Source organism: Paenibacillus sp. NPDC057934, from assembly GCF_042887565.1.
In the GTDB taxonomy this organism is placed as follows: domain Bacteria; phylum Bacillota; class Bacilli; order Paenibacillales; family Paenibacillaceae; genus Paenibacillus_AQ.
On the sequence record NZ_JBHVPB010000006.1, the window covers coordinates 57,672 to 114,501 of the forward strand.

At 46.7% G+C, this 56,830-nt stretch carries 58 protein-coding genes (2 of these 58 only partly in view); 43 read left to right on the top strand and 15 right to left on the bottom strand.

From position 1 onward, the window contains the following. From ACFVRY_RS15090 to ACFVRY_RS15125, 8 genes are all read left to right on the top strand, one after another. Positions 1 to 1,050: the 3' portion of a bifunctional metallophosphatase/5'-nucleotidase gene (locus tag ACFVRY_RS15090; RefSeq protein WP_387501028.1), read on the top strand. 390 nt of this gene lie to the left of the window's left edge; only the last 1,050 of its 1,440 coding nucleotides appear in the window; the start codon falls outside the window, past its left edge; it ends in the stop codon at positions 1,048 to 1,050. A gap of 89 nt (positions 1,051 to 1,139) precedes the next feature. Next, positions 1,140 to 1,967, top strand: a complete 828-nt coding sequence (locus ACFVRY_RS15095; RefSeq protein WP_387501029.1) for an undecaprenyl-diphosphate phosphatase — start codon at positions 1,140 to 1,142, stop codon at positions 1,965 to 1,967. A 198-nt stretch (positions 1,968 to 2,165) separates the two neighbouring features. Further along, positions 2,166 to 3,242, top strand: a complete 1,077-nt coding sequence (locus tag ACFVRY_RS15100; RefSeq protein WP_387501030.1) for an HD-GYP domain-containing protein — start codon at positions 2,166 to 2,168, stop codon at positions 3,240 to 3,242. Positions 3,243 to 3,524: 282 nt separating this feature from the next. Further along, entirely contained in the window at positions 3,525 to 4,664 is a 1,140-nt protein-coding gene (gene yfkAB, locus ACFVRY_RS15105; RefSeq protein ID WP_387501031.1) for a radical SAM/CxCxxxxC motif protein YfkAB, read from the top strand. 18 nt (positions 4,665 to 4,682) lie between these two features. Next, entirely contained in the window at positions 4,683 to 6,035 is a 1,353-nt protein-coding gene (locus tag ACFVRY_RS15110) for a hemolysin family protein (RefSeq protein WP_387501032.1), read from the top strand. A 231-nt stretch (positions 6,036 to 6,266) separates the two neighbouring features. Beyond that, complete coding sequence (locus tag ACFVRY_RS15115; RefSeq protein WP_387501033.1) at positions 6,267 to 6,491, top strand: spore coat associated protein CotJA; 225 nt, start codon at positions 6,267 to 6,269, stop codon at positions 6,489 to 6,491. Positions 6,492 to 6,494: 3 nt separating this feature from the next. Continuing rightward, positions 6,495 to 6,767, top strand: coding sequence for a spore coat protein CotJB (locus tag ACFVRY_RS15120; RefSeq protein WP_387501035.1), 273 nt, complete (start codon positions 6,495 to 6,497; stop codon positions 6,765 to 6,767). A gap of 47 nt (positions 6,768 to 6,814) precedes the next feature. Beyond that, positions 6,815 to 7,384: a manganese catalase family protein gene (locus ACFVRY_RS15125; RefSeq protein ID WP_387501036.1), complete on the top strand. Its 570-nt coding sequence runs from the start codon at positions 6,815 to 6,817 to the stop codon at positions 7,382 to 7,384. A 93-nt stretch (positions 7,385 to 7,477) separates the two neighbouring features. Here the strand turns inward: ACFVRY_RS15125 and ACFVRY_RS15130 are convergent, their stop codons facing one another. Together ACFVRY_RS15130 and ACFVRY_RS15135 are read right to left on the bottom strand one after the other, a co-directional pair. Further along, entirely contained in the window at positions 7,478 to 8,644 is a 1,167-nt protein-coding gene (locus tag ACFVRY_RS15130) for a YDG domain-containing protein (RefSeq protein WP_387501037.1), read from the bottom strand. A gap of 32 nt (positions 8,645 to 8,676) precedes the next feature. Beyond that, positions 8,677 to 9,612 carry an S-layer homology domain-containing protein gene (locus ACFVRY_RS15135; protein WP_387501038.1) on the bottom strand — a complete coding sequence of 312 codons (936 nt, stop codon included), beginning with the start codon at positions 9,610 to 9,612 and terminating at the stop codon, positions 8,677 to 8,679. A 261-nt stretch (positions 9,613 to 9,873) separates the two neighbouring features. On the opposite strand from ACFVRY_RS15135, the gene ACFVRY_RS15140 reads away from it, so the two are divergent. Beyond that, positions 9,874 to 10,233 carry an MmcQ/YjbR family DNA-binding protein gene (locus ACFVRY_RS15140; RefSeq protein ID WP_387501394.1) on the top strand — a complete coding sequence of 120 codons (360 nt, stop codon included), beginning with the start codon at positions 9,874 to 9,876 and terminating at the stop codon, positions 10,231 to 10,233. 79 nt (positions 10,234 to 10,312) lie between these two features. Here ACFVRY_RS15140 and ACFVRY_RS15145 read toward each other — a convergent pair whose 3' ends face one another. Together ACFVRY_RS15145 and ACFVRY_RS15150 are read right to left on the bottom strand one after the other, a co-directional pair. Next, positions 10,313 to 10,648 (bottom strand): potassium channel family protein, encoded by a 336-nt coding sequence (locus tag ACFVRY_RS15145; RefSeq protein WP_387501039.1) that lies wholly within the window; start codon positions 10,646 to 10,648, stop codon positions 10,313 to 10,315. Positions 10,649 to 10,810: 162 nt separating this feature from the next. Beyond that, positions 10,811 to 11,413, bottom strand: coding sequence for a TetR/AcrR family transcriptional regulator (locus ACFVRY_RS15150; RefSeq protein WP_387501040.1), 603 nt, complete (start codon positions 11,411 to 11,413; stop codon positions 10,811 to 10,813). Between the two features lie 197 nt (positions 11,414 to 11,610). Here ACFVRY_RS15150 and ACFVRY_RS15155 point away from each other — a divergent pair, with 197 nt between their 5' ends. Next, the gene (locus ACFVRY_RS15155; protein ID WP_387501041.1) at positions 11,611 to 12,822 is read left to right on the top strand and encodes an MFS transporter; all 1,212 of its coding nucleotides are present in this window, start codon (positions 11,611 to 11,613) and stop codon (positions 12,820 to 12,822) included. Between the two features lie 76 nt (positions 12,823 to 12,898). On the opposite strand, the gene ACFVRY_RS15160 is transcribed toward ACFVRY_RS15155, so the two are convergent. Further along, positions 12,899 to 14,155 carry an XAC2610-related protein gene (locus ACFVRY_RS15160; protein ID WP_387501042.1) on the bottom strand — a complete coding sequence of 419 codons (1,257 nt, stop codon included), beginning with the start codon at positions 14,153 to 14,155 and terminating at the stop codon, positions 12,899 to 12,901. Between the two features lie 159 nt (positions 14,156 to 14,314). On the opposite strand from ACFVRY_RS15160, the gene rfbF reads away from it, so the two are divergent. Next, entirely contained in the window at positions 14,315 to 15,085 is a 771-nt protein-coding gene (rfbF, locus tag ACFVRY_RS15165) for a glucose-1-phosphate cytidylyltransferase (RefSeq protein ID WP_387501043.1), read from the top strand. A 5-nt stretch (positions 15,086 to 15,090) separates the two neighbouring features. Further along, a complete protein-coding gene (locus ACFVRY_RS15170) occupies positions 15,091 to 16,071 on the top strand; it encodes a glycosyltransferase family 2 protein (RefSeq protein ID WP_387501044.1) in 981 nt (326 codons plus the stop codon). Positions 16,072 to 16,291: 220 nt separating this feature from the next. On the opposite strand, the gene ACFVRY_RS15175 is transcribed toward ACFVRY_RS15170, so the two are convergent. From ACFVRY_RS15175 to rfbG, 5 genes are read right to left on the bottom strand one after another with little or no spacing between them, the layout of a single operon-like run. Further along, positions 16,292 to 17,419: a DegT/DnrJ/EryC1/StrS family aminotransferase gene (locus tag ACFVRY_RS15175; RefSeq protein ID WP_387501045.1), complete on the bottom strand. Its 1,128-nt coding sequence runs from the start codon at positions 17,417 to 17,419 to the stop codon at positions 16,292 to 16,294. 12 nt (positions 17,420 to 17,431) lie between these two features. Beyond that, entirely contained in the window at positions 17,432 to 18,112 is a 681-nt protein-coding gene (locus ACFVRY_RS15180; protein ID WP_387501046.1) for a GNAT family N-acetyltransferase, read from the bottom strand. 21 nt (positions 18,113 to 18,133) lie between these two features. Further along, positions 18,134 to 18,904 carry a glycosyltransferase family 2 protein gene (locus ACFVRY_RS15185; protein ID WP_387501048.1) on the bottom strand — a complete coding sequence of 257 codons (771 nt, stop codon included), beginning with the start codon at positions 18,902 to 18,904 and terminating at the stop codon, positions 18,134 to 18,136. Positions 18,905 to 18,920: 16 nt separating this feature from the next. Beyond that, the gene (rfbC, locus tag ACFVRY_RS15190) at positions 18,921 to 19,475 is read right to left on the bottom strand and encodes a dTDP-4-dehydrorhamnose 3,5-epimerase (protein WP_387501049.1); all 555 of its coding nucleotides are present in this window, start codon (positions 19,473 to 19,475) and stop codon (positions 18,921 to 18,923) included. Next, positions 19,472 to 20,578 (bottom strand): CDP-glucose 4,6-dehydratase, encoded by a 1,107-nt coding sequence (gene rfbG, locus ACFVRY_RS15195; protein WP_387501051.1) that lies wholly within the window; start codon positions 20,576 to 20,578, stop codon positions 19,472 to 19,474. The genes rfbC and rfbG overlap by 4 nt, the downstream gene beginning before the upstream one ends. A 206-nt stretch (positions 20,579 to 20,784) precedes the next feature. Between rfbG and ACFVRY_RS15200 the strand changes: the two genes are divergently transcribed. From ACFVRY_RS15200 to ACFVRY_RS15210, 3 genes are all read left to right on the top strand, one after another. Next, complete coding sequence (locus tag ACFVRY_RS15200; protein WP_387501052.1) at positions 20,785 to 21,267, top strand: hypothetical protein; 483 nt, start codon at positions 20,785 to 20,787, stop codon at positions 21,265 to 21,267. 139 nt (positions 21,268 to 21,406) lie between these two features. After that, the gene (locus ACFVRY_RS15205; RefSeq protein WP_387501054.1) at positions 21,407 to 21,889 is read left to right on the top strand and encodes a hypothetical protein; all 483 of its coding nucleotides are present in this window, start codon (positions 21,407 to 21,409) and stop codon (positions 21,887 to 21,889) included. Continuing rightward, positions 21,886 to 22,074, top strand: a complete 189-nt coding sequence (locus ACFVRY_RS15210; protein ID WP_387501055.1) for a hypothetical protein — start codon at positions 21,886 to 21,888, stop codon at positions 22,072 to 22,074. Before ACFVRY_RS15205 ends, ACFVRY_RS15210 begins: the two co-directional genes overlap by 4 nt. A gap of 127 nt (positions 22,075 to 22,201) precedes the next feature. On the opposite strand, the gene ACFVRY_RS15215 is transcribed toward ACFVRY_RS15210, so the two are convergent. Continuing rightward, entirely contained in the window at positions 22,202 to 23,086 is an 885-nt protein-coding gene (locus ACFVRY_RS15215; RefSeq protein WP_387501056.1) for a glycosyltransferase family 2 protein, read from the bottom strand. Between the two features lie 157 nt (positions 23,087 to 23,243). Here ACFVRY_RS15215 and ACFVRY_RS15220 point away from each other — a divergent pair, with 157 nt between their 5' ends. The 4 genes from ACFVRY_RS15220 to ACFVRY_RS15235 all read left to right on the top strand — a co-directional run bounded on the left by ACFVRY_RS15220 (position 23,244) and on the right by ACFVRY_RS15235 (position 27,439). Then, positions 23,244 to 24,266 carry a S66 family peptidase gene (locus ACFVRY_RS15220; RefSeq protein WP_387501058.1) on the top strand — a complete coding sequence of 341 codons (1,023 nt, stop codon included), beginning with the start codon at positions 23,244 to 23,246 and terminating at the stop codon, positions 24,264 to 24,266. Positions 24,267 to 24,349: 83 nt separating this feature from the next. Continuing rightward, positions 24,350 to 25,387: an SDR family oxidoreductase gene (locus ACFVRY_RS15225; protein WP_387501059.1), complete on the top strand. Its 1,038-nt coding sequence runs from the start codon at positions 24,350 to 24,352 to the stop codon at positions 25,385 to 25,387. Between the two features lie 224 nt (positions 25,388 to 25,611). Continuing rightward, positions 25,612 to 26,271, top strand: a complete 660-nt coding sequence (locus tag ACFVRY_RS15230; protein ID WP_387501060.1) for a class I SAM-dependent methyltransferase — start codon at positions 25,612 to 25,614, stop codon at positions 26,269 to 26,271. Positions 26,272 to 26,443: 172 nt separating this feature from the next. Next, positions 26,444 to 27,439, top strand: coding sequence for a CapA family protein (locus tag ACFVRY_RS15235; protein WP_387501062.1), 996 nt, complete (start codon positions 26,444 to 26,446; stop codon positions 27,437 to 27,439). Positions 27,440 to 27,559: 120 nt separating this feature from the next. On the opposite strand, the gene ACFVRY_RS15240 is transcribed toward ACFVRY_RS15235, so the two are convergent. Then, the gene (locus tag ACFVRY_RS15240; RefSeq protein ID WP_387501063.1) at positions 27,560 to 28,123 is read right to left on the bottom strand and encodes a nitroreductase family protein; all 564 of its coding nucleotides are present in this window, start codon (positions 28,121 to 28,123) and stop codon (positions 27,560 to 27,562) included. Between the two features lie 418 nt (positions 28,124 to 28,541). Between ACFVRY_RS15240 and ACFVRY_RS15245 the strand changes: the two genes are divergently transcribed. Together ACFVRY_RS15245 and ACFVRY_RS15250 are read left to right on the top strand one after the other, a co-directional pair. Then, positions 28,542 to 28,796, top strand: coding sequence for an AbrB/MazE/SpoVT family DNA-binding domain-containing protein (locus ACFVRY_RS15245; protein ID WP_066374154.1), 255 nt, complete (start codon positions 28,542 to 28,544; stop codon positions 28,794 to 28,796). A 237-nt stretch (positions 28,797 to 29,033) separates the two neighbouring features. Beyond that, on the top strand, positions 29,034 to 29,750 hold the full coding sequence (locus tag ACFVRY_RS15250; RefSeq protein ID WP_387501064.1) for an HAD family hydrolase: 717 nt from the start codon (positions 29,034 to 29,036) through the stop codon (positions 29,748 to 29,750). A 141-nt stretch (positions 29,751 to 29,891) separates the two neighbouring features. Here ACFVRY_RS15250 and ACFVRY_RS15255 read toward each other — a convergent pair whose 3' ends face one another. Continuing rightward, complete coding sequence (locus ACFVRY_RS15255; protein ID WP_387501065.1) at positions 29,892 to 30,302, bottom strand: hypothetical protein; 411 nt, start codon at positions 30,300 to 30,302, stop codon at positions 29,892 to 29,894. A 250-nt stretch (positions 30,303 to 30,552) separates the two neighbouring features. Between ACFVRY_RS15255 and ACFVRY_RS15260 the strand changes: the two genes are divergently transcribed. Then, positions 30,553 to 31,533 carry an SPL family radical SAM protein gene (locus ACFVRY_RS15260; RefSeq protein WP_387501066.1) on the top strand — a complete coding sequence of 327 codons (981 nt, stop codon included), beginning with the start codon at positions 30,553 to 30,555 and terminating at the stop codon, positions 31,531 to 31,533. A 105-nt stretch (positions 31,534 to 31,638) separates the two neighbouring features. Further along, on the top strand, positions 31,639 to 32,262 hold the full coding sequence (locus ACFVRY_RS15265; RefSeq protein WP_387501067.1) for a GyrI-like domain-containing protein: 624 nt from the start codon (positions 31,639 to 31,641) through the stop codon (positions 32,260 to 32,262). 93 nt (positions 32,263 to 32,355) lie between these two features. On the opposite strand, the gene ACFVRY_RS15270 is transcribed toward ACFVRY_RS15265, so the two are convergent. Continuing rightward, the gene (locus tag ACFVRY_RS15270; protein WP_387501068.1) at positions 32,356 to 33,684 is read right to left on the bottom strand and encodes a TrpB-like pyridoxal phosphate-dependent enzyme; all 1,329 of its coding nucleotides are present in this window, start codon (positions 33,682 to 33,684) and stop codon (positions 32,356 to 32,358) included. A 461-nt stretch (positions 33,685 to 34,145) separates the two neighbouring features. Between ACFVRY_RS15270 and ACFVRY_RS15275 the strand changes: the two genes are divergently transcribed. The 20 genes from ACFVRY_RS15275 to metK all read left to right on the top strand — a co-directional run bounded on the left by ACFVRY_RS15275 (position 34,146) and on the right by metK (position 55,594). Further along, positions 34,146 to 35,429 carry a TrpB-like pyridoxal phosphate-dependent enzyme gene (locus ACFVRY_RS15275; protein ID WP_387501069.1) on the top strand — a complete coding sequence of 428 codons (1,284 nt, stop codon included), beginning with the start codon at positions 34,146 to 34,148 and terminating at the stop codon, positions 35,427 to 35,429. A gap of 47 nt (positions 35,430 to 35,476) precedes the next feature. Further along, positions 35,477 to 37,222: a 3-dehydroquinate synthase family protein gene (locus tag ACFVRY_RS15280; RefSeq protein WP_387501070.1), complete on the top strand. Its 1,746-nt coding sequence runs from the start codon at positions 35,477 to 35,479 to the stop codon at positions 37,220 to 37,222. Next, on the top strand, positions 37,215 to 38,546 hold the full coding sequence (locus tag ACFVRY_RS15285; protein ID WP_387501071.1) for a phenylacetate--CoA ligase family protein: 1,332 nt from the start codon (positions 37,215 to 37,217) through the stop codon (positions 38,544 to 38,546). The genes ACFVRY_RS15280 and ACFVRY_RS15285 overlap by 8 nt, the downstream gene beginning before the upstream one ends. A 7-nt stretch (positions 38,547 to 38,553) precedes the next feature. Further along, on the top strand, positions 38,554 to 39,231 hold the full coding sequence (locus ACFVRY_RS15290; protein WP_387501395.1) for a class I SAM-dependent methyltransferase: 678 nt from the start codon (positions 38,554 to 38,556) through the stop codon (positions 39,229 to 39,231). Between the two features lie 15 nt (positions 39,232 to 39,246). Continuing rightward, positions 39,247 to 40,104: a carbon-nitrogen hydrolase family protein gene (locus ACFVRY_RS15295; RefSeq protein ID WP_387501072.1), complete on the top strand. Its 858-nt coding sequence runs from the start codon at positions 39,247 to 39,249 to the stop codon at positions 40,102 to 40,104. A gap of 16 nt (positions 40,105 to 40,120) precedes the next feature. Beyond that, entirely contained in the window at positions 40,121 to 40,900 is a 780-nt protein-coding gene (locus ACFVRY_RS15300; RefSeq protein ID WP_387501073.1) for an ABC transporter permease, read from the top strand. Between the two features lie 16 nt (positions 40,901 to 40,916). Then, positions 40,917 to 41,879, top strand: coding sequence for an ABC transporter ATP-binding protein (locus tag ACFVRY_RS15305; protein WP_387501074.1), 963 nt, complete (start codon positions 40,917 to 40,919; stop codon positions 41,877 to 41,879). Continuing rightward, positions 41,876 to 43,312, top strand: coding sequence for a coproporphyrinogen-III oxidase family protein (locus ACFVRY_RS15310; protein ID WP_387501075.1), 1,437 nt, complete (start codon positions 41,876 to 41,878; stop codon positions 43,310 to 43,312). The genes ACFVRY_RS15305 and ACFVRY_RS15310 overlap by 4 nt, the downstream gene beginning before the upstream one ends. 17 nt (positions 43,313 to 43,329) lie before the next feature. Beyond that, entirely contained in the window at positions 43,330 to 44,010 is a 681-nt protein-coding gene (locus ACFVRY_RS15315) for a class I SAM-dependent methyltransferase (RefSeq protein WP_387501076.1), read from the top strand. Between the two features lie 35 nt (positions 44,011 to 44,045). After that, a complete protein-coding gene (locus ACFVRY_RS15320; RefSeq protein ID WP_387501077.1) occupies positions 44,046 to 44,861 on the top strand; it encodes a carbon-nitrogen hydrolase family protein in 816 nt (271 codons plus the stop codon). Positions 44,862 to 44,880: 19 nt separating this feature from the next. Beyond that, the gene (locus ACFVRY_RS15325) at positions 44,881 to 45,792 is read left to right on the top strand and encodes a carbon-nitrogen hydrolase family protein (RefSeq protein ID WP_387501078.1); all 912 of its coding nucleotides are present in this window, start codon (positions 44,881 to 44,883) and stop codon (positions 45,790 to 45,792) included. 23 nt (positions 45,793 to 45,815) lie between these two features. Continuing rightward, positions 45,816 to 46,691, top strand: coding sequence for a sugar phosphate isomerase/epimerase family protein (locus ACFVRY_RS15330; protein WP_387501079.1), 876 nt, complete (start codon positions 45,816 to 45,818; stop codon positions 46,689 to 46,691). After that, the gene (gene mfnA / locus ACFVRY_RS15335; RefSeq protein WP_387501080.1) at positions 46,663 to 47,838 is read left to right on the top strand and encodes a tyrosine decarboxylase MfnA; all 1,176 of its coding nucleotides are present in this window, start codon (positions 46,663 to 46,665) and stop codon (positions 47,836 to 47,838) included. The genes ACFVRY_RS15330 and mfnA overlap by 29 nt, the downstream gene beginning before the upstream one ends. 27 nt (positions 47,839 to 47,865) lie before the next feature. Beyond that, the gene (locus ACFVRY_RS15340) at positions 47,866 to 49,302 is read left to right on the top strand and encodes a B12-binding domain-containing radical SAM protein (protein WP_387501081.1); all 1,437 of its coding nucleotides are present in this window, start codon (positions 47,866 to 47,868) and stop codon (positions 49,300 to 49,302) included. A 19-nt stretch (positions 49,303 to 49,321) separates the two neighbouring features. Further along, a complete protein-coding gene (locus tag ACFVRY_RS15345) occupies positions 49,322 to 50,365 on the top strand; it encodes a zinc-dependent alcohol dehydrogenase (RefSeq protein WP_387501082.1) in 1,044 nt (347 codons plus the stop codon). Between the two features lie 13 nt (positions 50,366 to 50,378). Beyond that, entirely contained in the window at positions 50,379 to 51,728 is a 1,350-nt protein-coding gene (locus ACFVRY_RS15350; protein ID WP_387501083.1) for a phenylacetate--CoA ligase family protein, read from the top strand. 34 nt (positions 51,729 to 51,762) lie between these two features. Then, the gene (locus ACFVRY_RS15355) at positions 51,763 to 52,458 is read left to right on the top strand and encodes an NAD(P)-binding domain-containing protein (RefSeq protein ID WP_387501084.1); all 696 of its coding nucleotides are present in this window, start codon (positions 51,763 to 51,765) and stop codon (positions 52,456 to 52,458) included. Between the two features lie 14 nt (positions 52,459 to 52,472). Then, on the top strand, positions 52,473 to 53,639 hold the full coding sequence (locus ACFVRY_RS15360; protein ID WP_387501086.1) for a BtrH N-terminal domain-containing protein: 1,167 nt from the start codon (positions 52,473 to 52,475) through the stop codon (positions 53,637 to 53,639). 63 nt (positions 53,640 to 53,702) lie between these two features. Continuing rightward, positions 53,703 to 54,332 (top strand): O-methyltransferase, encoded by a 630-nt coding sequence (locus tag ACFVRY_RS15365; protein ID WP_387501088.1) that lies wholly within the window; start codon positions 53,703 to 53,705, stop codon positions 54,330 to 54,332. A 50-nt stretch (positions 54,333 to 54,382) separates the two neighbouring features. Then, positions 54,383 to 55,594, top strand: a complete 1,212-nt coding sequence (gene metK, locus ACFVRY_RS15370) for a methionine adenosyltransferase (RefSeq protein ID WP_387501089.1) — start codon at positions 54,383 to 54,385, stop codon at positions 55,592 to 55,594. Between the two features lie 133 nt (positions 55,595 to 55,727). Here the strand turns inward: metK and ACFVRY_RS15375 are convergent, their stop codons facing one another. Then, a protein-coding gene (locus ACFVRY_RS15375) for a YheC/YheD family endospore coat-associated protein (protein ID WP_387501090.1) crosses the window boundary here: on the bottom strand, positions 55,728 to 56,830 show its 3' portion. 28 nt of this gene lie beyond the right edge of the window; only the last 1,103 of its 1,131 coding nucleotides appear in the window; its start codon lies beyond the right edge, outside the window; it ends in the stop codon at positions 55,728 to 55,730.

Here is a 56,830-nt window from a genome sequence, read left to right on the forward strand (position 1 = left end):
GGCATTCGCATAGGCGTAACCGGAGCGACAGCAGCTTTTGCTTCGTTCTATGCGCTGCTGGGCTGGGATGCGCTGGACCCGGAAGAGGCGCTTCGCAAGGAATGCAGCCTGCTGGCTCCGCAGGTAGACATTCTGATCGTATTATCTCATCTGGGTCTGCCTACGGATCAGCGGCTGGCAGAGAATCTGGAGGGCGTTCATGCTATTCTGGGTGGACATACTCACCATCTGCTGGAGCGTCCGCAGATCATCGGAGGTACTGCCGTCTGCGGCGCAGGCAAGTTTGGCCAACATTTGGGCCGGCTTGTTTTTGAACGGCAGGAACCGGATCTCAGTTTCAGGCTCGTAGAGGGAGAATGCCTTGCCGTTTCCCCTGAGCTAAGGGAGGAACGGATTCATTCTGCGGCCGTTACCCATCTGGAACGGGGACGGGAAGCTTTACATGAATCCGTGGCCATTACGGATCGGGAGCTGCGGATTGACTATCAGGGGGAGTCGCCATTTGGCAATTTTCTCGCTCAAGCAGTGCGCAGATTTACCGGTGCTAAGATAGCGATTGTCAATACCGGACAGCTTCTGGGACCTCTGCCAGAGGGAGATATTTCACTGGGAATGCTGCATGGACTGTGTCCTTCGCCAATTAATCCTTGCATAGTCAAGCTTAAAGGGCGGGATATCCGGATAGCTCTGGAGCAGAGTTTAACGGAAGAATTCCGTAATAAAGCTATCTTCGGCTATGGTTTCCGGGGAAAACAGCTGGGCAGTCTTGCAGTAGATGGCTTAAATATCTTGTACGATTCACTTGTTTTGCCGTATGATAACGATATTGCAGTTTTTGTCGAAGGGCAGCCTCTGAAAGATGATCAGGAATATGATGTCGGAACGCTGGACATGTTTACTTTCCGGATCGGTTATGAGACTCTCGCCAATGGTAAGGACGCCGTGTATCTTCTTCCGCATTTCCTCCGTGATCTGCTGCGGATGGAGCTGCAGCGGCCGGGCAGTCTTGAGGAGAGCTTCATTTCCCGTTGGAACAACGATACTACATAAGGGAAGGCCTGGATGACGGCTGTACTGCATGATTATTAAAATAACAAAGTTGTACCCGATATTCATTCCGCCACAAATAGGAGGATTGTATGGACACTATTACAGCCATTATTTTGGCCATTGTTGAAGGAATCACGGAGTTTATTCCTGTATCCTCCACAGGCCATATGATCTTGACGGCCAAGTTGATGGGTTTTGCCGAGCAGGAATCAATAATGAAGACCTATGAGATTGTCATTCAATTGGGTGCTATTCTGGCTATCGCGTTGGTCTACCGTCATCGGGTGCTTAACCTGCTGGGAATCGGGCGCAGTCAGAGTAATCGGGGAGGCGTGATGCCTCAGTCCCGGCTTAATCTGATCCATGTGATCCTGGGGATTGCGCCGGCCTTGGCCGTGGCTTTTTTCGCACGTGACTTCATCAAGGGTCTCTTCGGAGCCAGTACGGTGCTCTGGGCGCTAGTAGCCGGAGGGATCTTAATGATTGTTGCCGAGTGGGTCAACCGTCGCAAGATCCGTATTACCGCCCATGAACTGGATGATCTGTCCTATGGACAGGCGCTAGCCATTGGCTTGTACCAAATCATCTCTGTATTGTGGCCAGGTTTTTCGCGTTCAGGCTCCACAATTTCCGGGGGGATGCTCAGCGGAGTCAGCTACAAGGCTTCAGCCGATTTTTCCTTTCTGATCGCCATTCCGATTATGTGTGCAGCTTCAGGGTATGAGCTTCTGGATGCTTACCGTGATTTTACCAGTGAAACCATTGGTTACTTTGTCATCGGCTTCCTGATTTCATTCGTAGTGGCTTACCTTGTAGTTATTCTGTTCATGCGATGGATTCAAAAGATCAGATTGACACATTTTGCGATTTACCGCTTTATTTTGGCGGCTGTTTTCTGGTTATTTATTATGCGTTAATCATTTCCAAGATTCCATCGGTACAGCGGTACCCGGCTATGATTGTTTCCTAGAGGTGTGTTCAAGGAAACGTTATCCGAGGCAAACCGATGTAGGTGTGCTTGCCTGTTCTCCAAAGGTAACGGTATAGACACGGTGTGAGACCCTAAGTTTTTAAGCAGAATAGCAATCTACCGTTAAAGGCAGGAGTGAACCAGAGTGCGTTTAGTATCCGTCAGCCGGCTTCAACCGGGCATGAGGCTGGGCAAAAAAATTTATAGCGATGAAGGCATGATTCTGCTCTCCGATGGCGTAGAGCTTACCGATTCACTGATCAAACGCCTTGGCAGAATCGACATCGGCTATGTATATGTGCAGGATTCCCTCACTGAAGATGTAGTGATCGAAGGGATGCTGCAGGATGAGACGCGCAACCAGGCGCTCAAGGTCATTAAGACACAGTTTCAAGACATGTCCGGCGCTTCCGGCATTACCAAGGGCTTTTATCATCTGGATAGAAAATTCTCTAATGTGATGGATACTATTTTGGATGAGATGTCTGCCCAGGAGACGCCTATGATCATGCTGCTGGAAATGCATACAGCGGATAACTATCTGTATGTCCACTCGTTGAATGTCTGCCTATATACGCTTGTTATGGCAATCGCTCACGGGTATAGTAAAGCGGAATTGCGGGTTATTGGTCTGGGTGCGTTGCTGCACGACATCGGCAAGACGCAAATTCCGGTTAAAATCGTCCAAAAACCCGGCAAGTTGACGGATGAAGAGTTCCGGCAGATGCAGGCCCATACCGAAATCGGCTACCGGATTCTTAAGGATGAGCCGAATATTCCGCTGCTGTCCGCCCATTGTGCGCTGCAGCATCATGAACGGATTGACGGTTCCGGCTACCCCCGCGGACTCAAGGGGGCAGAAATTCATGAATACGCCAAATGGATTGGCGTAGCAGATTCTTATGATGCCATGACCTCAAGTCGTGTCTACAAAAAAGCAATGCTCCCGCACCAGGCGGTAGAGGCGCTCTACGTAGGCTCCGGCACATTGTATGAGCAGCGGCAGCTTGAACTGTTCCGGGACCGTGTGGCAATCTATCCACTGGGCCTTACAGTGAAGCTTAGCACCGGTCAGAGTGGAGTTGTAGTCAAAATTGATTCTACTACACCTCACCGCCCGGTGGTTCGTATCCTTACTGGACCCGAAGGAGAGCCGGTGGTTCCATTCGAGATGGACCTCGCCGTAATGCTGTCCGTAGTTATTGTGGATGTGGCCAATTAATGGTGCCGGCTGGCACCGCTTCATAGACTTCTCTATGAGGCAATTCCAGCCTTTCATGCATGCAGCGAAATCGATACACGGGTAGGCACGCAAGGTGCACACGGCCCGGATATCTTTTCGCTGCATGCTGTTTTTTTCAGGAAATATCAGTAAATAGCAAGCAAGTGCAACTCAAAAGTGCAGTTTTTTTGTTCTTCGTGGTATGATATAGGATAATAATCCGTTCATACGGATGATTTTTAGGTTAATAATAAGGAATAAGCTTTAAAGGAGCTATCACAAATGAATGTTATAAGACCAATGTCATCATTCCCGCAGAAAGAATTGTCCCCTAGTTATGATCCCTGGGACCCAATTACTTCCTTGCGGCAGTACGGGCGGCATGTACTGACCAGTGTGGAGATGACGGTTACGAATTTATGCAATATGAGGTGTGAACACTGTGCTGTTGGTGACAGCCTCACCATGAAAGAAGGAGAGATGCTGCCCCTTAAGAATATGCTTGATCGACTAGAGGAAGTGGAGCACCTGCAGACGATCAGCATTACCGGCGGAGAGCCGATGTTCCGCGCTTCCACTGTAGACAATATGATTGTCCCGCTGCTCAAGTATGCCAAGGAGCGGGGAATCCGCTCGCAAATCAATTCTAATCTGACCATGCCATACTCCCGTTATGAGAAGCTGCTTCCTTACCTGGACGTTATGCATATCTCTTTCAACTATGTTAATGGTGATGATTTTCATGAAGTTGGCTTTGCGAACAGCGGCCATCCTGTGGCGAAGGAAGCAGCCTATCGCTTGTACGACACGATGATCGAGAACTCCCGCAGACTCAGTAATGACGGCATGCTCATCTCTGCGGAATCCATGATTAATTACCGCACGCATACTAAGCTGCCTGAGATTCACCGGCTGATCGGGGATATGGGAGCAAAACGTCATGAGGTGCATCCAATGTACGCTTCAAGCTTTGCTTCCAAGCTTCCGGTGTTGTCGCTTAAGGATATGCAGGCTGCTATTCATGATCTGCTCGACCACCGTGATCCCGAGATGTGGATGCTGTTCGGCACGCTTCCATTCTTCGCTTGCAGCTTCCTGGAAGAAGACCAGAAGCTCCTGAAGCGACTGCGTTCCGAGAAGAATGTTACGCTTCGCAATGATCCGGACGGACGCAACCGTGTGAATGTAAACATGTTCACCGGCGATGTATTCGTTACGGATTTTGCAGATATCGCGGCGTTTGGTAACATCAGCGGCAACAAGCTGGATGATATTTTTACAGACTGGCAGACCCAGCACCCGCTTAACCAAGAAGTGAATTGTTACTGTGATGCAGCTAGCTGTTGCGGACCGAATCTTCTGGTAGCGGATATGTATTACCCGGGTGTTGATTTCAAATCAAGAAAAGCGATCAATCTGTAGAAATGAGGCGTTGTTATTGTGCATACGGAATTTGAAGTAGGGAGATTGCTGCTTAATCTTTTGCTTGTTCTGGTGCTCGTATTATTAAATGGGATATTCGTCGCGGCAGAGTTCTCACTGGTGAAGGTCAGGCAGTCACGCCTGACCCAGCTAGTTAGTGAAGGCAACAAGATGGCTGGATACGCGCTGAAAGTTAACAAGAAATTGGACGCGTATCTGTCTGCGACCCAATTCGGAATTACACTCGCCTCGCTCGGTCTCGGCTGGGTAGGAGAGCCCGCCATTTCGGAGCTGCTCGTAGAGCCTCTGATGTTCAAGCTTGGCGTCACAGATCCTACGCTGATCTCTACCGTATCTTTGGTGCTTGGCTTCTCCATCATTACTTTCTTACATATTGTGCTGGGTGAACTTGCACCCAAGTCACTGGCGATTCAAAAAACAGAGGGTTCAGCGCTGCTGCTGTCCGCGCCGCTGATGTTCTTTTATAATCTATTCCTGCCGTTCATCTGGGTGCTTAACGCATCCGCGAATGGTCTGCTTCGTTTGATCGGTGTGGAGCCTGCCAGTGAGGCGGAGGCCGCGCATTCGGAGGAAGAAATACGTATTCTCATGAATCAGAGTGCCAAGAGTGGTGTTATTGATAAAGATGAGATGAAGCTTATGGATAACATCTTTGAATTCTCGGACCTGCTGGCCCGTGAGGTTATGCTGCCGCGTACCGATATGGATGTGTTGTACAGCAACCTTTCGCTGGAAGAGAATATGCGTATTATTACCGAAACCAAGCATTCCCGTTACCCAGTAGCGATGGAGGATAAAGACCGGATTATTGGCTTTATCCACATTACCGATCTACTATTCGCACCGCCGGAACAGCAGAATGACTTGACTACATTGGTCCGTCCGATTCCGAACGTGCCAGAGTCGATGGAGATCAGTCATGTACTGCGCCTGATGCAGAAGAACAAGATTCAGATGACGCTTGTCGTCGACGAATACGGCGGTACTGCGGGGCTATTGACTGCGGAAGAGATTCTGGAAGAGATCGTCGGGGATCTGCACGACGAGTTCGAGGATGAACGTCCTAGCGTGGAGCAGAATGGAGAGTACATTTCGGTCGCAGGCCGTATGCTTATCGAGGATGTTAACGATTTGACCGGCGTAGTCATTGAAGACGACGAAGTGGATTCCATCGGTGGCTGGTTGTTCAAAGAGCTGGAAGGCAATCCATCCAAAGGCAAACGCGTTGTTGTCGGCGAGGTCGTCTTTGAGGTCGAAGAGTCTACCCGGCTGCGGATTACCCGCATCAATATTCACCGTGAGGCACCTGCGAAGGATGAAGAGGAATCTTCTTCAGCTGATGAGAAGTAAGTACAGGTTTTAAAGAAACGAAACGAGTACTAGCCATAGTTCAGTTATAAACGAAGCCTTTTCCTATCGCGCAATGTATGCACGAAGGGGAAGGCTTTTTTTGCCGTATAGGGACATCAAGAGAGTTTTTTTCACAAACCGTCTTATTCCGCCTTTGCCTATCATAAATTAGTTACGAAGGTAAGCGTTCAGAATAACTGCTGCACTCAGCAGTGAAATGAGCAAAGGAGGATGTTTATATTGAATTCCGAAGAGCGTATGCATACGCCGTTTAGGGGGCCGTTTGATCCCTGCCCACCGGTACCGTTCAAGACGTTCGTCGTCCCCCCCAACCAGTTCATAAACTTTCAGCCGCCGAATCTTCCGCAGTTCAGTTTGCCGGAAGCGTTAAGGTACGGAACCTTGTGGCCTGCGCTGTTCAGTCCGTATGAGTCCAAGTCGAAAGGAGGGAGATAAGCCATGGAGGCACAGCCACAGCTATGCGACCAACGGTATTACGAATTGCTGGAGCAGCTGCAGGTTCTGGATTTTGCGCTCGTGGAGTTGAATCTCTATCTGGATACCCACCCTGAGGATCTTAAGGCGATCGAACAGTTCAACCAGCTTACCCAGGAACGGACCCGGCTGGCCGGCCATTTCCAGGAACTGTATGGGCCGCTACAAAATTTTGGGCGTGCCTTTTCCAAATGCCCGTGGGAGTGGAACCAGCCCCCTTGGCCTTGGCAAGTTTAGCGGTCTGAGAGGATAGCAGCAGTTCATAAAGGAGGGGAGCGTCCCGAATGTGGATTTATGAAAAGAAATTACAATATCCGGTACGAGTCGGCAAATGTGACGTGCGGATGGCGCGTTATCTGATGGAGCAATATGGTGGGGCTGACGGTGAACTCGCCGCTGCGCTGCGTTACATGAACCAACGGTATGCAATTCCTGACAAAGTAATTGGTGTGCTAACGGATATCTCGACAGAGGAATTCGGGCATCTCGAGATGATCGCGACCATGATCTATAAGCTGACGAAAGACGCGTCGATTGAGCAATTGGAAGCGGCTGGACTCGGCCCGAACTACGCGACCCGGGATCACGCCCTGTTTTACAACAATGCAGCAGGAGTCCCGTTCACCGCAACCTACATCGCGGCCAAAGGCGATCCGCTCGCTGATCTCTATGAGGACATCGCGGCAGAAGAAAAGGCCCGGGCTACATACCAGTGGCTAATTGACATGACGGATGATGTGGATCTGCAAGACAGCCTGAAGTTCCTGCGGGAGCGGGAGATTGTCCATGCATTGCGGTTTAAAGAGTCGGTGCAGATTCTGATTGATGATCGGGGAAAGAAGAAGGTGTTCTGAGTGGGAAAATAAAAAGAGTAAAGCGACGATATAATTCGCTTTACTCTTTTTATTTTATAAATGTTCAAATTATGCAATCGGGCGTGATTTTCATTACTGACAGAGATCTTGTGACGGTGCTGTGATCATGCCAGTGGATATCATGTATTTGGTTGGTGCCAGATAGTTTGCGGCGTCAGCGCCGGATAGAGTGTACACAATGGTTATTATTTTGTTGGTTCCCACAGCTGTGTCGCTGTAGGTTGCCGTTGCGTGGACCGTAACGTCGTCTCCGGGAATCACACCAATGAATTGGCCTGCCGTTACCCGAACGGAGGTTGTCCCGTCATAGATCTTGGATTCTGTGAGTATAGGTGGCGTAATGCCTAGTTGCAAGGCAGTGATGGTACCGGTACTAACGGTATAACTGGCAGGTGGATAATAATTGTCTGCGTCATCACCGGTTAAGGTGTAGGAGATGGTTATCGTTTTATTTGTTCCCATTTTGGCATCGTTATAAGTAGCGGTAACATGTACGGTAACATCATCCCCGTCTATAATTCCAGATACTTTACCCAGTGTTATTGCCGCTGTTGTAGTTCCGTCATAGACTTTGGAACGAGTGATGTGGTCCCTGTCAATTTCCCCGGAGGTTACGGTGTAGTTCACAGGTGCAATGTAGTTCGCTGCATCTGGTCCGCTGAGTGTATAGACTACAGTAATAGTTTTATTTGTTCCGACTGCGGATGTATCATAATTGGCCACAGCACTTACGCTTACATTCTCCCCGGGAGCAACACCAATGAGCAGACCTGGAGTTACTGCTGCGCTAGTCGTTTCATCATTCATCTTCGCGAGGGTTAAATCCGGAGATTCAATGGTCAACTGGTTTAGCACGATAGCTCCCGTATTGATGGTGTATGGGGCAGGTGCAATATAGCTGGCAGCATGGGCTCCGCTAAGAGAATAGACAACAGTTATAGTTTTATTGATTCCAAGTGTCGGACTAATATAGGAGGCGGAAGCTTGTACCTCTACTGTGTCACCGCTTAGTACACCCGTTAGGGTATTTGCAGATACTGCTGCAGTGGTTGTCCCATCATACATTTTAGTTTCCGTCAGTGAAGTTGGAATGGCAATAGTCAGTTGGATCGCCTTAATTTCAATGCTGTTTGAAGCGGTTGAAATATTGTCGGAGGCATCTACAGCATATACAACATAATGATCTGCAGGCAGACCTTGTGTATTCAGTGAAGAATAGACTGATGCGGTTACCGCCAATTTTTTACCGAGGGAAGCCTTAATGGAATCTTCTAGACCTGTCTTCGTATGAATTTTGTTGCAGGTACCAGGTATAAGTATCCATCTTCATTGCTCGTCCCGTATACGTTCTCTCCTACGGTTATGGATCCAATGGTTACTCTTGTTAGAGTAGGAGCTACTATATCTGCCGGATCTGGAGTGACTGTAGGTTCGGGTGTAGCTATTGATGTAGGGGTGGCAGTTGGATCAGATGGAGCATAGTAGATCGGTGTGGGGGAAGGGGAAGCTGAGATAATGGGAGTAGGCGTCGGAGAGACAGTTGCTGCAGGAGTGCCAGTATTGCTTCCTGGAGGGCTGCTCGAATTCGGCTCAGCCGCTTTGGTTCGTGTTAGAGCAACTACTGCTTCCGCGCGGGTGATATCTTTGCCGGGTTTGAAGCTGTTGTCTTGCGAATAACCCTTCATAATCCCTGCGAATACCACTGCATTTACAGAATCCAGAGCCCAAGGGGCAATCGTATTAGAATCGCTAAAAGAAGAGTTGTTTTTTGCAGGGGCCAGTTTCAGTAAGCGGTTAATAATTACCGCAGCTTCCTGTCTGCTGATCGACTTGCCGACGCCTATCGTGCCATCCGAATACCCATTGATATATCCAGCTTTTACTGCCTTGGCAACCTCGGTATAGGCCCAATTGCTAGAAGAGATATCCTTATAGGAGATGGTAGCGGTTTCGGTAAATCCAAACGAACGGTTAATCAGCGCGATGAATTCCGTTCTTTTTATATTATTATCCGGCTTAAAACTGCCATCTGCATAACCATTAATAAACCCTTGTTCGATCCATTCCGTGACTTCATTCTGAGCCCAATGAGCCGTAACATCTGACGGTGGTGTTGATGTGGCGCCAAAAGCTGTGCCTAGGGATGAGAAAAGTGTAGTTATTATCAAAAGTGCGGAGAGAAAATATTTTGTGGACGTATTGTTCAAAGTAACGTCTCCTTAAAAGTGATTTTACCTCGATGAATATGTCGAACTCACTCGAATGCAGCCTCCTATGTAGCAGTTTTAGGTCTTTAAGAGTAGCTAAATGAGATAATAGTAACACATATATATTGAAAATTATTTGATTTTTAACTTTATTACTATGAAATTTTTGAGAGATAGGAAGGAGTAACTTGATTAAAGGAACAACAGTTCTTATAATTAACAGATTGAAGGCTGTTGACCAGCGAAGGTGAGGTGCCTGATTTGAAAAATAATATTGTCGAATACTGTTTAAAGAAACAAGGAGCGACCGAGGATTATCCCTTTGGATTCACTCCAATAGTGCTCAAGGTTGCTGATAAAATGTTCGCGATTATTTTTGAGGAAAAAGGGAAGGATATCCGCTTAAACCTGAAATGTGATCCCGTGATTGCGGAAAACTTGAGAGAGCAGCATGCGTGCGTCCGTCCAGGATATCATATGAACAAAAAACACTGGAATTCCATAACGATAGATGGTTCTTTACCAGAGTGTGATATCTTCGACATGATCGACCATTCTTACGATATGGTGTTCAAAAAGCTTCCTAAAAGTGTACGAGCTTCTATAGCGGAACTGAACTAAGTGAACCATCAACTCATTATTGATTTGCAAAAAAAGGGCCTTGTTAGAATTGTCTAACAAGGCCCTTTTGGCGTTTATATCAATCGTTATTTTTCCTCGTTTGTTTGATCAACTCATAGGCAATGTACCCAATCATCCCCAAGAACAATCCTGTGCCCGCAATAATGTATACGATCGTAAATATTTTTCCGAGGTCTGTCTGGGGAACGAACGTTGGATGTCCTAATGTACTTAGCGTGGCAACACAAAAATAAACAGCGTCAATGACAGACAGACCTTCTTGTTTGACATAGAAAATAGTTCCGGACAACAGCGTCATCATAACCAGTAGAAATAATACCTGAAAATTTTTACGTTTGAATGCTCTCCATAAACCTGAAAATAATCGTTTTAATGTTAGTAACAATGAAAGCATGTAGCTCCACCCTTCACAAATAGTGGTGGTCCCGGCAGTGAGCTGAGAAAATCCCATCCTAAGTCCAATACACCCTTTTGTATTAGAGCATACATAGCAAATCACCGTCAATCATTATGGCTAGGCGGTTGCGGTTACACAGTGTTAATGAAGACTGGGGCTTCAGGCACAAGAATCCCAAAGCTCCATCAATTTCGTTATGGCTGCATTAATGTTGTCCAGGGTCACACCATCTCTGGCTTCCGTTGATATTCCATCCAGAAAGGTAACGAATAGTGTGGTTAACATTGCAACGTTTGTGCCTTCTTTAAGTTCTCCGGTCTGGATCGCCCGTTCAATACAAGTAAGGAACTTTTGCCTTGTCGTGGCTCTTTCCAGAGTTAATATTTCACGGATATGATTGTTTTCCGGTGAACACGTATTTGCAGACAATATGACTAAACAACCCAAGGGATGGCTCTGTTCCGTTTGCATTTTTGCCGAACTTCTTAAGGTTAGCTCAATAGCTGTACGTGATAAAAGTGAGGGGTCTGTTAGGCTTGTTGATACTTGTCCAAAGGTAGACAGATATCGGTCCAGTGTTTCTTTGAAGAGTGCATCTTTGGATTCGAAAGCTGCATAGAAGCTTGCAGAAGAGATGCCGCCCATCGCCTTTTTGAGCTGAGCCAAAGAAGTTGATTCAAATCCATGTTCCCAAAACAGCATCATGGCCTGGGAGATCGCTTCGTCACGACTGAATTTACGTGGTCTTCCCGTTCTAACCATGGAGTATCCCCCCTTTTTTCTTATACTTATATACTAAACGATCCAAAAGTGATTGACAAGATTGGAAGGTGTCTTTAAAATATGGAATGACCGATCCATAAATAAAATAAAAGGAGGTCAAATCACGGTCGCCTTTGCTAGATCCTCTGTTTTTCTGTTTGAATTTGTTTTGAAATAAATGTTAAGGAGCTGCGCTAATGTCCAGTAATAATTCTTCTACCCATGCAAAAATTTCTTCTACCTCCTATTCGGAGCGCTTTCCCTGGCTTGGCCTGCTCGCTTTGGCTATGACAGGATTCATCTGTATCATGACGGAAACGATACCGGCTGGTTTGCTTCCGCAAATAAGCACAGGACTTCACATCACAGAAGCAATGGCCGGTCAATTGGTCACTGTATATGCCATAGGTTCCCTAGTCGCTGCCATCCCTGTAGCAATAGTTACCCGAACATGGCGGAGACGTCCGCTGTTACTTCTAGGCATCTGCGGGTTCCTGGTTTTTAACAGTATCACAGCTATTTCTTCTAACTACGCACTGACACTGGTTGTCCGTCTGTTCGCCGGAGTGTCGGCTGGAGTTCTATGGGGGATGATCGGCGGTTACGCTCTTCGTATGGTACCTGCTACATTGAAAGGTAGGGGGATGGCGGTTGCCATGGTGGGAACGCCAATTGCCCTGGCTATCGGTGTCCCTGCGGGAACGTTTTTAGGGAATATTGTGGGTTGGCGTTCCGTTTTTGGAATCATGTCGCTACTGACTGTTGTATTAATCGCGTGGGTGCTTTGGAAGGTGCCGGACTATCCGGGACAATCCAACGGTAAGCAAGCAACGCTCTCTGCGGTTTTCCTTACACCAGGGATTAGACCGATCCTTTTGGTTGTCCTGACTTGGATGACCGCCCATAACATTCTGTACACTTATATTGCTCCGTTTCTTACAGCTCATAACATGAGTGAGAGAGTGGGTCTGGCGCTGGCTTTCTTCGGTGTTGCGGCATTGGTAGGCATATGGATAACTGGTGTATTCATCGACCGCTCCCTGCGGAAGCTTGTTCTGATTAGTCTGAGTGCTTTTCTCTTGATTTCTATTGCTATGAGCTTTAGCAACTCTAATGGCCTTTTGATCTATATCATTGTTACGGTATGGGGATTAACCTTTGGCGGGGCAGCAACACTGCTGCAAACGGCGCTTGCTGACGCTGCAGGAGAGAGCAAAGTGGATATGGTCATGCCAATTAACACTACAGTATGGAATCTAGCTATCGCCGGTGGTGGGGTGGCAGGGGGGCTGTTGCTGGATACCCTTGGTGCCAAATCTTTTTCATGGGCATTGTTCATTCTCATATTCATCGCACTTCTTGTGGCATGGGGTGGCAAAAAGCACGCATTTCCTCCATTTAAAAAATGAATGGCAAACAGCCCCGCTTAGCGTGGGCTGTTTGTCGTTTGCTGGCGAGGCATCATACCTGATGCCGCCGTTCATCTTACTCCTCGTAAGGCTCAGTAGTATCCTTTGTAAGCTTAAATTCACCGTCCGTGATGTCCCAAACCTTGGTATGTATGCTCTTTTGCTGGGGATCGATTTGTTCTTCTGTTCTCTTTGTCAGTGTCGGAATACCTTGAATATACTTATATTCGTTCATAAAATGTTCTGCCGCGCTGGATCTGCCGGACGAGGTGATGAGCTTGGAATTAGCGTGAAATTCAGGTGAAGTAATCTCTTCCAGAAAAGAATTACGGACAAATTCGGTTTTCTCTGCATCCCATAACCAGGAGAAATAAGGAATATTGGGACTAGCAGGCGTGTCTGCTTGAATCCGAACATCAAGATATCCGTCAAAGTTCATATCTTCCAATACAAAACCGAAAGCATGATCATCTTGGGTTGAGGTCTCGTCAAATATCAGTTCCTGAATGAATTTGTCATTGTCATCGGGATTCGTGACGGTAATCCGGGTCGCAGTGCTTAAAGTCTCTTTTTTCACCCCGTATACGGTAAACGTAAATGGTGGAAGAGCCGCGTTAATGCTGGTACTGTTGCTATACAACACTTCTGTTGGATCGAATCCAGAGTCCTTATCATATCTATAGCATAGGGACTCATACTCAGGACTTGCACTGCAATTCTCCAGCTCTTTATCCGGACTAATCGTAAAGCTCACCCTAGGTTCCTGCTTACCTGATTCAGAGCTATAACTGCCATATGCAACGCGAATATGTATATCCCTAGTTGTTTCAGGCAAGAGGTTCAGTAGTGTATTTAGCTCAGTTTTGGCAACAGGCTCCTCCGTTGTTTTTTCTACATTCAGACTTATACTACCCTCGTAATATAATGAGTCATAGTTACTACTCTTCAAATTAAGCTTTATAGGCAGGTTGCTATTTTGAAGAATCCGATCGAATTGAACAACATAAGGGTGTTCGTGCCTTGAAGCGTAATATTTCTTCCATGTATCCTGCAGGTCCCCGAACAGTTGTAAGGCAGGCAAGCCGACAAACAAACCGAATATCATAAGAGCCAACGCTGTGGGGAATAGCTTTCTGTCGAACTTTATCCCCAAAAACAAATAACCACCAACACCCAGCACGACTGCTACTCCAGTCCAAGTGGCAAGAGCAGGATCTTTATGTGATAACAACCCGTCACTAGTACTGAATGCAATGGCTAATAAACCATAGAAGCATGCTATTCCTACGACTATTGAAAATAATAAATAGACTACTTTGATGGTTTTCATCATGTGAACAGAGATTTCCTTTCTCCTTTATTTCAACCCGTACAACAGGCAATAAACACCTATACTTCCACCCGTAGCAGTACCTGTACCTGTCATCTTCTTATCCTTCACATATACTATCATATAGCTTATATAATCCTATATATAGAACGGAGAATGAGGATGAAGGTCGTAATACTGGCGGGCGGTTTCGGGACGAGGATCAGTGAAGAGACACATTCGAGACCTAAGCCAATGATCCCGATTGGTGAGAGACCGATTCTTTGGCATATTATGAAGACCTACAGCCATTATGGTTTTAATGAATTTGTGATTTGTCTGGGGTATAAGGGACATATGGTTAAGGAGTATTTCGCCAACTACCTCCGGGACGAGTCGGATTTGACGCTGGACTACAGAAGCGGTGATTCTCAGTACCATTCGCAGGGAGCTGAGCCCTGGCAGATTACACTAGTGAACACAGGCAAAGATTCTATGACGGGCGGGAGAATCAAGCGTATTCAGCGTTATATTGGCAATGAACCGTTTATGCTTACCTACGGCGACGGGCTCAGTGACGTGAACTTTCAGGAGTTACTGAAGTTCCATGAGGCGCATGGCAAGCTGGCAACGGTCACCGCTGTACAGCCAGCCGGGCGGTTTGGTGCGCTGGGTCTTGGCGCGGGGGACAGGGTTAATGATTTTCATGAAAAATTGAAGGGGGACGGCAAGTGGGTCAACGGGGGATTCATGGTGCTCCAGCCGGAAGTCTTTGATTATATAGAAGGGGACCATACCATCTTCGAGCAGGAACCTTTGATCAATCTGGCCAGCGGTGGAGAGCTGCACGCATTCCGGCATGATGGCTTCTGGTATGCGATGGATACGCTTAGAGACAAGAATCATCTGCAAGCGCTTTGGGACTCCGGGCAAGCCCTTTGGAAGCAGTGGTGATGTAGATGAGCACGACAACTCCGCTTGTAAGCATTCTGATTCCAACTTACAACCGGCCTCATTATCTGGAGCAGGCATTAAGAAGCGCATTGGCCCAGACGTACCCGAACATTGAGATTATCATCAGCGACAATAGTGACAGTAACCATACCCAGCATGTGGTTCAGCATTTTCAGTCAGAGCTTGGCATTTCCAATATCCATTATGTGAAGAACAAGAGTAACATCGGTCCGGTGGCCAACCAACTGCAATGCATGCGGCTTGCCAGTGGCGAATATGTCAACTATTTAATGGATGATGATTTGTTTGATCCTGTTAAGATTGAGAGTATGGCTGCCTATTTAAAAAGATTTCCCGGAGTCACGCTAGTGTCATCGCGCAAAAGCATCGTCGACGGGGCCAACCGTGTGACCCAACTGTCGCCCGACACGGTGCCCTTCGCTAATTTCAGTGGCTATGAAACGTTTGTTAACGGAAGGGCTGCGATGGCCACCATGCTACGCGATCGGATCAATTATATCGGGGAACCGACGACCGGATTGTTCCGAAAAGCTGATCTGGTGGAGCCCTTCGGCGTCTTCTACGGCCGCAAAGCTTTCAATAATGTCGATGTAGCGACCTGGCTGACCCTGCTGTCCCGCGGCGATTTGGTGTATATTACAGATCCGTTAAGTTCTTTCCGCAGGCATAGAGCACAAATATCGGTCAGTCCGTTGTCCCAAATGGGCGAGATCTGCGACTGGGTTGATCATATTCTGATTGCCACTCATACGGGAATATTACCCCAAGATGAAGAATGGGTGCGGACAATACTGGCGCTCAAGGGATTGGCTGTTAACCAGTTTCCAATGTGGAATGCGCAGACTAATCGGTTGTTTAACCACGAGTTTGTTTCAAGAATCACACAATTGGCAGAGATCTGTGCGGTACATGCGAGTTTGCATGCAGCAGGCCAGGAGTTCTGGGAGCTGCTGGGAAGAATATGATACAAGTTACTGTGAAAATGGCCCGGACTTGATCCCCTATTCTAAGGGATTCAGGTACGGGTTATTTTGTGCCTGGCCGCAGCAACTGTTCGGGCTGTAGATAAGAGGTGATGGATTGTCCGCCTCCAGCCAAAAAGGATTGACCCTTTCTTCGCCGTCCCGGGGGACGGTCGTAGAAGCGGGTCAATCCTTTTTCAGAACATGGTCGTGCCGACTTCGCCTATTGATATGCCTGAACAGCTGAGATCACATATTCGACCTCGTCCGGTGTCAGGTCGGGGAACAGCGGCAGGGTGACCAGCTCGCGCCAGACTCTGGTGGCCACCGGATTCTCCGAAGCGTATTTCATGAACAGTGGCTGCATCGGCAGTGGCATATAGTGAACACCTGTAGCGATGCCGCGGGCCTGCATGGCGGCAATAAACCGCTCCCGCTCCTGAACCCGCACAACAAAGGCCCAGTACGAGGAATCATGAAGATCATAAGGAATGGCGGAGGTTACCTTCGTCAAGCCCTGAAGCCCCGCAGTGTACTGCCCTATAATCTCCTCCCTTCTGCGGTTCATACGATCTAGCTTGCCGAGCTGAACAAGGCCGATGGAGGCCATAAGATCGTTCATATTATATTTGTAGCCGATGTCCGAGATTTCATAATACCAGCTGTTCACGTCAGGCTGACCTAGCTGATATTCTTCATAACGCTCCCAGGTATCCTTATTGATGCCAATCCAGCGCGAATGACGGAGTGGCTTTAGCAGCTCGGCATCGTCCGAGGAGATCATCCCGCCGTCGCCGGTGGTCATGCATTTTTTCTCCTCAAAGCTGTAGCATCCGATATCTCCCCAAGTACCCAGTGTCTTGCCTTTATACTTCCCGCCAGCGGAGTGCGCGCAGTCCTCAATCACCTTCAGGCCGTGTGCCTTGGCCCAAGACACCAAATTGTCCATGGGCACAGGATGCCCGCCGAAGTGCACCGGCATGACAGCCACGCAGTCCTTGTCATATTTTCGTTCCAGGTCTGCAAGATCCAGGCCCAGTGTGTGTTCGTCGATATCTACGAATACGGGAATGAGGCGGTTATACAGTGCAGCCATGGCAGTCGCGGCGAAGGTTAGTGCAGGTACAAGCACCTTTTTCCCCTCCGGGAATCGATAAGCAGACAGCGCCAGATGAAGCGCAGCCGTACAGGAATTGACGCCCACAGATTCTTGTGAGCCGACATAGCGGCTCCATTGCCGCTCAAATTCGGCAACCTTGGGTCCCAGACCAAGCCATGCGCTGTCAAACGAGTCTTTAATGCTTGTCAGCTCCTCCTCACCGACAGAAGGCTTGAACAGTCTGATTTTCATGTGATACCCACCTTATCTTTTATGGAATGCGTCACTCATTATTTGTCTGAAGGCTTCGCGTGTAATGGTCATAGTCACCAGTTCCCGTTCCGGCGCTTCGGTCAGAGGGAGTGAGGCTGGAACCCAGCGGATGCCACCTGCTTCCTCCACTTTGAGCAGAGGTACCCGTTCCGATTCCACCGCTCCCAGGCCCTTATAAATTCGCATCGCCCGGTAATTGTCTCCCAGCACGTGGATACAGGCACTCTCAACACCGAGTACTTCGATACTCCATTCACCGAGAGCGATCAGGGCGTGCATCATGATATTCCCGAACGCGCCTTTGCGTCCCCGCAGGAGATTGTCGAACTCACAGCTTTTGGCAGTTTCATTGTAATTCAGTAAGCCTACCTGTCCTACAGGCGCTTGTTCTTCATCCTCGACAAAGAAAAGAATCCGGTCGTCTGCGCCAAGCACCTGATGTTCCAGCCAGCGCCGGGTTCCTTCTTCGGAGCTCGGGAACTGGGTAGTGAACCAGGAGGAGGAGGAACTCCTCCATTCCGTGAGTTTACGGATCTCATCGGAGTTGTGAATAACTTCTGCAGTAATGGGACGCAATCTGCCGCGCGCGGTACCGTTGACTATAATAGGGATACAGTAAGCGGAAGTTTGCTGCACGTCAGCGTGCTTGTAGGTTCGCAGGAGTTCCTTCATTCGGAACAATCCCTTCATTTGTTATTGGGTGAATCCATGGATTTTGGCGAAGCGCTCAAAGGTCTTGATATCCAGCTCCCCGACCTTTCTGGCATATTTATGCTGTGACAGCTGTGTAGAATGATAGCGGAGATAGCTAAGCGGTTGAACCAGAATCGCTGCATTACCTTGTGTCATCAGGTTGACCCAACTGGCCATATCCACGGCGAAGAAGACCTGTTTACCCGCGAGCACTCCGAAAGGCTCTTTCAGCGCACTGCGCTTGAACAGTACAGTGGTAGGCTCTCCGAGATAATTGGTCTGATTGCGCAGCATCATCTCTGTCAGCTCCCGGCCTTTAATTACGGTATCCTGGGTAGAGAATTTTCTGAAGGTTAAGACCGGCGGGACATAAATTTGCTTGCCATTAGCATCAATGACTCTACGCTGGGAGCTGACAAGGACTACACCGGCGTGTCCCAGGATGAAATTCATCATTTTTTCGATTTTTTGTGGATGGAATAGATCATCGTCATTTAAATAATTGATGTACTCACCGTTCGCAAGATTTAGATTCTGCTGCTGATTGGCAATAGGACCGATGTTCTTGGGGTTGCGGTGATAGCGTACTTTGGAGCCATTCGGATGTGTCCGGTAGCGTGCCACGACCTGTTCAGTTAGTGTATTATCGCTGTTATCACTAATGACAATTTCAATGTTGGAATAGGTCTGGGCAAGGGCACTTCTCAGGGCCTGTTCAAAATAGTCGGGCCGATTGAAGGTGGGAATCAAAATACTAACGAGTGGTTGCATACGCCTGATCTCTCCTTTAATTTTGGTCTAAACGACGCTTGAATTCTTCCAAGGTGGGAAGCAGCATATCCCTATCTGACATAATCGGCTTCAGAATCGGCCAGGTGATTCGTAGTGTCTCGTCGTTCCAGCGTACGCCGCCTTCATGCTGCGGTGCATAGTTGCGATCTACTTTGTACACAACTTCACAATCGTCTTGAAGCGTGCAGAATCCGTGACCGAATCCTTTGCCGATATATACCATCTTGTTGTTGCTTTCCGTCAGCAGTATAGAGTCCCAGCAGCCAAAGGAAGGGGAATCGGGCCTAAGGTCTACAAAGACATCGAAGATGGCGCCCTGGGTTACCCGGATGAGCTTGGTTTCCGCATGGTCGCCATACTGTAGATGCATTCCCCGGATCGTGCCTTTCTTGCCTGAAAATGACCGGTTCTCCTGAACCCAGTTCCAGTCCAGACCGTGCTCCTTGAACAGCTCTTGGTCATAAATTCGTGTGAAATGGCCGCGGTGGTCGCTCCTGGGACTGAGGCTGATTTCATAAATTCCCTGCAGTCTGCCTGGCTTGATGATCATCCGCCTTGAACCCCTTTCATATAATCGCGGATCTGTTGCAGACTGACCTGACGCATGTCTTCCTGGTGTTGATCAGCTTTGTACCATTCCACGGTCCGGGCCAGCGCCGTCTCCAAATTCCAGCGCGGTGTCCAACCCAGTTCCTGCTTCGCCATTGACGAGTCCAGCCGCAGGTAATGGGACTCTGGCGGATGGATGGTATCCTTGTCGAGAAGGTAGCTGGCTCCTTCACCCCATGTGCTGCATAACCGCCGGACCAGTTGCTCCACGGAGTAGGCATCATCGGGGCCGAAGTTCCATCCCTGATCATACGGGGAGCCAGACTCGGCCAGTTTTTGTGCCAGCAGCAAATACCCGTGCAGCGGTTCTAGCACGTACTGCCAGGGCCTTACTGCCTGTGGATATCGGATCTGTACAGCATCCTGCTGAAGGACAGCCCGGATGACATCCGGAATCAAGCGTTCTTTGCTCCAGTCCCCGCCGCCGATGACATTGCCGGCCCTGGCCGATGCCACCGCGACCTGACCTGCTGCAATTCCTGGATGGAAGAAGGCTCTGCGGTAGCTGTCTGTAATGAGCTCCGAGCAGGCTTTGCTGCCAGAGTAGGGATCACTGCCGCCGAGACGGTCGCTCTCTCTGTAGCCCCAGGCCCAGTTGCGATTGTCATAACACTTATCTGTGGTTACATTAAGGACAGCCCGAATCGGGCTACCCTGTGCCGTGGCTGTGCGGACCGCCTCAAATACGTTCACAGTTCCCATCATATTAATCTCGAAGGTGGCGGCAGGATTAATGTAGGATTCACGGACGAGCGGCTGGGCAGCCATATGAATTACAATATCGGGAGCGGTCTTCGCAATGGCGCTGGATAAGGAATCGGAATTCCGGATATCATCCAGATAAGAAGTGACCAGTTCATCCATGCGGCAAATATCATACATGCTCGGCTCGGTGGGAGGCTTCAGAGCATACCCGGTTACTGAGGCGCCAAGGGAATGCAGCCACAGAGACAACCAGGTTCCCTTAAAACCTGTGTGTCCGGTGATGAATACTTTCTTGTTCCTCCAGAATACGGCATCTGCCTGTTGCTGGGCGGGCATCATTGGCTTTCCTTTCCTCCTTCGCCTGCATTAATAAAACTTCTCCTCTCATTGCTAATAGAAGATATAAGTTTGTGACAGCATATGGTAAAAGGTAGGTTCCTGAAACTGGCAATAATCTATAGACCTATTAATTTCAGAAAATATGTATCCATCCAAGCACACCTCTGTTTCTTGCATAATATAGCAGCAGGAAAGGAGGGATAAGGATGAGTGATGTGGAAGCCAAACTGGCCCAGTTCCTGGAGAAAGCGCAGGCTCTGGTCTTGAAAGATGACAATGTGGTGGGGCAATTGCTTAGAAAGCTGGGTTCCGTTCAATCCAAAGTGGATACTGCAGCGAGCGACAACATTGATCAAGCAAGCTTCAATCAATTGCAAGACGAAATGGCCGCTCTGAACTTGGATGAAGCTACAAAATCCGAGCTGCTCAGTGCGATTGGTAAGGTGGATGGTGGCGCAGTGAACAGTGTTTCTGCCGGTCAATTTGTGGACGATGTCTTTGGCAAACTCCGGAACCTGCAGTCTTCGTTTAATGCCTCCAATGTGGATGCAAACGGAGTAGTTGGGGAGCTTAGCCGGATTTTTGAGCAAGTGAAGACTCAGGGTAAGCCGTTCTTGGGTTCACTGAATTTGAATGGAAGCAATGTGCTTGATACTGTGCAAAAATTGATAGGCAGCCAATTACGCTAGTATCGTCAATAGGCTAACGAGGGGCTGTCCCACAAAGTCATATCTGACTGCGGGGCAGCCTTTTTCTATGCATTGACTGCTTAAATTGGCAGGAGAAATGAAAGCTTTATATCTTCTATATAAATGGAGGTTTGGACGAATGGCAGCACAGTTTAAATTGGAGAGTTTGACAGGGCTGATTGAGAAGGTAGCCCGGCCGGGCCGGCTGACTCAGCTTTTGGGCAAGGATTATGCCGTTCCCAAAAGCATCGCAGACTTTACGAAGACCGGATCCGATGAGCCGGCTCAAACCGCAAGCGAACCTGCATCGGTGGATTCGACATCCGATGTGCCATCTGCCAAGGCTCCATCTGAAACGCCATCCACACGCAGCAATGTAACCAGTGGAATCCTGGGCGCTTTGGAGCGAATCACGGCCTCCCCTTTTGCGGAGCTGGCCCGTAAGAACATTGGCAACAATGTGCTGATCACAACGAACCGGGAAATCGTCGAAGGAATTGTAACTGAAGTTAGTGGCGGATATGCAGTGTTAACCGTAGAGGGGGGCGCGAGTGTAATCGTGAATTTCCGGAATACACAGGCGTTTCAGCCTAGCGTTCCAGCGGGGGTGGAAGCAGAATGAGTTTTTCCAAGAAGATCGCAGATTATGTCGGGCAAAACATTCTGGTGGAGACAGTATCGGAGAGCTTTGCCGGTGTGCTTGTATCGGCAGACGATACCTTTACCGTGATTAACAGAGACGGTGCGGAAGGGAATCGGGTGACTATCCTGACCAACGCTATTGCTTATGTGAGAAGCAGTCAATAGCAACGAAAGCAAGAGCGACAGCGACAGGATAATTGCAGCCATATTAAAGAGGAGGTGCCACCCGGCACCTCCTCTTTTTGCAGCCTATAGTAGTTAAAAGTGCAGGGCAGCCTCTCTTAAGCGCTGTTCATGCGGTTTCCGACCAGGTAAAGCAATTAGACAGAATACGGTTAAGTGTCTCCTGATCGTAGATTCCGGTTGCCTGGTTCCGCTCCAACAGCTTTTGCGCCCATGCGAGCGCTCGTGAATATCCTTCATAATCATGAACGGGAATGGTGCGCAGATAGAATTGCATGTGAATATCGAACTCTTCTTCGGTGGGAAAGACACCCAGGTTGTACAGCAGCATCCTGCGTACCCGGTCCGCCGTTAGACGCTGAGCTTGATGTTGCCGGGTAGAGATTTGACCCTCATGCACTCGGTAGGAGAAGAGGTATTCGGGCAGATTTTCGATCCGTGTGAGTTCCGATAGCCGGCTCCAGAATTCATAGTCCTCGGCATGCTTAAAGCCCGGATTGTAGTGGATGTCATGTTCCTTCAGCACACTGCTCCGCATAAACACCGTGGGATGTCCGACACAACAATAGAAAAGCTGCCAGCATCGAATATCCTCATGGCTTGTAGGCTTGGAGACGAGCTCCCCATTATGAAAAAGGGTGATGAAGGTGCCGAGGACACCGACCTCGGGGTGGGACTCCATATAGCGGAGCTGTGTCTCAAAACGATGTGGCGCACTGATATCGTCACTGTCCATTCTCGCTATATATTCACCCGTGGACAGGTCCAGTCCTTCATTGAGACAATGAACGAGTCCCTTGTTGGTTGCGTGGGTGATGAGCCGAATCCGCGGATCTTCCAAGCTCTGGAGATATTCCAGTGTACCGTCGGTGGAGCAGTCGTCGATGATCAGAAATTCAAAGTCGCGGCAGGTCTGATTCAGTATGCTCTCCACCGCATTTTTAATATAGGGCCGGGTGTTATAAGCCGACATTAATACGGTTATCTTGGGCATTCGGCGTTCTCTCCCTCAAACGATTTTCAAACTTCTGCAAAAGGTCGTATAATTAAATTTATTCTATTCTATTCTATTCTATTTCCGCAGGTTTGCTTAGACGAAAGTCAATCACAGTGGGAAAAGGGCCGATTGAGGACATCCAGGAGGAAGACATATGATCAGATATCCAGTTTTAGAGAAAAACGCAACAATAGGAGTGACAGCGTCTTCATCAGGCGTGAGCGCAAAGGGTCATGATCTGTTCAAGCTAGCCTGTGAACGTATGGAAGAGAAGGGCTTTAAGGTCGTCTGCGGAGATACCGTATGGACACAGCACAAGGCCAAGTCAGCACCAGCTCCAGTCCGTGGCAAGGAATTTAATGCCATGATGGGAGATGACACCATCGGGATGATTTTTCCGCCTTGGGGCGGCGAGCTGTTGATTGAGATGCTGGAGTTTGTCGATTTCGAACGAATTGAACGCCAAAGTAAATGGATTATGGGTTATTCAGATATAAGCACATTGCTGCTGGCTGTGACCTTGAAAACAGGTCTGGCTACAGCCCATGGGGCATGCTTCTATGATTTTCGCGGAGAGTTCAGCGATGAGACTACCGGGCAATGGCTGTCCGTGTTGTCAACGAAGGCAGAAGGCTCCAATATTCAGCAGTCTGCACCCCGTTATCATAAAGAGAAGGAGAAGAGTGAGCCCTCGCCAAGTGTCTTTCATTTAACGGAACCCGTGGAGTGGAAGACGGTCTCAGGATCACCGGAAACGGTCAAAGGAAGATTGCTTGGTGGCTGTGTAGATGTCATCAGGCATCTGATCGGCACACCATATGGCGACGTGGAATCTTTTCAGAAGGGGACCATCCATAATGAGCCTATTCTGTGGTATCTGGAAAATTGCGAGCTGAACACCGCAGATTTGCGTCGTTCCCTCGTGCAGATGAAGCTGGCAGGCTGGTTCCGGAACTGCTCGGGACTATTGTTCGGCAGAAGTGGGGCTAATACTCCGTTTGACGGATATACAGCCGAGGATATGTACAAGGAGCTTGCCGAGGAACTGGGCGTGCCAGTGATTTATGAGGTGGATTTCGGGCATGTTCCCCCGCAGCTTACACTTATTAACGGAGCTTATGCCGAGATAGAGGTATTCGAGGGTAAAGGCACAGTCCGGCAGCATTTTCTTCCCTAACAGATAACGCGTCAGGGGTGTAGACAAGGGTCTTTTCAGTGATTATTTCTGTTACTTATTTCCCAAAAAAGGAGCTGTGTCAGATGAAAGTATTGTTTATCGGAGGAACGGGTCAGATCAGTCAGGCTGTGTCCAAGCTGGCTGTGGAGCGAGGCATAGAATTGTATCTGTTCAATAGAGGACAACGGGATGAATTCGTACCGGAAGGCGCGAAGGTAATCACAGGAGATATTCGTCAGCAGGCAGAGGCCGCAGCTGTGCTGAAGGACCATGAATTCGATGTGGTGGTGGACTGGATCGCCTTTACTCCGGAGCATGTACAGACTGATATCGAGCTGTTTACTGGTAAGACTAAGCAGTATATCTTCATCAGCTCAGCTTCTGCTTACCAGAAGCCGCAGCGTAGTTATCTGGTGACGGAAGAAACGCCAATGGAGAATCCTTACTGGCAGTACTCCCGGGACAAGATTGCCTGTGAACAGTTGTTAATGGAAGCGTACCGGAACAGCGGCTTCCCGATGACCATCGTAAGACCGTCGCATACCTACGGGGAGACGGCGCTTCCGGCTGCGCTGACGAGCTGGGAGCATCCATGGACGCTGGTGGACCGTATCCGCAAAGGCCAGCCGATTATCGTGCATGGGGATGGAACCTCCCTGTGGACACTGACGCACAACACGGATTTTGCTAAAGGATTTGTGGGTCTGCTCGGACATCCTGAAGCGCTGGGAGAAGCGATTCATATTACCTCGGATGAGGTTCTGAACTGGAATCAGATTTATGCAGGACTCGGCGCCGCGGCAGGCGCTGAGCCACAGGTGGTGCACATCTCCACAGATTTCATTGCCGCCTTTACCCCTCAGGGCACCGCAGATGGTTTGATTGGCGACCAGGCGGTGAGCAGCGTATTTGACAACAGCAAGATTAAGGCGCTGGTACCGGATTTTTCCTGTACAGTTCCTTTTACCGAAGGCGTCAAGCGTTCGCTGTCTTGGTTTGAGAATCATCCTGAGCTGTGCACAGTAGACTCGGAATGGTCGGCGCTGGTGGATGCTCTGATTGAGAGACATGGTACGGCGCCGAAGCCGATTTCTTACTATACTAGAACGGAGCAAGTCTAATGACGATAGCTGCCGCCCGGTAAGGGGGGTTAAGCGGGGCTGAGCTGGGTCTTACAGGAGGCGATGCCGACCCTGCGCCGTTCCAAAGAAGAAGACGACTGAACCCTTGCGGATCAGCGTCTTTTTGTGCTGCGTCCCCATTCCTCCCTGGGCGGTTCAGGCATGAATCAGGGAATCTTGAATATACTCTCACTACCGAAATTCTCGTTAAAGGAGTTCTGGATATGCCAACACATCCCTTTGTCTCCCGTTTCTTTGTCAACACCGATGCAAGGCGCGACAAGTTGATTTATGATTTGCCGGCGTCCTGGTGGAGCCGCCCTTATGAATACGAGTGGTGTACGCACTTTGTCTCCGCTCATGATGTGGTGTTGGATGCAGCTTGTGGTATTTCCTATCCGCTCAAATTCTACCTCACCGGGGTCTGTGAGGAGGTTCATGCCTGTGATATGGATGCAAGAATTGTCAGCAAGGACGCTGTGATGGCCGAGGTTTCCCACGATATTGGGGAAGAAGCAGCATGGCAAATTCAGGCTAGACGGACTACACGCCTGCATCTGGCCCAGGCCGATCTAACAGCGCTTCCTTATGAGGATGAATATTTTGACACGGTGTTCTGTATCTCTGTCCTGGAGCATCTGCCGCTGGTGGATCAGTATCGCGCACTGGGAGAGTTCCACCGGATTTTGAACGATGAGGGTCTCTTAATCCTAACCTTTGATTACCCAACAGTAAATCTCCAACTCATGAACGGCTTGCTCCTACAGGCGGGATTCCAGTACTGGGGCGAGACGGACTTTGAGCTGCCTGTGGATGCCGTGCGGACGGATACTTGGGGTGGCTTGAATTGCTTCCGGGCGGTGCTGAAGAAACAGCAGACCTGACAGACAATGATTCATTCAGGTCCATATGCCTAGTTTCTGAAGGATAACTACTGGACTTTATACCCTTTATCTGGAATATTGTGGCTTGTATAGTAGAGTAGCATCAAACTGTAGTCAATCAGAAGATAAAGGGGTTAAACTGTTGCGCAGATCAGCATTTCTTATCATTATTATGCTACTACTTGTTACGTCTGCGTCTCCTGCTAACGGAGAGGAGGCGGGACCGCAGCGTATTCAGCTGTCTTTTGCAGGTGATATCCTGCTGGACGGCTTCGTGGGTGAGCAAATTGCCCGTTATGGGGCGAATTATCCATTCGCGAAAGTGGCGCCGGTCCTCAAGAAGGCAGATATGGCTTTCGCCAATCTGGAGACGCCGGTATCTATCCGGGGGACGCCTTCACAGAAAAGCTTTGTTTTTCGTTCTAATCCATCAGCTTTGAGCGGGCTAGTCTTTGCGGGCATTGACGGAGTAACCCTGGCCAACAATCATATTCTGGATTACGGCAGGACGGCAATGCTGGACACGTTGATTCATCTCGACAGATACGGAATTGGACATACCGGTGCAGGCGCCGACATCAAGCAAGCGTTTAAGCCTTTTGTGAAGACTATAAAAGGGAAGAGGATCGCTGTGCTCGGTGTCAGCCGTGTGCTCCCCAGCCCCTCCTGGTATGCGGGGCCCTCTACTCCGGGTGCAGCTTCGGCATATACGCCAGAACCCCTGCTGAGCGAGATTAGAGCCTCTTCCAAGGTCAATGATTTCACGGTTGTGTACATCCACTGGAATGAGGAATTCAAGGATTATCCGGAGAAATATGCCCGCAGCTTGGCCAAGCAGATCATTGACAGCGGAGCTGACATGATTGTAGGCGCGCATAGTCATTGTCTGATGGGCATTGAGTATTACAAACACAAGCCCATCTATTATTCACTAGGCAACTTCGTGTTTAACCGTTCCACCCGCGGAGGGGATAAGACGCTTCATTCCATGCTGCTGAATATTGAGCTCAAGGGCTCGGATATGACGGGGCGGATCACTCCCGTGAAAATAATCGCAGGCCAGCCCAATTTTATGGGAGCGGATTATAACGCTCAGACGATACAGCGTCTCAACAAGCTTTCGTATAATGCGCAGATTGATTTCTCGGGGGAGGTACGAGAGAAGTAAGATTCTTCCGTCCTAGAATTTGTATTAAAGCGGTATGACAAACTGGGTGTCTCATTCACCATGATCGGTGGTGATGAGACACCCTTTTGCTTAGCACCAGCAGCTTTACGGCTGGAGTGCCTATTCGTGCACCGTGAGCCGAGCTTCTGCCGGAGTACGTGGTTTGGCTGGCGGGACCACTTCAGGATAGCCGATATGTAACACGCCTACGATTTTCTCGCCTGGAGCCACGCCAACGGCTTCCCGGAAGAACGGGGCGAACATGTAAGGATTGGTCTTCCACACGACGCCAAGCCCCTGCTCCCATGCTGCGAGCTGAAAGCTCTGAATCCAGCTGCACACAGCGCCGAAGTCCTCCGTCCACTGCTTGTCCCGCGGGTCTTCCTGCATAACGACAATGAGGTGAACCGGGATCGTCATATATTCCTTCCGCCGCTGAATCTCGTATTTCTCCCGTTCTTCGTGCGACATGGCGCCGAGCACGGCTTCTGTAAAGGTCTCCCGGGCAGCGCCCTTGTATTGGATAAACCGCCAGGGCTCCCGGAGCGCGTGGTTAGGCGCCCAGTTGGCGGTGTTCATGAGAGAGAGCAGCAGCTCCTGTGGAACAGGCGTGCTCTTGTATTGCCGGATACTCCGACGTTCCCGAATCGCTTGTGCAACGGGAGAAGCGGGGGAGTTATTCATTTTCTGTGCCTCCTGTATACCCATGTTATATACGTGACTTTGTTAATTATACTATATGAATTGGATTGAAATCTAAAGTTCTGCAGAGAGAAGTCAATCGAAATTGATACATTTGTTAAGGATTTATCTATTGTAATGTAAATGTTTTATGATCAATTTATATATTTACCATAAATAGCTTTCAATGAAAGCTATTTTCATATAAAATAAGTTACGAAATCTTAACTTTGTCGAAAAAACACAGGTCTATGTCGAAAATGTTGTCGATAAATATCAAAAAATGTAGAAATAAAATTGACAGGAGAGAAATAGCACCTTACAATGCAGATATGGCGTAATCATTACTACTTTATAGAAGCTTTGATAGCTTTTAACTCTAGTGATTATTTAGGTGTTATTTCAAGGGAGGATACTTAAGATGAAAGCAACAGGAATTGTAAGAAAAGTAGATGAACTGGGACGTATCGTGATTCCAATTGAACTGCGTAGAACAATGGGAATTGACATAAAAGACCCGCTGGAAATCTTCGTTGATGGCGAAAAGATCATTCTCAGAAAATATGAGCCTACCTGCATCTTCTCCGGTAGCGCGGAAAACCTGATCAACTTCAAAGGTAAAATGGTCAGCAAAGACGTTCTTGACGAGCTGATTTCAAGTTTCGACAGAATCTAATTCAATTTCCGGTCAGTCAGGGAAATGTTCGGCCTATAGAGGCCGGTTCGCAGCACAGTATTGTGCTTGCTGACCGGCCTTTTGTCATGCTACTAAATAAAAGCAAGACGGTAACCCTCATACCGCTTGAAGAACGGTCTGGATATACAGAAGGAGCGATGGATTTATCCTTCGCTATCCCGGCGACTTTCCTATATCATAGAATGCATAAATACCGCACAAGAAGGGAGTTACTTCATGAGCCAAGAAGAAACCAAGTTTGAACAGAACGAGCAGATCCCGCAGCTGAAGAAGCCGGAAGCCGTCATCCTCGATATGGACGGGACCTTGTTCCAGACGGAAAGCCTGCTGTTGCCGGCCTATCACAAAATGTTCGACATTTTGCGCGAGGAGGGGCTATATACAGGAGCGACACCGCCGGAGGAACGTATCCTTGGAAGTCTCGGTATGTTGCTGGACCAAATCTGGAAGATTGTAATGCCGGAGGCGGGGGAAAACGTACATCGTCGTGCGGATGAGCTGCTGCTACAATTGGAGATTGAAGGGCTAACGGCAGGGGACACGCTGCTTTATCCGCAGGTAGCAGAGACACTTGTGGCATTAAAAGAGCGTGGGGTGCGTCTGTTCGTGGCTAGCAACGGCCTACAGGACTACATCCACAGCATTGTAGTGGTCCATGAAGTAAAGGACCTGTTCGAGGGCTTGTACAGTGCAGGCGGGCAAGGAACAGCAACGAAGACGGACCTGGTGCGCATTCTGCTGGACAACCATGGAATTGATAGTGCTTGGATGGTGGGAGACCGTTCTTCCGATGTAGAGGCGGGTAAAGGAAACGGGCAGACCGTGATTGGTTGTGCCTATGCAGGCTTTGGACGTCAGGATGAGCTGAAGGGCTCCGATGTGATTATCAATTCTATTGACGAGTTGCTGGAGCTTTATGACAATGCGGAATAAAGCAGTTTGACTGCTTTAACGCTGCTTCTGAATAGAATGCATTAAAATAACAAACAAAGCCTAGAAGTTATTTCGGAAGTGTAATTAACGACAATATTCACCAGAATAACACCTGGTCTGCTGTTTGAATCTTAATTTCACTTACAGAACCTCCATATCCACGTTCAAACCGTGGATATGGAGGTTCTGTCTGTAATCAGGCCGATTCGCGGGGATAAGCAGGGAGGTGTGAGCCCTTATTCTGGTTCTTGCTTGTTCAACTTCTCGTAGAGCGCCGAAGTGACGCCAAATTTCTTCTTGGACGCGACGTAGAATGTATTCAAGGAGGATGAAGCCGTACTTTTGAATCATCGGCTCAATCGGCTCGTCGCTAGATATCAGTTCTCTGCAGACGGAGAAGCCAAGCTCGTCGGTTAGCATTTTGGTAGTCAGATAGGCATCAGTCAGATAATGATTGATCCGTTGATCCACTTCAGTGACCAGGGTTGCCTTCTTAGATGCGCTGCGCGCCAGGGTAATCTCATCCAGCGTTCTACTGGACAGGTCTTTCATCCATACGCCTGATGCTTCCAAGGTCTCCAGCTTTGCAATCTGGTTCTCAATTGGTTAATCCCCATGCACTGGACAGCACGACATGCGGGGTGGATTCCTGCTGCGAGCGGCGGATGTACATAAAGAAGGTGATCAGCGCCATTTTACATTCAAAATAAGGGCGGACGTTTAGTAAATCCAGAGCGCTGTGTATCTTTTTGTTTCTGTGAATCCGTTGTGAATTCGCGAAAATAGTAAACGATGTATACTAGTGACATTTGTTGAAAAGTTGGGTATAATTTACTTGTATTATTATGGAAATACAGGGTTGGGAAAATTAAGAGAACTGGGGATTGATTTGATGCATTATAGTAAGGAAGGTTCTGTTTTATCCTCCCGGAATGGTCTTAACCTGTATCGAGGCTGTACGCATGGTTGCATCTATTGTGATTCGAGAAGTGCCTGTTACCAATTGGAGCATGAATTTGAAGATGTAGAGGTCAGATTGAATGCCCCGGATTTACTTGAACAGGCGTTACGAAGGAAAAGAAAACAATGCATGCTAGGGACAGGGTCTATGAGTGATCCATACCTTCACTTGGAACATAAGCTAGAATATACAAGAGAATGCTTGGATATTATCGAAAAATATGGGTTTGGCCTAAATATACTAACCAAGTCGAATGCAATATTAAGGGATCTGGATCTTCTCATTAAGATTAACGCTAAGGCTAAATGCGTCGTTCAAATGACTCTGACAACATATGATGAGCAATTATGCAAGGTGCTAGAACCGAATGTATGCACAACCAAAGAGCGTTTCGAAGTATTAAAAATAATGAGGGATCATAATATTCCCACCGTTGTGTGGATTGTCCCCATTCTGCCATATATCAATGATACTGCAGCCAACATTGAGGGAATACTTGCTTATTGTATAGAAGCGAAAGTATACGGCGTCATGTGTTTCAAAATGGGACTAACACTGCGTGAGGGAAATCGTGAATATTTCTATGCTCAACTAGATAAGCATTTTCCTGGGCTGAAGCAACAATACATGAAGAATTTTGGATATTCCTATGAAAATACCAGTAAACATAATAAGAGACTAATGAGCATCGTTCATGAACGGTGCAGGCAGAATAATATTGTGTGTAATAATGATGAGTTATTCAAGTTCATGTTTCATTTTGAAGGCAAACAACGTTACGAACAACTTGAGTTCTTCGAGGATCATGAGCTGAATCTTTGAGTATGACAGGCCAATGAATCGCCTGAACTACTTTATGCCTGGTATGTGGCATTCAACCAGTGCAGAACGTTCAGAACAAATAGCATACAGAAAGGATGAAAGTCTATGCTCGTTAAAAAGCATGAGTGGAGAAAACAAGAGAAGGAGTTGTACCTGCCAAAAACGGAGCCGGTAACAATAAGCATTCCGGATTTCAAATTCATCACATTAGAAGGATATGGAAACCCTAATAATGAGGAGTTTGCCGATGCGATTGGGGTATTGTACTCTGTTGCTTACGGGCTCAAAATGTTGCCCAAGAAGGGAATTACTCCAACAGGATATTACGATTATACGGTCTATCCATTGGAAGGAATATGGGAGCAGTTGGATGACGAGGCCACTTTCGACAAGAACAAGCTGCACTATAAAATCATGATCCGTCAGCCCGAGTTTGTGGATGAAGATCTGTACAATATGGTCATTGAAATGGTGAAGAAAAAGTCACCGCATGAGAGATTGGATGAAGTGCAGTTTACGTCGATTAATGACGGGCTGGTGGTTCAGTTGCTACATAACGGTTCATATGATCTTGAGCCTGCTTCATTCGATTTAATGGGTGAATACTGTAAGGAGCATGGATTTGAACGCATTAGCCAGTGGCATAGAGAAATCTATCTAAGTGATGCCAGAAAGACGGACGAGGACAAGCTGAAGACCGTACTAAGATACAGCGTCAAAGCTGTGTAAATACTTATTGACCTAGATCACAGTTGAGTGAACTAACAAACAGACCGGCCCATAGAATAGGGCCGGTCTGTTTGTTAGTTGTGTAAACAGCAATTAAATAATCCTGAAGCTGGAGGTTTGATCCAGATTTTCCTGATAACCTTCCAAATCCATAACACCACTGCCGCTGCATAAAACGACAATGGTTTTTTTGGTTTTGGTTCTTTGGCATTGCACGGCGGAGGAGATAGCCGAAGCTATGGCATGCGCCGATTCCGGAGCAACAAGTACTCCTTCTGTGTTAAGAAAGAGCCTGGCTGCTTTGAAGGCTTCGACTTCATTGAAGGCCTGGGCATCAACAAGCCCTTTATTCCGCAACAAACCGATGATGGGAGAGCCGTTATGTTGACGTAACCCGCCAACATGGATCGGATCTGGAATGAAATCATGCCCCATGGTGTAGGACATCGTTTTTGGTGTATACCCTGCATAGTCTGAGTAGTCATAATCGTAGGTGCCTTGGGTTAAACGAGGGGCCGCCGACGATTCTGCAGCAAGAAAACGGATCGCATTTTTATTTTTAAGTCTATCTTTTAAAAATGGTAATATCAGTCCTCCAAAGTTACTGCCACCGCTAACACAGGCAATTAATTCGTCAGGAAAGTCATTGACTTTCTCAAGCTGTTTTCTCACTTCTAGTCCCAATAAAGTTTGATGCATCAAGACATGGGGTTTGTTGCTTCCGGCCAGATAGGCTTTATCAGGATGCGCTAAAGCGTACTCAATAGCCTCACTGATGGCAGTGCCGATATCACCTGGGTGATTGGGGTTCGATTTAAGCAATGTCCGCCCAAATTCAGTATCATTTCCTGGGGAAGCGGAGAACTTACAGTCAAACATGGCCCCGTACATCCGTTTATACGGTTTTTGTTCAAGTGAGCATTTGGCCATAAAGATCTTGCAATCAAGGTCATACAGACTGCTTGCCAAAGAAAGTGCCATTCCCCATTGACCGGCACCTGTCTCCGAAACAACTCCGGTGAATCCTTCTTGTTTGGCATAGTATGCTTGTGCAATAGCAGTATTTAGCTTGAAACTACCAGTTAACAAAGTATCTTCGCGTTTGAAATAAATTTTGGCAGGGGTACCCAGGTAGGATTCTAAATTGTAGGCTCTTCTTAGAGGAGTAGGTCTACCAATTCTAATTAAGTTCTCCAGTACACTCTCAGGTATATCACACCATTCTGAATCCCAACGGTCTTGTTGAAGGAGAGCATGCGGACATATTTTGTGAGATATATCGAGCTGTGAGGTACAGACTTCCGTTTCATGGTTAAGAGTTGGAGGCAGGGCTTCCGGCAAGTCTTTCATAAAGTTATACCATTGTCTGGGCATCTCGTCGGCAGTTAAATGAATATCCAAGCTCTTAGTGATTGTACTCATTTCATCATTCTCCCAATTAAAGTTATCAATCAAACCTCAATCTCTTACCGGATTTATCTCAAATCTTCTCTTACTTGCAAATGACAAGGATATTATTACATGTTAAATACCTAAGTGTCAAATTATGTTATATAGATAATATAATTTTAATAAAATCTAATTAATATAATAAATAGAATAAAATTCTATTTTTATAAATGGATTTAATCATTTTCTTGTTTTTTAAATTCATTAGGTTCACATAAATGTAAAAAAATTCTATGTAATTATATGCAAAATATGAAAAAAAGATGCTATTATACCACTGAGTAGGGAGGAGATGATATCCATAATATTGGAGTAATGCGCTAATAAGAGTTAATTTGGTAGCCAAGTTATTTTCAAGCGTTTTCCTGTAAGGCAAATTGCGTCTGTCATTCTACTCATCATCTTGACAAATCATTACGTTAAGGAGAGTTCCAATGAAGAATAGCTTGTGTTCGTTCTCCACTATTAAACTGCCCACACAATGGTACAACATCATACCTGAACTGCCAGGGAAACTGCCCGGTGACATAGACTCTGCATTTGAAGCGGATAAAATTCAATTGATGCAGAGAATCAGAGTGAAAGAATTATCCCGTCAGGATCAGAGCATGGAAAAATTTATTGATATCCCTCCAGATGTATTGGAGATGTACAACAGAGTTGGAAGACCGACTCCACTTATGAGGGCTTATGAGCTCGAAGAGTACTTGGGTACACCTGCTCAGATCTATATCAAGAGAGAAGATGTTATGCCGACTCATAGTTTTAAATTGAATAGTGCGATCGCACAAACCTTTTATGCTAAAAAAGAAGGTTTCCAAGGCGTTGTCACGGAGAGTGGAGCAGGTCAATGGGGATTGGCGTTATCCTATGCGGCTTCTCTGAACGATCTCAGCACGCAATTCTTTTGGGTAAAAGTATCCAGAGAGCAGAAGCCGGTTCGGGCAGAGTGGTGTAAGATGTTTGGCGCGACCATCTATGATTCTCCAAGTACACTTACGATGACCGGTCGCAACATGCTGGAGCAGGATGCCAATTGTCCCGGCTCTCTGGGAATCAGTATTGGAGAAGCGATAGAATTCACATCTGAACATCCAGAATATGCTTATGTATCAGGCAGCAACTTGTGCCACGTCATTCTTCATCAGACTATTATAGGGCTGGAGTTGAAGCAGCAATTGAAGCAGGCTGGCATCAAGCCGGATTCATTTGTTGCCTGCTGCGGAGGCGGCAGCAATTTAGGGGGTTTTATGGGGCCGTTTATTTTCGATGACGAGTTCAACAAGGACACCAGATTTGTGGCAATAGAATCTGATGCTGCACCGAGATTGACCAAAGGTGAGTACAAGTACGATTCGGCGGACCCCTATGGTTTAACTCCACAATCAAAGTCTTACACGTTAGGGAAAGATTTCATCCCCGTAGCCAACCACGTGGGAGGATTAAGACAGCATAACGGTTCTCCAATCATTGGAGCTTTAAGAAACAAAGGTCTGCTCGACGCTGTGGCCTATTCACAGAGAGAAGCTCTGGAGGCGGGTCTTGTGTTTACGAAGCTGTATGGAGCCGTCCCGGCACCGGAATCTTCCCACGCATTAAAGGGGACGATTGACTTAGCCCTGAAGGCTAAAGAAGAGAACAGAAATACCACAATTGTCATGTGCCTGTCCGGAAGTGGAGTCCTGGATATGAGCGCTTACATGACGCTGAATAACTAGAATGGCAATTCAATTGCAGCGTACAAATTCTGAATGGGGTGAATGAAATGATTGATATCACGACGGAAAAGAAAAGTAAGTACATAGACTTTCATTTACAGGATAAGGTAAGGGCTTACTACGAGTATGATATAGCAGATCAATTTGCTGATGTTCTGAATGAATATTCCTTTGATAAAGTATTTTTCATTAGTGAGCAGGTTATTTTTGATATTCACGGTCATGAGTTTTTGAAAGCTCTGCAAAAGAAAAATGTCCTTCACAAAGTTCTGCTGATCGGGAGCTCGGAGAAGGACAAGTCATTCTCAAACCTGGAGTTCCTATGTAACTACCTTATAGAGCATCAGATATCGAAGGATAGTATAATTATTAGCTTTGGCGGAGGCGTCGTAGGCAATATTGTCGGCTTGGCCGCCGGTCTGATCTATAGAGGCGTTCGCTATATTGAAATTCCCACTACGTTTATGGGCCAAACGGACAGTACCTTAAGCAACAAACAGGCTATTAATGGCGCGTCCGGCAAAAACCAGATCGGTAGATATTATGCTCCGCTATTTGTCTGGTCGGACCTCAAATATTTAGAAACTGAAAGTCCTAGAAATATAAAGGCTGCAATCGTGGAAGGTGTAAAGAATACATTCATCCAAGATATAGATTTGTTAGAGGAGCTTGCAAGCTTCATTAAAGGCAAGACCGCGTTTAGCGCTAAGGATTTGTATTATTTATTTGAAACGATTGCCGAGTCCAAAAACAAGATACTGGAAAAAGACCCGAGTGAGAAAGGATATGCTGTGATTCTGGAGTATGGCCATACGTTTGGACATGCCATTGAATTCCTCACCTCTGGCGAGATTATTCATGGAGAAGCCGTAGCGATTGGCATGTGTATTGCAGCTGAGATCAGTTTCAGATTAGGGAAGCTTCGTTATGAGGATGTGAAGCTGCACTATGAAATTCTATATCATTTGATTTTCAAAGATAATCCGGTTTTGAGCCTGTTAAACGGAATCAATGCCGAAAGCATCTTGAAGTGCATTGAATGTGATAACAAACGGACCAGCAGCGGAGTGAAGTACGTCATTCTGGAGAGAATGGGCGAGTGCTGCAATATCCAGGGAGACTGCCAGATTCCTGTTGAGAAATCGGTTGTCGTTGCCAGTATTGAAGAGGCCTTCAGCAAAATTAAAAACTCCCTAGTTCAACAAGTGTGGCGTACCGCTATGGAAGAATACCGTAACAAAAAAGAAAAAGATACCGACAGTATTTTGAATGAATATTTTGAAGGTGAATATGACAAACAGATCTTCGATTCAACTTCTCTGGGACATATAGCGCTGTATTTGGGGGATTATCATACGGAAGAATTCAATGATCAGCTGAGAGACTACCTGGAAAGTATTGTCCACTATGAACTGTCCGGTTTTGATTATGGTCCGTCTTATATCGCTCCCAAACAATATGGAACACCGGGCTGGTGGTACTCGCTGAGATTGCTTGAAGACAATCAGGAATTAGAGCTGTTCACATGCAGATCCATTGGGGAATGGAACAAGTATAGTGAGGAGGTCAAGAAAAGCTTGATGTCACACTATGCTGTTGCTATAGACACTTTGGAGCAATTCGACAGTATTGTGGAATACATGCTCACGCAGCAATCCATTGAAATGATCATGATGACCAGAGGGGACAGACTTGGCCATACGTATGCTCATTTTCATAATTTGAACAATAATCTGGTCCTTGAAATTATTCACAGTACTTCAATGCATGAGAAGGCGGCTGAATATGAATGATGTGCTGAATGATGCAATTACCGACATAGTCAGCAGAAGAGTGAAAATCCTGGATGAAGTAAACCATACGTTTGCCCTGTCTAAAGAGCAATTGCGGGAATATCAACTCCACAAAGTGAAGGAAACTTTGCTGCATGTATATCAGAACAATGAATTTTATAAAGGGAAATTAACAGAATCCAATATTTCATGGAACGACATTAAGGCATTGAGCGAGTTCAGCGCTCTCCCCTTCACCATCAAAGAAGAGATTAAGAGTCAGTATCCGTTCGGGCTGTTGTCGGCCAGCCATGATGAAATTGTTCGTTATGGTGAGAGCACCGGGACAACAGGGGATCCGATAAATTCTTATTACACCGGAGATGACTGGTTCGCCAACAATTGTATCGTGGCTACCTTGTTATCGAACCTCATTACGAACCAGGATACAGTAGCAGTTATTGTACCCTATGGGCTGGCTCTGGTTGGTCAGGACATTGATCGGGCTTTGGAATTGATCGGCGCCAAAACTATTGCCATTGGAATGCTGTCATCGGCATGTCCGGTTGAGAGAAGCATTAAAATCCTAAAGGACACGGAGACAACTACCTTGGTTTGCTCCCCTTCCAGGGCGCTGTACATTTCCGAAGAAGCGATGAAACTGGGCTATGATTTGAAGAATGATTTTAAGATTAAAAAAATCCTCTGTGTGGGGGAAGGCACATCCATTGAAAAAGCTAAGGCTATTAAGGAAGCATGGGGAGCAGATGCCTACCCGCTCTACGGAATGACCGAAACGAATACCATAGCGATGTCCTGTCAATTCGGAAAAATGCATATCGTTGAGAATAAGCTCGATTGTGAGATCATCGATGCCAGTACTGGAGAAGTACTGGGAGATGATGTGAGAGGGGAATTGGTAGTAACCTCCTTTGGCAAAGCGATGCCGCTAATTCGGTACCGGACCGGCGATCTGTGTACGATTCATAGTCAGTCCTGTGCGTGCGGTTCTACGTTTCGGTTTCTTGAGCATCATGGACGGATTACAGACAGCATTGTGATGGGGGACAGAAGGATTCAGCTTCTGGATCTGGAGGCCATTATCCTCTCCGCCAGCGGTACGAAATTCTTCACACTGAAGATTAAGGGCGATGAGCTAATTGTAGGCTTGGTATTAAGCAAGGAAGAATGCCAACGAGTGGAACGGGACGTGATGGAACGCCTGAAGATTGAATTCAATATCATCTCAAGTGTGGTTCCGGTGGATGGAGAGCAGCTGATACATGCCATTAAGAACAAAGTGAAGCCAAGTATCTCAAGCATCTTACAGGACGGGGAGAAATAGAGTGGCAATGCAATTCGTACAGAGGGAGCATAGCAGCGAACCAATTACTGCCGACACTATCGAACTGTTCTCCAGGTATTATGAGGAGCAGTTGACGTACAAGAGCGAAATACTGGATCAATTGCTGAAATGTCCGCAGGGTACAAGGTACCTTGAAGTTCAGGCGGCACTGGGGAATGCTTCCTTTGAGATGCTGAATAGGAACAGGCAGATTGACATCACGATGCAGGAGGATTCCGAGCTTTGTGTTGCATATATGCAGCACCGTATAGAGAGTACGGAGCTGGCTGGTCGTTGTACTCTGCTCTCATGCACCGCCACAGATATGCCGTTCTGTGATGAGAGCTTTGATCTTATTTTCAGTATCAATGCTTTGCGTACATGGGAAGATCCGCATGCTGTAATAAGTGAAATTGTACGGTTGTTGGCACCCGGGGGCATGGCGTTGATTAATGACCTGAGAAGAGATTTGCTTGAACCATTCGCAGAATACAGGATTCGCGAGCTGCAAGGGCTTGATTACGGGGATTGGATGATCCGGAATTTTGTTAAATCCTGGAGGGGATCATATTCCATGGCGGAGGTCGTTCCTATACTCCATGATTTTCATAGCGTCGCATGGAAAGTGAAAGAAGATGGTCCTATGGCTATGAGTATAGAGCTTGTTAAGGAAATGCGCTTATGAACGGGGGGCATGGTTATGGCATTATTAAGCCGGTCAGCTAAAGTAGCCGTGATCCAAATGAATATCATCCAAGGAGACGTTCATACGAATCTTGATTGTGCAGTATCCAAGATTGAAAGTGCTGTGAAGTTAGGCGCGGAGCTGATCTGTTTGCCGGAGGCTTTTGCCACAGGTATTAATTTCATGCAGCTTCATAAGGTTGCTGAGCATTTGGCAAGTAGTGTAATCGTACAAACCATCAGTGATCTGGCCAGAGCCCACAAGGTCTATATCATTGCCGGAATCATAGAACGCAGTGAGAAGGATGAAATTTTCGATACTGCCATTGTGATCAATCCGGATGGCCATATTGAGCATCGTTATAGACGAAGGGTACTGTGGAGTGGAGAAATTCATTTTCTGGAGGCATCAAGTGAACAGGTCACTTACTTCGATACTAAGTTTGGAAGAATCGGATTGATCATTGGTTATGAATTGTTTTTTCCATCCCTGTGTACTGATTATTTTACTAATAATGTAGTAATGATTGTTTGTCTAGCCAACATTTTTAGTAGCCTGAAGTCGATTGTGCCAGCGATTTGTCAAGCCCGTGCATATGAGAATCAATGCTATTTTGTGTTTGCCAGTTCGATTGGCACCCATACTTTAGTAAATGACAGCTATATGGGTGGCAGCTCAATTTTTTGTAACTCTACTTTGCTTCCAAAAAGACTGGTGTTCAAGATAGGCACCAGTGAGAATGTATCGGTAACAGCGGGGAACCATGAGGATATTTTATGTGAAAATCTTCACCTGGATTCGTTGAAAAGTAGCAAGGAGCGTTTTTTTAGAGGTGATTTCGAGCGTTACTACAGTGGAAATCCGAAATTATGATGTTAGGAGGCTGACCATGTCCACGGGTATATCGAAGGCAACGAATGAGCGCAGGGGAAACTATTTCAAAAAGGTTATTACCATATTAAAGGCCGATTTGATAGAGTACACAAGGGTTAAAATTGCTATAGTAGTCAGCATGCTGCAGCCGGTAGTGATGATGATCGCATTCGGTCTGGTATCTTTACATGGTGGACAGGAAAACTTTATACACTCTGCTCCGGGAATCCTGGGTGTAGCTGTTATGTTCAGCGTTACGTTCTCAGCGGGATTTACAACGATATCGGATAGGGAACGGCGGCTGATCGATGATGTGGTTCTATCACCGGTATCCTACAGCGCATTTATTCTGTCCCGTCTATTCAGTGCAATGATTAAATGCATCTTGCCTACGGCTGCTGCTTTATTAATTGGAATGATATTCTTTGATTTGGAAATCGTACATGTCTCCTCGATTATTTTCTCCTACATTATTTCCGTTGTTATTTACGCCGGCTTAGGGATGATGGTCGGTGCGTTCACCAACCATTTGGCGTTTGAAGGAATGGTGAATTTCTTCCTTATTCCAGCGATGTTCTTTGGTGGCGTCTTCTTCCCTGTGGATCAGTTGGGGCCTTTGTCCAATGTAGTACGCTATTTTGCTATTACGCCATCCATTGAGCTATTCCGCTATGGGCTTAGTGGTCAAATTGAAATAGGAAGCTTATTGTCCAGCTATATCATCTTACTGATTTATGCGGTGGTGTCCTTCTTAATGGGTGTATTCTCATTTAAAGCAGCAGTCACTAAGAGATAATGAGTGGAGCGGATGTATGAATATTGTAGAAGTTAAAGAGCTTGTAAAGTCGTATGGGGATAAATTCACACTACAAATTCACTTCAATTTGAACCAAGGGGAGTATTTGGGCCTTGTCGGTGAAAATGGTGCTGGAAAAACTACGCTGCTGAGAATCATTTGCGGATTGTTAAGGCCAACCTCGGGAGAGACTACGGTATTTGGACATGCCTCCAAGAACGTAAAAAAGATTAGTAAGTATATTGGAGTCATCAATCAATATACCGGGCTACCGGATTTGCTCAAGGTGAGGGAGTTCCTGAAGAATGAATGCGTCATGCGGGACGTCGATTTTTTCTCTCTTTCAGATGAACTGGCACTCCTGGGCCTGGACAGGTACCTGGACACTAAAATTTGTGATCTTTCAGAAGGGAATAAACGGAAAATTGTTATTCTGAAATCCATTTTGCACAAGCCGAAGCTTCTCATCATGGACGAGCCCACGGTAGGGATTGATCCATTGACAAGAAATGAGATTTGGTCATACATCAGAAAAATGAAGGAGTATGGAGTTTCGGCCATTATTTCTACCCATTACCTGTATGAAATTGAACAAATCTGTGACAGGGTCATTTTTCTGGATCGCGGTAAGGTTCAAAAGGAAGGCACAGTAGACGAACTGATTCATCAGAATCATGAAGTGAACTATCTTTCGGTAACTGTTAACGGTGGGATTGATGCTGCGCTTGAAATGAAGCTAAGAGAGCTGCTGGTGGATGATACCACGGCTCAGGATATTTCTTGTTCACAGAATAGCTTTTTGCTGACAACAAGGAACGATTCATGCAAAGTGATTCCGCATGTCGTTCAGATGCTGTATTCCAACGATATTGAGATCAGAGCATTGAATACAGGGGTTGAATCATTGGAAGAAGTAATGACTCAATTGAACAAAAGGAAGTCCGAAGTGAAATATGAACTGGAAAGGAAATCGATATGAGCAGCGAAAATTCGAATGTAATTAGTGATTCCAGCTTCTGGAGGGAATATCCTGAGCGCGATGTAGAGTTTGTCAGATGGTATCCATGCAATGTGGGGAAGCTGTCTGGGCAGGAAATGTTTGCAACGGGACAGGATGATTCCAAGGAGTTTTCTTTTTATATCCATGTCCCTTTCTGCAATAACGTTTGTATTTGTTGCCCTTACAATAAGTTCACGACAAGAAGCAAAATTCTACAAGAATATCTCGAAGCCTTAAAGCTTGAGATCACAAATTATGCCAAGCAGGACTATGTGAAGAACGCCAAGTTTGTATCCGGTTATTTTGGTGGGGGGACACCGACCACGCTTAGTGCGGAGCAATTAGAGGATCTGTTCCAAACCTTATATCGGGAACTTAACATTGCCGAGGATGCCTCTATTACGATAGAGACTACCCCTGTTGATATTACCGAGGAGAAGGCTAAGGTGTTCATGAAGTATGGAATTAACCGGGTTAGCATCGGGGTACAGGCGCTGGATGATGTACTACTGAAAAGAATTGGAAGAAACTATAGTGGTGATCAGGCCATCGCAACGATTTCCATGTTGAAGAAGATCGGAATCAAACATGTATGTGCGGATTTGATGTGGGGCTTGCCCGGTCAAACCGAAGAAGAGTGGAGAGACACATTAACCGGAATGATTGATTTGAAACTGGTAGACTCATTCTCATTATATCAATATACAGTCCTTCCATCCTCGCCTCTGTACTTGCGCATGGAGCGGGGAATTATACCGAAATGCCCTGACGAAAAAATTCAACAGGAAATGTATTGGGAATCCGTGGAAATTCTACACAATGCGGGATTCCTTTCGGTATCGGACATCGACTTTGTGAGCCCGCATGTTTTGGAGATTGAGTCTGAGGCCAATTACTTCACGATTCCAGATACTAATGGCAAAGTGCTTATATCCAAAACATGCGCGATGACCAGACATGTTGCCCATACATGGTACGAAGGCAAGCCTATGCTTGCTATCGGTTCCGGGGCTTATGGGTACTTGAACCATAGTATGTATCTGAATGAGCCGGATATCAGGGAGTATATCAGAAAAGTGAAGGAAGAAACGTATTCTGTCGTCATGGGTAAATATGTAACTGATCAAGAGCGAATGGTCCGTACGATGGTGCTTGGAATCAAGCTACTGAGATTCTACCGCGAGGATTTTCGTAGAATGCACGGCAAGGATATGATGGAGGTCTTCGCTGATCAAATCAATCAGATGGTGGAATGGGGATTGCTGGAGCTGACAGAGGAATATGTGGAAGTCACATTCCCCAAGGGCTGGTATTACATGGAGAACATCAGCAAGATGTTTTACTCGGAGGAGAACTATGGATTGCCGCAGCCTAACGCTACAGGAACGATATTGCTTCAGCTATTAAAGTAGATCCGGAGGTAGCCAATATGAGACGAGGCAAAATTTTCGAGTTGGAGGCCAGAGTGGCCAATGATCAGGATTATTTTCATTCCTTGGAGATTTGCAGAGATTACGATTTGAATATCAGAAGCTCCATGATTGTGCCTATGGGAAAAGTGACAACGAAGGTGATTGATTTCTGCCACGATGGTGATGTTGTGCTGGATATTGGCACTGCAACAGGATTATTGGCCTTAAGAATCGGCGGGCAGAACAGCAAGCTGGATATTATCGGTGTGGATGATAACGAAAATTTGTTGCAAGTTGCAGAAGAAAATGCGGCGCTGGCAGCGATCTGCAATTCACCTGGCATGGTGGAATTCAGGTATGGGGAGATGGAGGATCTTCCGTTTGCAGATCATTCGGTCGATGTCGTATACAGCTATTCTGCTTTTCACAAGTGGAGCAATCCAATCGCGGTTTTGAAGGAAATTAACCGTGTGTGCAAGCCTGACGGTAGTGTTTACTTGTATGATATTGCCCGCGATTCCGATGAAGGCATGATCTCGTTCATCCTGCAATATATCAGTTCAGGTCAGGATGATTTCTTGAGAGAATTGAAATCGTCCTATACAGTCGATGAGGTCGCGGAGATTCTGAAGCAAGCTGGATTGGAACATTGGAAGGTTACTGCTGAGGATATTAACTTGGCCGTATCTAAAAGATAGTAGGCCTACAAAGCACATACAAGAGAGGTATTTTTATGGAACATCTAAAAGTTGCGGTAATCCAGCCCAATGTAAGAGCAAACGATTATACGCACAATTTAACCAATGTAATCCATATGATTGATACATGTGCAGCTGAAGGCGCAAAGCTGATTTCGATTCCTGAAGCTTTTGCAACATCGCTTAATCTACCCAAGATGAAGGAGCTGGCCCAGACAGAGGATGGAGAAATCTGTACTAGGCTGATTGAAAGGGCCAGGAAGCATGGTGTGCATATTGTTGCGGGCTTCATTGAAGCAGCGGATGCCAAGATATACAGTACTGCAGTATTAATCAGTCCCGATGGCCGGATTGCGGGCAAATACCGGAGAAGATTTATCTATCAGTTGGAAAGATTCTTTGTGGCTGAAGGTAATGATGTCTGCATCGTGGACACGGAAATTGGGAAAATAGGGATTATTATGGGGTATGATGTGAATTTCCCGGAATCTACTCGTGAATTCTTTCGCAATAAGGTCGAAATTATTGTCTGTCCATCCCAGATTCCGCATACCTACAAAAATTCGACCAGACATTTGGCTGTGGCCAGAGCTACGGAGAACAGCTGTTATTTCATTCTGGCTAGCAGTTGTGGACAAAACACAATTGCACGCCTCACTTATATGGGGGGAAGTATTATTGCGCAAAGTCCTGTCGGACTGGAATCCTACAGTACGGAGTACACTCGCCAGAAGGATCTGTTAGCGATAGCGGATGCGGAGGAAACGATTCTTTATGCCAAATTGAATATGACGAAAATCAGAAGAGAACTGGAGGAGAATCCGCATTTCAAGGATTTCTATATCAGTTAACTTGGGAGAGGGTGGCTTAATGGACAAGGTTAAAGTTGGACTGCTGCAGGTGCAATGGGTGGATGATCCTATTGAGGCGCTGGAGAAAGTCCTGGAACTTGTGGATACTACGCTCCAGAATAATAAGCTCGACCTGCTGTGCCTGCCTGAATTTTTTACAGGGGCGCCATGGTATATGCCGAATAGAGCTCATTTGAAGGGGGTAATCGACGATACGATCCCCGGAAACATCACAACGGCATTAGGCAAGCTAGCAAAAAAGTACACCACTTATATTTTGTGCGGGACAATTGTCGAAAGGGACAACGATAAGTATTATAACTCCTGCGTATTGTTAAATGATGAAGGTGAAATTGTCGGAAAGGCCCGGAAAATACACCGGTATTCCTCTGAGTTGAGCAACATTGAAGCTGGAACGGAGCAAATGCTGGTGGATACTCCATTCGGCAAACTAGGAGTCTGTATCTGTTCTGATTTCTGGATTCCGGAAATGCCCAGAATTTTGGCGCTCAGAGGGGCGGAGATTATCTGCATACCAGGTGGCTCGTTGACTCAGAACATTTCCACTACCAAGTCCTGCATGATTGCTAACTCTGTTCAGAATGTTTGCTATACCCTGTATGCAAGCATAGTTGGTGGAATAGAAGGAGTTCGTTCTGGCAGAAAGGTCAGCATTAAATTTGAGGGACACAGTTCGGTGGCGGGTCCTCGGGGTATGATTGAGAGCCTTGATAAAGAGCCTGGAGTCATTATCACGGAACTCGATATGAATGAATTAAGAAGCTTGAGGCAAGTGGATACCTCTTTCAAAGAGACTTTATTCTGGTCGTTGTGGGGACGTCAGCCTGATCTGTATAAGAGATTATCGGAGCCTTATGTGGGAGCGAAAGATGATCTGGCCTCTTTGGTTACCAATTATTTAAATTCATAAGACGAGGAAGCGGAGGGATTGTTATGTTCAAAATTGCGTATAATGCCAACGGTTTAAGGAATATGGATGTGGTAAAGGCCATTGAAGAGGTGAAGAAGTACGGGTATGAAGGCATTGAGCTGTCACTTCATAAGGCCCACTTACATCCTTATCAAGTCACTGAAGATAAATTGCACCAAATCAAGCAGGCTTTGAAAACCCAAAATCTCATACCTGCATGTTTGGCAACGGGCTGCTCAGACCTTCTGAGTGAAGAAGCCCATGAACCCTCCCTTATTTCGCCTGTACTAGCTGAGCGAAAGATTAGAATTGAGTGCATTAAAAAATCTATAGATATCGCCACAAAGTTGAATATTCCAGTCGTTAACATTTCAAGCGGCTATAAAAAAGAAACGGTTGGAGATGAAGAAGCCAGACGCTACTTGATTGAAGGAATTCAAGAGTGCCTGAAAGAAGCCCGCGACATCATTCTTGCAATTGAGCCGGAGCCGGGTATGTTCATTGAAACAACTGGACAAGCCATTGAAATAATAGAAGCTGTCCAGTCACCGAAATTCAAACTTAACATGGACATCGGACATGTTGAATGCTGCGAGGATGACCTTTTGGATAAGATCCGGAAGGCCTGCAAGTATTCTGCCCATATTCATATCGAGGATATTAAGAGCAGAGTGCATTATCATCTAATCCCGGGAGATGGCGATATCGACTTGAGGGCTGTGCTTGAAGTCCTGTCCTCCGAACAATATGAAGGATTCATTAGTGTGGAGCTGTATCACCATGCAGATATCTATGAAGCAGCCTTGCAGAAAAGTTATGAATACTTGAACGGAATCAGGAAAGGAATTCAGAACAACGGGTGGGATCAGGATGAAGAGCACGCAGTGTCTGTTCACTGAAGAAGGCCAGGATGCTTCCCGGGTACTTGAAGAGATCCATTCAGCTTGTGGCACTTACCAAAACAGGCATATTCTGAATTCGATCTGTACAGAGCCGCTTGATATTGCCAAACTTGCTTATATGGAGGCCATCAGTACGAATCTTGGAGATCCTAGACTATTCCCGGATGCCAGGAATATTGAAATCAATGTGATGAAGAAGCTGGGAGAGCTGTTGGGACTGCCGGGGGCTGTAGGCAATGCCGTCTCCGGTGGTACTGAAGCTAATCTTCTTGCCATGTACGCCGCCAAAAAAAGAGGAGAAGAGCGCAATATCTCTTCTCCTGAGGTTGTGGCGCCTGAATCCATTCATTTTTCAGTAGTCAAAGCAGCGAATCTGCTGGGAATCCGGCTCAAGTTAGCAGAGCTGGACGACAATTTCCGAGCGATTCCCTCATCAGTGAATCAGCTTATTACAGAGAACACAGTGGCTGTATTTGTGACAGCAGGCACTAGCGAAACAGGGGCAATTGATCCAATTGCCCAGATTGCCTACCTATGTGAAGAGAATGATATCTATCTCCATGTCGATGCAGCATCCGGAGGCTATATCATTCCCTTTGCCAAAGAATTGGGATATGAATTACCAGAGTTTGATTTTAGCATTAACGGGGTGCATTCCATAACAGTCGATCCCCATAAATACGGATTGTCGGTTATTCCTTCGGGGTTCATCTTGTTCCGGGATGAGAGACTTCAAAATTATATGAACTTTGAGTCTTTTTTCATTCATACCCCCAATCACAGAACATTCTCGGGAACTCGTACAGGTGCGGGCGTAATTTCAGTATACGCTGTGATGGAGCATTTGGGTCACAAGGGATTCAGAGCGATGACCAGGCACTATTTTAAACTAAAAGATCATTTGATCCCGGCATTAACCGTCAAAGGGCTTGAAATTCTGTGTCAGCCTGATTTAAACATTGTAATGATCAAATCCAAAGATCCCATTAGAGCCATGGAAGAGCTGGAACAAAGAGGGTGGTATGTATCCGTCTCCAAACGTTGTCATGCCATTCGCGTTGTGCTGCATCAACATAATTATCCGGATGAGTTAAGTGAATTCGCGGAGATTCTGCACCAGATTGAGATTGGAATGTGCATGTAGACTATCTATATGAGGGTTGGAGGTAGTATGAGGGTACTATTTATTGCCGTAAACAAGGAAAAGTCATTGCGTCCGGCGCTTCCGATCGGAATGGTGACTGTTGCAACGGCTGCAGAAGCGGCAGGACATGATGTAAAGTGTATTGATCTTTGTTTTGAAGAAGATGATTATGAAGCCTTAAGTCAAGGAACGGAAGGCTTTGAAGCAGAGATTATAGGGATTTCTGTCAGAAATATTGATTCTTTGAGTTATTTAGAGCCTGTTTTTTACCCCCCAATATTGTTAAAGGTCGTTCGTATTTGCCGGGAGTTATTCCCGGTTTGTTCGATCTTTCTGGGAGGTCCCGGGTTTACATTGATTCCGGAAGAATTGCTGCGGTATACCAAGGCGGATTACGGAATTGCAGGACTGGGAGAATGCTCTGTGCCAATGTTCCTTGAAAGGATGCAGCATCACAAGAAGGTGGACGATGTACCCGGTATCTTGTATTTCGATGGGCAGGATCAATTGTATGCAAAGGCGCCTGACTATTCTATTGACTTCAGTGAATGCCTGTTTCCGGATCATAAATTTTACGATGAGAGATATTTTACATTCGAGTATAACACCACTACTGAATCTTACAAGACGGTTGAAACGATTCAGACCAAAAAAGGCTGCGAGCTGAGGTGTATTTACTGCAATAATCCAAAGATCGATGGCCCCAATGTCATACTGAGAGATCCCGTGAAGATTGTTGATGAAATCATCAAGATTCAGGAGCAGGGCAAGCTGAAGGCATTTGAAATCGTCGACGGGTTGTTCAATTTGCCATATAAGCATGCCCTAACAATATGCAAATTAATGAAAGAAAAGAAGGTGAATATGCCCTGGGGCTGTATGTTGAATCCTGGGAGGGTAACTGACGAACTTGTTCAATTAATGGCGGAAACGGGCTGCCGTAAGATTGAATTCGGAAGTGATTCTGGTTCAGATTCCATTCTGAGAAAACTCCGCAAAAATTATAAGAAAGCAGATATTATCCGCTCCCATCACCTGGTACTTCAATATGGGATAGAGCCTATGCATTGTGTGTTTTTGGGTTCTCCGGGAGAAACGGTAGAGACTCTGACGGAAACGCTGGATTTAATGGAAGAACTTGCACCGTCATCGGCGGAGAAGCCAATCCAGGTCTATTTTAACTTTGGCTACCGTATTTTTGATTCCACCCGATTGTATGAAATTGCCATTCAAGAAGGCGTCATAACCAAATATGATAATCTGGCTGTCCCAAGATATTATTTTGAACCCTCCTTGCTTCGGGACGAAGCGGTGCTGGACATGATCCAAGAGAGAGTGACCAAGCATTCTAACTGGTATTTATGGTGGGGATTAAATCAGATTAAACTGTCCGACAGGGTTAAAGATGCAGCTGAGCAATTCGCGAAAATAGGTCAATTATTTCAATTAGTATTAGACGAATGAGCAGATGAGAGGGATAGGCATGAAAACATTACGGATCATTGGCCCTGAAGCCATTGAGGTTGTTGAGAGCGAAATCAGAATTGAACTACAGCAGCACGAGGTTGCTGTAAGGGTGAATAGAGTCAGTTTATGCGGCTCGGATATAAAATTATATCAGGGGAATTATAGTGGTCCTTGTTATTATCCGTTGATATTTGGACATGAATGGTCCGGGGAGATTGTCGCTGTCCCTGCTGGCGAAACGTTCTTTGCTATCGGTGATTATGTTACTGGAGACTGCTCCTGCTGGTGTGGAGACTGCTCTAGCTGTCAGTCGGATAAGAATTTATGCAGCCGCGTTGAGAAGTTCGGTATTACCATAGATGGATATGCTCGTGAAATTGCCATTATTAATAGGAAGTATCTATACCGTTCAGAGCAAAAGCTGCCCCATCGTGTGTTTGCGTTAACCGAGTGTTTTGCGGTTGCACTACATTCCCTGAAAAGCTTGGGCATGAGTAGTGAGGAGCGCAGCGCAAGGGTTTTGATTATTGGTTGTGGCGCTATTGGTACAGCTCAATATCTTCTGCTAAAGCACCATTATCAATTCACTAATCTTCATGTATGCGATCGGCAGGAGGAACGGGTGGCTGCGATTAGACAAGTAGTCGAAGAGCCTGATCTGAGCGTGTATAGGGCTGTTAAGGAAATGCAATCTGCTGGCGGCAGTTATGCCGAGCTTTACAATGAAGAGGGATTTGACTACATCTTGGAAACCTCGGGAACCATTGCCGGATTGGATCTGGCCATTCAGTTGGCGAATCCCTCCGGATGTATCTCTTACATTGGATTTGATGAGTCCGGGAATCTGCAGCATGTAAAGCAGATCACGATGAAGGCTTTGACGGTTCGGGGGAGCATTGGAGGTACAGGAGAATTTGAGGAAGTCATCAAGTTTCTTGAGAAGAATTCCGCCAGGGTAGAACCAATGGTTACTCTGGAAAAATGCAGTGCCGATGCCGCAGCAGGATTTGAAGAGATGCTGTTCAACCCTAGTCATATCAAGTGTCAGATTATATTTTGATGAGGATGATGATATGAAAGCTGAACACAGCGCTTTGATGAAAGAGATGAACAGCGAAATTACCCGGTACTTGGACGAGCTTCAGGCGATATCCCAATTAAGCCATGACGATCTCCAGGAGAGGGCGCTCACTTATATTAAAAAGCAGCTTGCCCATGCAACCCGAAGCTCTCCTTTTTACCAACAAAAGTATAACGATGGGGACATGACGGATCATATTCATGATCTGAAGGACATGGAATCGATTCCGTATACAACCAAAAATGATTTGAAGGAACAATATCCCTATGGATTCTTGGCTGTTCCTATGAGCGAGGTTGTGAGATATGGCGAATCAACAGGGACCACAGGTAAACATACCTCTTCCTTCATGACCAAGCAGGATTGGGAAGAGAATATAGCCCGGGTCACGGATGCCTTACTGCATTATTATTCCCGTGATGATGTCGTGTTCATCATGATTCCCTATGAGTTGGCATTTGCATCCTTTGATCTGGAGAAGGCATATTGGAATATTGGCGCAACCGTTGTGTCCGTAGGTGCTAAGAACTCTATTTGCCCGATGGACAGGGTAGCGGAGATGCTCATGAATCTGAAGCCGAGTTCTATTGTATGCTCACCTACTCGTGCGATCAGAGTCTATGATTTGTTGAAGCAAAAAAATTATGAGCCTGGCGATGTGAATTTGAAAAGGATTTTCTACATTGGTGAAACCTGTTCAAATGCGAAGCTGGAAAAGCTCAAACAAATGTGGGGCGTTGAACTAGTGAGCGTATACGGGTCCAGCGAGACAAATTCCTTATCGTTGCCTTGTGAGCACGGTCAGCAGCATTTAGCGGAAGACCGGTTTTATTTTGAATTGATTGACTCGGAGACAGGCGATGTCGCGCCAGACAGGGAAGCCGGTGAATTGGTTGTTACGGCTTTAACCCACCAGGCTTTTCCGTTGATCCGCTACAGAACAGGGGATCTAGTGAAGATCCAGGGGACCCGATGTAGCTGTGGCTCACCTTTCAGAACTATTCGGCATTTGGGGCGAGTCTACGATAGGATTTGTGTTAACAACAGATATATCCAGAGGCTGGATCTGGAAGAATGTGTATTGTCAGTAAGCGGGACAGGCTGTAATTTCATTCATTACAACAAAGATTCGGACCTTATCATCGCTGTGGAAATTGCGCAGGACTATGAGAGTGTAGAGGTGCTGAGAAACGTTCAGGAGGCCGTACACCGACAATTTGATATTCAGGTGATCGTGCGGATGCTTGATAAGGAGCGGGTCTATAAGGTGATGGACGAGTCATTGAAGCCGGGCAGCATTGACTGGAACAAAATATTCACTGAAGAAAACAATATCCACTGAAGAAAATTAAATTCATGTAACAAGGGTGATAGTTATGAATAGTGAAATTAAGGTGGGGATTGTTGGAGTCGGGAAGCTCGGGAAAGTCCTTGCCGCCAAGTTGTCGACAACTTGCTCGCTGTATGTGTGTGATTTGAATGAGGAAGCTGCACAAGCAATAAGCTCCGCATTTCGCTGCAACTGGGACCAGATAGATAAGGTTGCAGCGAAATGCGACTATTTGTTTCTTGCACTGCCTCCAACGATCATTCATGGATTCTGCACACAGTACGCTTCCTGCTTCAAGTCAGGGAGCACAGTGTTGAATCTAGCTACCTCTGTGGATAGCAGAGGGCTTAAAGATAGTATTAATCGTGATGATCTCCATGTGCTTGGATTAAAACCGGTCTGTCAGTCCACTGCACTAGAGCAAGGACAGAGAACTATATTCGTTACTTCAGCAGAACAGAAGATTCTGTCTGACGAGCTGGCAATGCTGATCAGTCCTTTGGGGACGATACAGCGTGGGCATGAGCTAACGGTCAAGGAGATTAATGAAGCTGCTACAAGAAGAGCTTTGGAGTTGATCATTAATCTGAAGAGTGAATTGATGGAGCAAGATGTGAAGGAAGATCTGATAGAAGCAGCTGTGAGGAGTGTGGCAGTTGGAACCCTATTGGACTACCCTTACCAGGAGGTCAATGGATATATTGCAAATTTGTTGAGTAAGTATGACCTGCAGTTGAAGTAGTGGGGGGAGAATGAATGAGTGAACAGCCGGAATTCATTAAGGATAAGGTTGTGCTGAATGACTTTTTCCATATTAAAGGAAAGCATTGTGAGACGACCTCGCTAATGAAAGTGCTGAACGATATGGGATATTCCTATGATGAAGACTTCCTGTTCGGGCTGGCCGGTGGAATCGGCTTTGTCAACTGGTACAGCAAGGGAATGCAGAATCCTTTTGTAGGATGCAGAAACGGGAAATTCCCGGATTTTTTAAACAAGCTTTGCAGCCGCCTGCAGATTGAGATGGAGCTAACAACCACGTCCAGCTGCAATAAGTCTGAGAAGCAGGTATGGGAGCTGCTGCTACAAGGAAAGCCTGCAATCGTCTATGGGAATATAGCCGAATTGCCGTACTTCAAATCGAACAGTCATTTCGGACAGCATGCCTTTGTCGTCTATGGAATCGATTATGGCAAAGATACGGTATATATCTCGGACCGTGGGGGCAAGCCTCAGACCCTTTCGCTAGATACATACAGAACCGCCCATGGCATGAAGTGCAAACCATATCCGCCTAATAATGCTGTAATTACGGTTCATAAGGTGAATGCTGACCGTGTCGATTTACAACAAGTTGTGATTGAGAGCATTCTGGAAACCTGTAATCAGATGCTGCAGCCGCCGATCAGGAAATTCGGTTTGGAAGGGATGAGAGTCTGGGCGGAGGAATTGCGGGAATTCCCTTCAATCCATCCTGATCTGCCGTTGATCAGCTATTTATTTCAGACCTTCATTCATATTGAAACAGCAGGCACCGGAGGTAAGGGGTTCCGTAGTATGTACTCCAGCTATTTGAGTATGGCCAGAGACATTACCGGTGTGGAGGGGCTGGCGGAGATGAGTGAACGGTGCAAGCAATCCTCCGAATTGTGGAGAGGCATTTCAGAGGCTCTTTTGAACAAACAGGACTTTGGCGAGCTTTCGGATCTGATATTAATGAAGGAAGAACTGTTTATGAGGGAGGGTACGGTTGATTGTGCGGAAGGAGAAGCCTTGGATAGACAAATCAAAGATCAAATATCGGAAGCCAATCAACATTTAAAGCGCATAACTGAGAACCTGCCGTATATCAGCTTGGAAATAATGAAGTGTTTTGAAGCCGAGAAGGTGTTGTTCGAGGGTTTGAGACAGGTACTGTCATAGATGCATGCGGCAACACCCGGAATTCATATGTTATCAGGAAGAGGTGAGAGGATACGGATGTACATGGAGAAATTTATAGAGCCCATAATCTACAAGTATATTAACGAATATATTAGGCCGGATAATCCATACCTGAAAAAAGTTCAGTACCAAGGCAAGTTGTTACAGAATCACGATATGAGCGTTGGAACTGAAGTGGGGAAGCTTCTCGGCCTGCTCGTAACAATGAAAGGCGCCACAAGAGTATTGGAGATGGGTACATGTCTTGGTTATTCGAGTATTTGGCTCGGAACCTCCCTCAAGGAAACAGGTGGCAGGTTAATTTCAATAGAGTATGACAGACAGTTCTGCGAAATAACCAAAAAGAATGTGGCTGCCGCAGGGCTGGATGAAGTAGTGGAAGTAATTCATGGAGATACCAGTCAGGTTATTCAATCTTTTACTGAACCCTTTGACATCATATTTCAAGATTCCGATAAATCTTTATACCCTCGGATGATTGACGACTGCGTCAGGCTTTTGCCTCCCGGAGGTGTATTGATCACAGATGATACGCTATTCAAACCTATGGGGGTTTCGAAGGCTATGAGTGAACCTATAGAAAACTATAATCAATTGGTGAACTGTCATGATCAGTTGCGTTCTACAATCCTGCCGATTGGGTCTGGAATTACATTAAGCATTAAGATTTAAAGGCAAAGCGTTTCAGTGCTCGAAGAGAAATATCTAAGGAGAGTGATTTTATGCAGGTTAATAAAAATATTTTCACATCAGAATCGGTAACGGAAGGGCATCCGGACAAGATGTGTGATCAGATCTCTGATGCTATACTGGATGCTTTTCTTAAGAATGATCCGGGTGCGCGTGTAGCTTGCGAGGTCTCCGTCGCAACAGGGCTGGTGCTGGTAATTGGCGAGATATCTTCCCGGTCCAGCTATGTGGATATCCAGACCATAGTGCGCAGCACTATTCAAGAGATTGGCTATACGCGGGCCAAGTACGGGTTTGATGCCGAGACCTGTGCTGTGCTTGTCTCCCTGAATGAGCAATCGGCGGATATAGCCGTGGGTGTAGACAGTTCTTATGAAGCCCGTGAGGGCGAAGGCCAGGTTGATGAAGACGAAGCTATGGGGGCCGGTGACCAAGGGCTGATGTTCGGGTTTGCGGTTAATGAAACGCCGGAACTTATGCCCCTTCCTATTGCACTCTCGCACCGGTTAGCAAGAAGATTGGCTGAAGTTCGTAAAAATGGCTTGCTTGCTTATTTGCGACCTGACGGGAAAACACAAGTCTCCATAGAGTACAGCGGAGACAAGCCAAGTCGGGTGGACACGATTGTAATCTCTGCACAGCATCATGAAGAAATTACGCATGAGCAGCTCCAAAGAGATATCATGGAGCATGTCGTCCGGCCAGTTGTGCCTGAGGAGTTATTGGATATGGGAACGAAATTTCTCATCAATCCGACAGGCAGATTTGTGATTGGTGGTCCGCATGGGGATGCAGGTCTGACCGGAAGGAAGATTATAGTAGATACGTACGGAGGATATGCCCGCCATGGCGGTGGTGCCTTCTCTGGGAAGGATCCTACGAAGGTGGATCGCTCAGGTGCTTATGCCGCCAGATATGTGGCTAAAAATATTGTCGCAGCGGGTATTGCGGAGAAATGCGAAGTGCAGATCGCTTATGCCATAGGGGTCGCCCGTCCGGTATCTTTGGCCATAAATACCTATGGCACGGGCAAAGTTAGTGATACACAGATTATTGAATTGATCCGTACAAACTTTGACCTGCGCCCGGCTGGAATCATGAAGGAACTGGACCTGCGTCGGCCAATCTATAAGCAAACTTCAGCCTATGGGCATTTTGGCCGTACCGATGTTGATCTACCTTGGGAAAGAACAGATAAGGTGGAAGTGCTCAGACAGGCCCTGTTGGAGCAATCTTTACTCTAGGATGGTTTCTGGAGGTCATTTGGATTGCCGATTGGTTTCACGTAAGTAGCTCTGGAACGTACCAAATCCTGAAATAATAGAACAACGGCCCCTGCTGTGTGAGGGAGCCGTTGTTTGCTGTTCTGTACCAACTTTATTCCTCAGTCGTCATCGCTGAACTCGGTGTGTTCTTGTTCTTATATACCCACATTGCATATTCCAGCGGCCGTACCAACGATTTGCGATAGGTTTCCGTGTCGCCGGACCGGAGAAAGACCTCGCGGGCAGGCTTGGGGTTGACCTCCAGGATATAGATGTTCCCTTCACGATCAATGGCAAGATCTAAGGCAAGCTCGCAGAGGGAGCTGAAGCAGTCTTCCAGATAGGCAGCAGCTTCGATACCCAGCTTCTCGGCCGTCTTCATCACCCTCGTGGTTTTCTCTTGACTGCCGAGCCAGCTTCTGAGCAGCTTCTCAGCCCGAACAGCATGGCCGCCGCCATGCAGGTTGGAGGTTACGCTGTGCGCCGCGCCAACGCGTCCGGCCATCCCTGTCAGTTCCCATACACCATGCCCGTTCTTCTGAACCAGCATTCGATAATCATGGTAGCGTCCGCTTGGCAGGCGCAGAGGAATGCCCTGCTGTACGAGAAAGGTGGTTCCAATACACCACTGGCGAACTACACTGTCAAGCTGAGAGGACGAGACCTTGCGGGGAGCGATAATGCGGCGGTTCTGCCGGCGGCCCTGAATATCGAAGATGCCCTGTGCACTACCCTTTTTATCAATACGAAGAATGCCGCGTCCGCCAGTACCGTTAATCGGCTTGACGTAGACAACGGAATGGTTCCTCAGCATCTTTTTGAGATCAGTGGAAGACTGATAGAGCAGCGTATTCGGGAGATGCTGCTTGAACCGCTGCTTTTGTGAGAAGGTTTGGTGAATGGTCCATTTGTTGCGCAGTGGCCGGTTCAGAAAGGTCAGATGATTGTAGCGGGCACGGAAGCGGAGGAGTTGCTGGAAGCGGGCACTTTTCTGGATACGGCAGCGATCAAAGATCATAGTCGGCACAGCTCGCCACTTACGGGACCATTTCCCGGTTTTGGAATCATAGACCATCGCGTAGACTTGATCTTTCGAGGCGTGTACATCCATAGGCGTAAAGACAAACACATCCAGTCCGAGTTTGCCGCCTTCGATAATCATCCTCCGATACACACTTCTCTCTTCGAGTTGCTTAGCATCGTTCAGATATAGCG

Excerpts from the sequence above, each read along its gene's own strand:
- ACFVRY_RS15095 (WP_387501029.1), top strand. The coding sequence starts at position 1,140 with ATGGACACTATTACAGCCATTATTTTGGCCATTGTTGAAGGAATCACG.
- yfkAB (WP_387501031.1), top strand. The coding sequence starts at position 3,525 with ATGAATGTTATAAGACCAATGTCATCATTCCCGCAGAAAGAATTGTCC.
- ACFVRY_RS15115 (WP_387501033.1), top strand. The coding sequence starts at position 6,267 with ATGTTTATATTGAATTCCGAAGAGCGTATGCATACGCCGTTTAGGGGG.
- ACFVRY_RS15120 (WP_387501035.1), top strand. The coding sequence starts at position 6,495 with ATGGAGGCACAGCCACAGCTATGCGACCAACGGTATTACGAATTGCTG.
- ACFVRY_RS15125 (WP_387501036.1), top strand. The coding sequence starts at position 6,815 with ATGTGGATTTATGAAAAGAAATTACAATATCCGGTACGAGTCGGCAAA.
- ACFVRY_RS15145 (WP_387501039.1), bottom strand. The coding sequence starts at position 10,648 with ATGCTTTCATTGTTACTAACATTAAAACGATTATTTTCAGGTTTATGG.
- ACFVRY_RS15150 (WP_387501040.1), bottom strand. The coding sequence starts at position 11,413 with ATGGTTAGAACGGGAAGACCACGTAAATTCAGTCGTGACGAAGCGATC.
- ACFVRY_RS15155 (WP_387501041.1), top strand. The coding sequence starts at position 11,611 with ATGTCCAGTAATAATTCTTCTACCCATGCAAAAATTTCTTCTACCTCC.
- ACFVRY_RS15160 (WP_387501042.1), bottom strand. The coding sequence starts at position 14,155 with ATGATGAAAACCATCAAAGTAGTCTATTTATTATTTTCAATAGTCGTA.
- rfbF (WP_387501043.1), top strand. The coding sequence starts at position 14,315 with ATGAAGGTCGTAATACTGGCGGGCGGTTTCGGGACGAGGATCAGTGAA.
- ACFVRY_RS15170 (WP_387501044.1), top strand. The coding sequence starts at position 15,091 with ATGAGCACGACAACTCCGCTTGTAAGCATTCTGATTCCAACTTACAAC.
- ACFVRY_RS15175 (WP_387501045.1), bottom strand. The coding sequence starts at position 17,419 with ATGAAAATCAGACTGTTCAAGCCTTCTGTCGGTGAGGAGGAGCTGACA.
- ACFVRY_RS15180 (WP_387501046.1), bottom strand. The coding sequence starts at position 18,112 with ATGAAGGAACTCCTGCGAACCTACAAGCACGCTGACGTGCAGCAAACT.
- ACFVRY_RS15185 (WP_387501048.1), bottom strand. The coding sequence starts at position 18,904 with ATGCAACCACTCGTTAGTATTTTGATTCCCACCTTCAATCGGCCCGAC.
- rfbC (WP_387501049.1), bottom strand. The coding sequence starts at position 19,475 with ATGATCATCAAGCCAGGCAGACTGCAGGGAATTTATGAAATCAGCCTC.
- rfbG (WP_387501051.1), bottom strand. The coding sequence starts at position 20,578 with ATGATGCCCGCCCAGCAACAGGCAGATGCCGTATTCTGGAGGAACAAG.
- ACFVRY_RS15200 (WP_387501052.1), top strand. The coding sequence starts at position 20,785 with ATGAGTGATGTGGAAGCCAAACTGGCCCAGTTCCTGGAGAAAGCGCAG.
- ACFVRY_RS15205 (WP_387501054.1), top strand. The coding sequence starts at position 21,407 with ATGGCAGCACAGTTTAAATTGGAGAGTTTGACAGGGCTGATTGAGAAG.
- ACFVRY_RS15210 (WP_387501055.1), top strand. The coding sequence starts at position 21,886 with ATGAGTTTTTCCAAGAAGATCGCAGATTATGTCGGGCAAAACATTCTG.
- ACFVRY_RS15215 (WP_387501056.1), bottom strand. The coding sequence starts at position 23,086 with ATGCCCAAGATAACCGTATTAATGTCGGCTTATAACACCCGGCCCTAT.
- ACFVRY_RS15220 (WP_387501058.1), top strand. The coding sequence starts at position 23,244 with ATGATCAGATATCCAGTTTTAGAGAAAAACGCAACAATAGGAGTGACA.
- ACFVRY_RS15225 (WP_387501059.1), top strand. The coding sequence starts at position 24,350 with ATGAAAGTATTGTTTATCGGAGGAACGGGTCAGATCAGTCAGGCTGTG.
- ACFVRY_RS15230 (WP_387501060.1), top strand. The coding sequence starts at position 25,612 with ATGCCAACACATCCCTTTGTCTCCCGTTTCTTTGTCAACACCGATGCA.
- ACFVRY_RS15235 (WP_387501062.1), top strand. The coding sequence starts at position 26,444 with ATGCTACTACTTGTTACGTCTGCGTCTCCTGCTAACGGAGAGGAGGCG.
- ACFVRY_RS15240 (WP_387501063.1), bottom strand. The coding sequence starts at position 28,123 with ATGAATAACTCCCCCGCTTCTCCCGTTGCACAAGCGATTCGGGAACGT.
- ACFVRY_RS15245 (WP_066374154.1), top strand. The coding sequence starts at position 28,542 with ATGAAAGCAACAGGAATTGTAAGAAAAGTAGATGAACTGGGACGTATC.
- ACFVRY_RS15250 (WP_387501064.1), top strand. The coding sequence starts at position 29,034 with ATGAGCCAAGAAGAAACCAAGTTTGAACAGAACGAGCAGATCCCGCAG.
- ACFVRY_RS15255 (WP_387501065.1), bottom strand. The coding sequence starts at position 30,302 with ATGAAAGACCTGTCCAGTAGAACGCTGGATGAGATTACCCTGGCGCGC.
- ACFVRY_RS15265 (WP_387501067.1), top strand. The coding sequence starts at position 31,639 with ATGCTCGTTAAAAAGCATGAGTGGAGAAAACAAGAGAAGGAGTTGTAC.
- ACFVRY_RS15270 (WP_387501068.1), bottom strand. The coding sequence starts at position 33,684 with ATGAGTACAATCACTAAGAGCTTGGATATTCATTTAACTGCCGACGAG.
- ACFVRY_RS15275 (WP_387501069.1), top strand. The coding sequence starts at position 34,146 with ATGAAGAATAGCTTGTGTTCGTTCTCCACTATTAAACTGCCCACACAA.
- ACFVRY_RS15280 (WP_387501070.1), top strand. The coding sequence starts at position 35,477 with ATGATTGATATCACGACGGAAAAGAAAAGTAAGTACATAGACTTTCAT.
- ACFVRY_RS15285 (WP_387501071.1), top strand. The coding sequence starts at position 37,215 with ATGAATGATGTGCTGAATGATGCAATTACCGACATAGTCAGCAGAAGA.
- ACFVRY_RS15290 (WP_387501395.1), top strand. The coding sequence starts at position 38,554 with ATGCAATTCGTACAGAGGGAGCATAGCAGCGAACCAATTACTGCCGAC.
- ACFVRY_RS15295 (WP_387501072.1), top strand. The coding sequence starts at position 39,247 with ATGGCATTATTAAGCCGGTCAGCTAAAGTAGCCGTGATCCAAATGAAT.
- ACFVRY_RS15300 (WP_387501073.1), top strand. The coding sequence starts at position 40,121 with ATGTCCACGGGTATATCGAAGGCAACGAATGAGCGCAGGGGAAACTAT.
- ACFVRY_RS15305 (WP_387501074.1), top strand. The coding sequence starts at position 40,917 with ATGAATATTGTAGAAGTTAAAGAGCTTGTAAAGTCGTATGGGGATAAA.
- ACFVRY_RS15310 (WP_387501075.1), top strand. The coding sequence starts at position 41,876 with ATGAGCAGCGAAAATTCGAATGTAATTAGTGATTCCAGCTTCTGGAGG.
- ACFVRY_RS15315 (WP_387501076.1), top strand. The coding sequence starts at position 43,330 with ATGAGACGAGGCAAAATTTTCGAGTTGGAGGCCAGAGTGGCCAATGAT.
- ACFVRY_RS15320 (WP_387501077.1), top strand. The coding sequence starts at position 44,046 with ATGGAACATCTAAAAGTTGCGGTAATCCAGCCCAATGTAAGAGCAAAC.
- ACFVRY_RS15325 (WP_387501078.1), top strand. The coding sequence starts at position 44,881 with ATGGACAAGGTTAAAGTTGGACTGCTGCAGGTGCAATGGGTGGATGAT.
- ACFVRY_RS15330 (WP_387501079.1), top strand. The coding sequence starts at position 45,816 with ATGTTCAAAATTGCGTATAATGCCAACGGTTTAAGGAATATGGATGTG.
- mfnA (WP_387501080.1), top strand. The coding sequence starts at position 46,663 with ATGAAGAGCACGCAGTGTCTGTTCACTGAAGAAGGCCAGGATGCTTCC.
- ACFVRY_RS15340 (WP_387501081.1), top strand. The coding sequence starts at position 47,866 with ATGAGGGTACTATTTATTGCCGTAAACAAGGAAAAGTCATTGCGTCCG.
- ACFVRY_RS15345 (WP_387501082.1), top strand. The coding sequence starts at position 49,322 with ATGAAAACATTACGGATCATTGGCCCTGAAGCCATTGAGGTTGTTGAG.
- ACFVRY_RS15350 (WP_387501083.1), top strand. The coding sequence starts at position 50,379 with ATGAAAGCTGAACACAGCGCTTTGATGAAAGAGATGAACAGCGAAATT.
- ACFVRY_RS15355 (WP_387501084.1), top strand. The coding sequence starts at position 51,763 with ATGAATAGTGAAATTAAGGTGGGGATTGTTGGAGTCGGGAAGCTCGGG.
- ACFVRY_RS15360 (WP_387501086.1), top strand. The coding sequence starts at position 52,473 with ATGAGTGAACAGCCGGAATTCATTAAGGATAAGGTTGTGCTGAATGAC.
- ACFVRY_RS15365 (WP_387501088.1), top strand. The coding sequence starts at position 53,703 with ATGGAGAAATTTATAGAGCCCATAATCTACAAGTATATTAACGAATAT.
- metK (WP_387501089.1), top strand. The coding sequence starts at position 54,383 with ATGCAGGTTAATAAAAATATTTTCACATCAGAATCGGTAACGGAAGGG.